This is a genomic window from Endozoicomonas sp. OPT23 (assembly GCF_009653635.1).
Taxonomy (GTDB): Bacteria; Pseudomonadota; Gammaproteobacteria; order Pseudomonadales; family Endozoicomonadaceae; genus Endozoicomonas_A.
The window spans coordinates 974-58,644 of sequence record NZ_PPFD01000007.1 but is presented as its reverse complement, the minus strand read 5'-3'; the positions used below and the strand labels follow the sequence as shown (position 1 = coordinate 58,644).

Here is a 57,671-nt window from a genome sequence, read left to right as displayed (position 1 = left end):
AAAGTGCTGGTTGAAGTAGGTCTGGTTGGCTCCGTTGTTGAAAAGATGGGCGCTAAAGGTATTGAAGCGGTTATCTTTGATGGCACACAGCCTAACCCAACCTGTGGTAACGTAGAAGCCGGTCTGAAACTGCTGAACGAAGGTCAGTGTGACTTTGTTATTTCCCTGGGCGGTGGTTCTCCACACGATTGCGCCAAAGGTATCGCTATTGTTGCGGCTAACGGTGGCAACATCCGTGACTACGAAGGTGTTGATGTTTCCGAGAAGCCTCAATTCCCATTGGTTGCAGTAAACACGACTGCCGGTACTGCCAGTGAAATTACTCGCTTCTGCATCATCACTGATGAAGAGCGTCACGTAAAAATGGCGATCGTTGACAAGAACACTACACCGCTGATGTCTGTAAACGACCCTGCGCTGATGGTTGGTATGCCTAAGTCTCTGACTGCAGCTACCGGTATGGATGCTCTGACTCACGCGGTTGAAGCTTACGTTTCTACTATTGCGACTCCGGTTACTGACTGCTGCGCGATCAAGGCCATTGAACTGATCCGTGACAACCTGGAAGCAGCCGTTGCTGACGGTAACGACCTGGAAGCTCGTGAAAACATGGCTTACGCTCAGCTGCTGGCGGGTATGGCATTCAATAATGCTTCTCTGGGCTATGTACACGCTATGGCGCATCAGCTGGGTGGTTTCTACGACCTGCCACACGGTGTTTGCAACGCTATCCTGTTGCCTCATGTTCAGACTTACAACGCACAAGTTTGCCCGGAGCGTCTGGCTCACGTAGCAACTGCCATGGGTGTTGATGTTGCTGGTCTGACTGCTCAGGAAGGCGCTGAAAAAGCGATCGAAGCGATCAAGGTTCTGTCTGCCAAAATCGATATCCCTGCGGGTCTGGAAGTTCTGGGTGTGAAGGCTGATGACTTCCCAATCCTGACTGAAAACGCCCTGAAAGATGCTTGTGGTTTTACCAACCCTAAGCAGGCGACTCCTGAAGAGATTACCGCGATTTTCGCAGCAGCGATGTAATCACTGTTTTACAGATACAATGAAAACGGGGATCAGTTTTTTCTGATCCCCGTTTTTTGTTTTAAAGAACTACTTAAGACTTACTCGGTTTTGTTTATAAAACTCCAGACATCGCCATTAATAACAGAATCATCCTTCAGCTCAATATCAACAGCCCAATAGTAAGCCTGCTCCGTATCAGATAACGACACCATAATCGGTTGGAGTTCTTCCAGTGTGGTCACTCTGGACTGTTTATCTCTTGCAGCGACTTTACTGCTGTCGGTATCCAGATACACATGAAAACGTCTGGCGTTATTATTGTTGGCTGCAACACCACTGATGTGCCATTCAAGCTGATCGACGGCAGCAAAACTCACAGACTGGCCATTAAAAGGAACAGGGCCAATAGCGGGGTATCTGTGCTGGAATAGCTTCCTGATTTGTTCAGCGGTCATGGCCTTATGAGAAACGATAATCTGATCGACACCTTCGTTTTCATTAGTACCGTAATCTATAGGTTCCAAACCTGCCTGAGCAAAATTGCCTCTTCTATAGGTTCTGCTGGTGCCTGACGTACTGACCGTACTGAAATTCTCTGGAATTGGGGCTGACAGATAGGATTCACCGTCTACATAACCTGTGAACATCTTGTTCTGCCAGTCAATAGTCATAGCGATATGGTGCCAGTTGCCATCGTTCAGTGTCAGTTTCTGATCCGGTTCGAGCACCGTTGAATTCAGAGTCAGGTTTTCTGACCTGGTGAGCATATTCTTATCGTTCAGGCCAAGTAGAATGTCATTACCTGTAATGTAGATATACCAGCCATCGGCATTCCAGCCAAGGCGGCGGTCACGACCTCTGGAGGCCAGCTCTTTGGTTTTGTCGGAACCGTCGTGTTTAAACCAGAGAGATACGGTGAAACCAAGGTTGTTGACTTCCCATAGGTGGGGGGAGACTTCATTCTGGTTGAATAAATCCTTCTGAATCAAGCTGTGTCTTGCACCTTGTCCCAACACTCCGGCAACACTGTGACTGCCAAAATCAGGAAAGACTTTATTTCTGTGGCCTTTATAGGCCCAGTCGTCCATCAGCAGGTTGCGACCGGATATATTATCTCTGGCAATTTTACCTTCCATTTCATCAACAGAGTAAAAACTGCCCAGTTCTGAGGTTTCAACATTGAGGTGCAAAACTCCCCGACTGGTCATACCACTGGTGTCTTTTGCTACGTAATAAGCTTCAACCAGACCGATATAGCCCTTTGGTGGTGCATAAAGCAGTTTGTTTTCTGCTGTTACTGTGAAGCGCCCTTTTCCTTTTTCAATAACCACTTTTTCAAGAGTGATAGGGTCATTATTGGGGTCGTAGTCGTTTGCAAGTACATCGATAACAACAGGCGCATCTCTGTAGGTACTGATATGATCTGCTGCGGTTGAAGGCGGGGTAGGCCAGTCACTGGCAACAATCTGCAGGTCTCTGAGTTGTTGTTTACCGGCCATCGTTTTGATTTCAACGCGTTTCAGCGATTCCCGCTTATGTACGACGGTGGCAGATGCTGGATTGCCACCAGCATTCATGGCATTTATGCCAGAGTATATTTCGGGTGAACATTCGTGCTTGCAGCCTCTGTTATGCCCGACTTCATGTTGAAGGCACCAGATACTCCCCCAGCTTGGCGTACAAACAGCTCTTGAGCCATTGGCTACGCCATAGGAACGGTTAGGGGCTGCCCAATGAAACTGAGTGTAGAAGTAATTACTCTTACGGCGTTCTCCCCAAAAGCTCTGGGTTGCGCCCCAGTTTCCGGTTGGAATAGCTTTGCTTGTGCCATCATCATTAATTCTGCGATCAGGCTCAGAGAGTTCAATCACAAGATCTGACATGCTTACACGGTGAAAGAACTGTCGGCTGTGCCCATAATCCAGCAAGTTCATTTGATGCTCTGCAAAAGCGACAGCTTCTTCAATCGAGCCGCCGGCGGGGCCATTCAATCCTTGATAAGAAACCTGAACACCTGCCGGATAATTAAATAGGTGAAACTGGTCACCATTAACCGGTCGATGCAGTCTTGTTTCAGTACCGTTGGATTCAAAAGAAACGGCTGTCAGGTTTTGGGTTAACCCCATCTGAAAGTCAGCAACGGACGGTTTGCCATCCACTGCCTTATACTCCTTCAGCAGAACTTCACTATTGATGATGGCTGCATCAGCCCCTTTAGCGGCGTATTCGGCACCATAATAAATACTGTAAAACAGTCGTCCTGATGGTGTCAGTGTGGCCAGCACATTGGAATCCACAACACCTTCGACCTTACCTCGGTAAGTTCTAACTTCAGGTGCTCTGCCGTAGCTGCGAATGGTTTTATCCGCACTCTTGTCGTAAAGAAAAACACCAAAACCTTTTTGACGAATGCTGTAACGCTCCAGGTTCACTGTGACAGATTTTGAGCCATCGGAGACTTCTGCAGAAAAAGTGTCAGGCGCTTGCAGCTGATCATCTCTGGGGTTTGTGCCGTTGGCGATTTCATCTACATCAGTGACGCCATCTCCATCACTGTCTGTTTCAGGAATATTCGGAACATCCAGGTCCAGACCCTGCTCAATTTCCTCCCGGTTGCTCTTCCCATCACCATCACGATCCTGACCAGCGTCGTTTGGGTCGTTGGGATCAAGGCCGTGATTAATTTCGGTCTTATTGTTTAATCCATCCTTGTCATTGTCCTGCAATGCATCATTGGCATTGTTTGGATCCAGTCCGTGGATGATTTCATTTTTATTAATGATACCGTCGAAATCGTTATCGCCATTGATGTCAGAGGCATCGTTGGGGTTCATCTTATAGGCGACTTCTTTCCGGTTACTGTAACCATCACCATCGTTATCCAGATCTGCATCACTGCCATCAAATGGTTTCAGGCCATTATTGATTTCATCCTTGTTGCTCAGGCCGTCACTATCAGCATCTTCTATCGCATCATCAGGGTCTTCCGGGTTCAGCTGATATTTGATTTCATTGCCGTTATTGATGCCGTCGTTATCCTGGTCTTTCAAGGCATCAGAAGGATCATTAGGGCTTAGGAAATGGTAATCGACTTCAACCTTGTTAGTGATGCCGTCGCCGTCGAGGTCGAGTTCCGCATCACTGGCATCTTTCAAGTTCAGGTCGTTCAGGTATTCATCCGAATTTGACATACCGTCGCCATCCAGATCTTTTTTCCAGTCCGGATCGAGCACTTCCAGTCCTAAATCAATCTCAGCCTTATTACTGATACCGTCATAGTCAGTATCAGCATCAGGCCCATCAAGGTCAGACAAAGGGTTCAGGCCGTATTTGATCTCTTCCGCATTGGTGAAGCCGTCCTGGTCCGTATCATTCTGACCATCATTAAAATTATTAGGGTCAGTGTTCAGGCGTTTTTCATCAAAATCCGAGATACCATCGCCGTCAGTATCGATAAATGTGCAGGAGCCTGAAATGACTCTGATGTCATCGATCGTTGTAAGACGTGTCGTAACGGTTAGATCTGATCCTTCAGGTTTTATATCCAATCCGGACAATTTCAAGCTTGTAAAGCTGTAGTTGTTTGCTGTGTTTAACTGCTTGAGTACTTCTTTTCCATCAAGAGAGACTGAAATATGTCGGGTGCCACCTCGGCTGGCCCGTGTATATCGAATCAATAGGTCTACGGTTTTACATTGGCTACTTTGAGTGTTCCACGTCAGGCTGGAATTACCAAAGTAACCACGTGGGATGTGGTGCACACGAGGATCGCCAGTCGCATTTTTTAGTGACACATTAATATAGCCATCAGACTTTGGCGTTAGTGGTGATATATAGCCAGAATCATTAGTCAGAGCCGCTACCTGGCTGGCGTTACTGTCAAACGGTGTGTTATGACCCGATGTTAGTTCTTCAAAGGTCTCTGTTGACCAGAAACTTGCTGTAACGAGTTGTCCGGCGGTATCCGGTAATGATGGCTTTGGTGATGGATTTACTGGCGCAATGGGTGGGGTTTCATTCGCTGTGTTGGGTAAAGATGTATGATCACTACTACCTCCGTTTTTGCAGGCAGTCAGCAACAAAGACAACACGATTAAAACAGGCATTTTCATGTCTGGTGTGATTCCGAAGGTAGAGAATACAAGTAGAGATCCCGATTTGATCCAGTGAATGAAATCAAACGACAGTGTAATAATAACGAATTAAGTCAATGATATTAACTGTGTTTTTGTTACTTAATTTGCCATAACCCTATGAATAGCAAGGTCTTAGTCGTTTTATTGAGCAAATGTTTACCGGCTGTTGATAATTTAACAGCCGGACAGAGGGCGTTAGAAGGGAGTAAGAACTGTCTATCTTTTACAGAGGCTTTCGTGAAGGGAGTAGAGTGTTGGCAAACATCAAACCGGCCAGAATCGACATAAAGATCAAAAAGGTCTGAGTGCCAATCTCGGGGAAGTTCAGAATAGTTTCACCGGATACCATTTTATTCAGTCCAATATAAGCTTTACTGCCAGGGACCAGCAATACTACGCCGTGCAGTAGCACTATGGTTGAAGGTGCGTTGGTTATTCTTGAATAGATGTTGCTGTAGAGTCCTACCAATAGAGCCCCGACAAAGAGGCCTAGAGAATCACCGAGATATGCGGCACCAATCAGGCTACCTATATAAGCGGTGATACAAGACATAACGCTCCAGAACGCATCCTTGATCCGGCTTTTGAAAATTATAATCAATGATAAAGAGAGCAGGGGAACGGCCAGCCATTCTGTCCACTCGGGAATGCCCGGGGTAAACACATAGGCTTTGGTTCCCCAGAGCAGGTTGCCGATCGCACCACCCAGTACCGCACCAAAATAAAGCTTGAACAGGCACATAATGCCGTCCATAACTCTTGCTGTTCCGGAAGTAAGGTGTCTTGATGCCAGATCTTTCAGCCCCATGGTGATTGAAAGGCCGGGTATAAAAACAATGATGCCTGACAGTACGACAACCGGAGTGTTTATTTCCGGGTAAAAATAAGCACAGCCACTGGCAAATACTGCCGAAAGAGTGGCCACTGTTGGTTCAACAATATGTGGATTAAGTTTAAATCGCTGTATTCCATAGAGCAGGCCAAATACCAGCAGGCTGGTTACGGTTGCTGCAATAATGTCGGCAACACTGGTGCCCATCAGCATGGCGAAAGCGCCACCGGTTAAACCAAAGGCAAGCAGAGTCATGCCATCAGAGTAGGGTTCTGGCTTATTTTTAATCGCTTCGAGTTGTTCGAGCGCTTCTTTTAATGCCAGTTTTCCTGAAACCAGCTCCTCCACCAGTTCGTCTGCCTGCGCCAGAGAACCCAGGTCGAGATCTCCTGGCTCAACACGGATGTGGTAGTTATGTTTAACCGATGAACCTTCCTGCCAAAGCACCATACTCATCATGGTAGGGGAAAGCATAAAATAGCCATCCATACCAAGGAAATGGCTGACATTGGTTAAATGTGCTTCAAGGCGAAAAGCTGTTGTACCGAACTGATGCAAGGCTTTGCCCAGCTCGATCACAAAATCACTGCGTTGCTGAAAGTCCGCTTGTTCCACGAATCCCGTTCCAAAAAAGTGTAGTTGTTAGATTTGGTATAAGTGCGTGGATAGTAATTCATAAACGGGTTGTATGAGTAGTCACAAGTTACCGCATTCAGCCTGATGCTTTTACCCATAAGTGCATATGCTTCTGTTTCATGTATACACGATAAAAATAGGTATTTCTCACCTGTAGAAATATTTGCAAGTTAAGAATAACACCCATAGAATAGCTCCCACATCGCAACACGCTGTTTTCGAAACAGTTTACACCTTCAGCGATGTTCTAAAAGGCGAGTTAGCAAAGCGGTTATGCAGTGGACTGCAACTCCATTTAGACCGGTTCGACTCCGGTACTCGCCTCCATTTCTTTTCTGAGACAGACGACGTATAACTACAGCTGTAGTTTAAGCTGGAAAGCTGTTTTTCGTATATCTTCATAAAAAGCCTAAGATCTGCTCAAGTTATATTCGGCTTTCTGCTGAACCCATAGTCTATCCACCGTTCAATCCACACCTTTTTCTCTTTGAATGAAAAAAGAATTCATCGTTGATGGGGCGGTCAGTATATACACTTCAAAGTCAGCTATCTGCCTCAGAAGACTGGAGGCACACTTATCTGGTTCTGCTCGTCGAAGCTAAGGTTCACAGCTTTCATATCTTTGTCTAGCATTTTCCTGACCATAGTTGAATGTGGCGTCAGATCAGATTTCTATAGGTCTCCCCAAGCTTTTTTAGGTCATTTTTTCCCGGAAAGTATGGAGAGCTGACCAGTATTTACAGCAGGAATAGAAGTCTTTCAGGGTGTTCACTGAGAGCTACCTTGTACTCTTTAGAGACATCACATTATCATTTTTCTAGGCGCTCAGTTGATGTGCTTTTGTTGTGAGAGTACATATTTATCTTGAATTCTATATATTCAAAATACTTGGGATAAATAAAAAAATGCCATGTTCACTTTGCAAAAAAACACACTCACATAAGTTAATTGCATGGATACTATATACAATGGTAGCTATGAAATGATTATGTTGTGACTTAAGAGTGGCCTTTATATTTATTTTGATAATTATCAACTACGCGCTTAATTTATTTATATTGTCTATAGACAACAAAGGAAGTATATAGAGATAAAAAAATATATTAGAGTTTTGTCTGTAAGCTATAAATGTATCAAATCAAAAAATATGAGATTTGATTATGGCTTCTTCTAATATGATGCCATTGACTCTGGATGAGTTTAATGCCGAGGCTGAGACCTATCTAAGCCTTGAAGATCGATATGAAAACCAGTTCATAAGCCTGAAAAATTCATATGAATCTTATGAAAAGCTTAGAAATCATAATCTTACACAATCATATCTGGTGGTGTTGAGTTTAAAAAACAGTTGTCTTGCATACCTTGAATATAATGAATCAGCTAGAAACTTTATAGATCTGATTTTGCCTGGGTTGAACAGTTACCTTGAAAGAAATCTGGAAGCTGTTCCAGATAAATTACATTTCGTATTCATAAATCAGGTAGATAAAGTAGAGCTTGAATATATAAAAACCTGGGTCGAGGTTTATAAGGATTTTGACATTTATTTATGGCGTGATACTCAGAGTTATCTCGCTCAGAGTCTTACTGAAAATGTTCAGTCACAAACGTCTTTTGTTAATGCTACTCAACCTGTTCAATTTAACTCAAGAGCATCAGTAAAAGTTATAGAGCTCCAGAATAAAGCGTCCAGATATATTGATAAGAATCTGCGTGAGGGTCGAACCTTTGATGTTGCAGTAAAGAATTTTTTGTCAGAGGTAATCGGTGTTAGTGAAACCCGGTTAACCCGGGAGATTGACCAGAGTCTACTTGCTGTCAGCATCGCAGAACAAGAAATCAGGCAGACCAGACAGCGGAATGGCGGCAGTGGTCAGATTTTAAGAAGAGATATCTCCGGACTCTGGCAAACTGAAAACAGTAGTAAGCAACACTACATTCAAGAGCTGATTAACGGGAACACCGATGCAGCAGAGAATATTGTAGGGATTGAAGTGCTGTTACAGGATGGTGGAGCGTTAGTCGATTCCAGACTCCTGCCTCAATTGAATCCAGTGCTGTTAGCTGAACTATCGAGCACTTCTTTATCACAACCCTTGTTGGAAGCAGCAGTACTGCAGGCAGTTCTGGACAGTCATGAGGGTAAATATCCAGGCAGGGCAAAAAGGCTCATGGAGCCCATGCGAGGCGGGTATACCGACTACCTGGCTCTGGCTGAACGACAGGAATCTGGCATTTCTTCACTGATCAGGTCGGCTGTTCAGAGTTACATCAGCCAACCCTTTGCTGAAACTGATTCAGTAAATGTAATTCCCGGAAGCCTTATTGCAAGACAGTTACAGGGTCGAGTATCCAATCGATTTATTGCGGCACCGCCTGCGTCGAAATTTATTCAGGAAGCACGAACGCAAATACAACAAAGGTATCGTTTAATTTCTGTGAGTGGCTCTGCTCTGGCAGCCAGCCAGAGTGATATAAACAATACCCAGTTTGACTTTCTTAATGCCCTGAAAAACGAAAATCTGCCACTGTATTTCTCAGTACTCTCGCATTACCGGGTCTCTGCTCTGTCAGGAGATCCGTTGTTAAACTCGGTACTTTCCGGGTCTGAAACATTGCGTGATGCCATTATTAAAGAGTTGGAAACGATAGAAGGGCATCGTTTTGTACCGGAGCGCCATCCAGTGGGAGCTCAGCCCGCTCCTGCATCATTCATGACGGAACAAAACAACAGGGTTTCAGTTGACCGTGCCACTGGCAGCCTGGTCAGACATTATATTCGCTATGAACGTGATCGATCTCAGACAGTTATAGAGCTGGGACGAACCCATCCCGAACATTTTGTTGCCAATTATCTGCATCAGGCCGGAGCAACACAATCAACCTTTATCAGGCGGGAAGGTGATGAAACATTACCATCATCAGTTGTTGGTCTTGTACATTTTGTTGCTGAGATATCATCGAGTAACGAAGGTATTGTTTGTGCTGGATTAACTCACGGAAACCTGGCTCAGTGGCTGGTGAACTCAAGAACTGTGTTGGAGGAACATCAGCTCAGGTTTGTGGTTTTACCACAACCTGATATCACCGATAGTCAGATTCAGAGTTATTTCAGCCAGCTACTGTCAGTACTGAGTCATGATGGGATCCAGCTTAAGACCCCGAGTGTTTCAAAAGGGCTGACAGATATTGACCTCTTTGGGCGCTCCTGGCTTTACAATACGGAAACCAGACAGTGGTCTATTGGCCTGACGCCACATTGGATATATTCCCAGCAGAGTGGAAATCAGTGGCAGGCTTTTCAGTCGCAACTGCCGTATAACCAGTTCAGGGAAGCACTTTTTTCATCAACAGTTGATCAACTGACCGATTTCGCATTGGCTTACTATCACCAGTCACTGGCGCGACAGGGGATGAACACTGAAGATGAGCAGCTCTACAGTACTTCCTGGCAGCAGGGGTCATTCACGATTGAATTGACTCTTGATGCTCTGATCAATGATGCATCTGATCAGGCTGCAGATTATTACTCCCCGCAAGACCTGAAAAAAATACGACGTACCGTTACAGGTGCTTTTAGCCGTGTTGATCGCTCAGGACTATTGGCAACTGACAGTAATCGTAATTTCCAGGTACTGGTATCGAAACGTTCAGGATTGTCTCAGGACCTCTACTTTACCGGAGACAAAACCCGAATAGTCCTTGATCGAAGTTTCTTTGAAACAGATAGCTCCTTTCATTTCCAGAGTCTGGGTGACATTGTTTCCAGTCACAGGGGGCTTGCGCATTTACTGCAGTCCCTGTCTCTGGTGATCTATGAAACCCATAACCCTGCAGATTTCTGGACAGAGTTTCAGGGGCAGAGAGGCGAAACACTGGGCTGTTCGGCCGAGTCATCCGCTCCAAGAGTGACGCTTTCACCTGTTCGTAACAGTGCTGACATTGTCTCACCACTGGCTGGAACCACACGGCTGGCGTTTGTCGCAGAAACATTAACCTATAAGTTACTGGGTATTCATCTGCTGCCACTGGCCTCTTCCAGAGCACTTGAAAAATTACTGCCCGGTAGCATTCTGCCAGCTAATAGAAACCCAGTGTCAGGCAGTGAGTTGAACTCGCTGTTTCAGTCTCTCTATTATTCCTATCGGGAGCGTTTTGGGCTCACAGAAACCCTGTTAAAGCAGAGTCAGGAATTTTCCTGGCTAAGAAGCCTTTCAGGTCAATCTGATCAAGTTGACTCGACCACTGAAGTTCTGGTTCTCAGCTCACAAAGCAGTGCATCGCCGTATCTCCAGCTGACCACCAACAGTGCCTATTCGTTGGTGCAGGACTTTCTAACCGGTGAAACCCTTGATTTCATTCGGCACGATGATCAGAACACTTTGTTAACAGACAGAGATGCAGAGGTTGCAGCTGAGCTGATACCTGCTGATATCACTATCTTATCACCGGATTTGATACGAGGCAGGGACGTATCAATCGCAACAGGACTGGCTTTACCCTTGCTGGAGCAGTGGCAGGGTATTGCCAGATCAAACAATGCAGTCATTCTCCTGAAACCTGATCAGAGACTTCAGCGCGCGGTTCAATATAAGACGATTTATCAGCACCTTTCCGGAGTCAGACAGACAGATTTATGGAAGGTTGCGTTTCAGGCGAAGAGTACCGCAAGTGTTGAACTTCAATATCAGGGAACGCACTCGGGTAATAGCAAACTGATTACCGCTCGCTGGCAGTCTGCCTATGAAAGAGAGCGAATCAGTCAGGTTTCACCAGAAGGGCTGCCAGCTTTATTGGTACTTGAGCAAACGGTTAAGTCGGACCTTCGAAAGAGTATTCAGAGTCAGCAGAGCGATCTTGAATTTATTGAGCAGGCTGGAGAAAGTGGCACAAGTGACTCTGAAATCATTGTTCTAACACCGGATGGCAGTGTTTATCTGACCAGAGATCCTTCACAGATCGAGAGATTGACAGCCTTCTATGAAAATTCTGGTGATTATCTGTCCGTGAGCAAACAAGCCTATGGAACGCTTCAGGGCAGCCATTCAAGATACCCGGTATTGAGTCAACTAACAGGTGTGAATGCACGCATAGTTGCTCGTTATAAGCTGAACGAAACATACATAAAGAACCTCGCTACTGAAACCATTACTAATAATCAACGGCATGCAGTCCCCCTGGTTATACCTCTGCTTTCATTGGGTGATTCGCTCAGTATACCTCCCTATGGAGCGGGTTATCAGGTAGCTCAGCAAGGGGATCGACTGGGTTTGACCCTCTTTCCTTATGGTGACAACTCTCAAGCCCTCAACTGCATTCAGGCAGAGATAGACGTACGAATGTATCGTGAGTCTGGTTCCAGCTCTGCGATCAGTACAAGAAATTTGTCGTCAGATATTGAATCGTTTGTTTCTCTGTTTACCTCCGGAGTGTTATCAGACCAGTTAAAGGTTTTGGCTGAGAAAAGCGCAATAATCTGTAGAGATGCTAACCATCCTTTAAAGGTCGTGCTGCATCCAGCGTTTGAATTCTTTGCCAGTACTGTGGCTGTTACTGGAACAAGTGGCGTTACGATTACGCTGGGCACGGCTGATTTTGGCAATCATCCAGAAATAGCACTCAGCCATGGTTTGGCTGAACTGATTGCTCCTGCTCTGTTCTACCGGGCACAACAATCTGACGATCAGGGGGCAAGCGAGTTCTCGGCTATTAGCAGGACATGGGGTATACAGGGTGGAGATATTGAACGACTGGGTAATTACTTTGGCCTTAATCAACAATACCGCTCCGTAGCTTTTGCCAAAAGTCATGAAGCTCTTTTTGCTCACATGGTTGAAGGTTTGCATGATCTCTCTGTCCTCTCAGGCAGCGCAGATGACTATCAGAGCAGTCTGCAATGGTTCGACACTCGAGATATTCTTGCAGAGCGTATTGATCAGACCATCGAGTATATTCGCAATTATCCTGAGGTAAGCAGTAGTCAGTTTATTACTGCAATCAGTTTTTATTACAACGGGCTCATCACGGGCTCCAGACAACAGGTTTTTCGACAATCTCTGGCAGCAGCCTCTGGTCTCTGGCTTATCAGTGAAAGCTCGGCCAATACAGTACTGTCTCTTCTGGCAAATGACCTGAGCGAAGATACGAGGCATCAGCCTAATAGATACATCAAAGGTATTTCCAAGGTTACAGATCAACCTGAAACACCTGGAATTACAGGTTTGCTGTTTAACCTTCCCGCGATCGACCCACAGAACCGTGTGGGTGTCTATCTTTCCCCAGCCTATCTATCTGCTCTTGATGCCATGGGTATCCACTATCTGGTTGGTCTTGAAAGGTTGGTTGATGCGGTCAATGTTCTTACCAGAAAGTCATCGTTACTCAGTACTTATCAGCAAAGCCTGAGTCATGGCTCGTCGGTAGTCGTCTCAAATACTCTTGCTGATTTTAATAGCAGCTTTGGGCTTGGTCTGGATCAGGCTGCAGCCATGACGGTCAGAATCCCGACTGACTGGCAGCAGATGATCATTCTCAGGGAAGATACTTTTGAGCTTTTGAATGCGATCAGTACCGAGCAGCCAGCTGCTGTTGATTCTACAGGCCTCGTGCAAACAGCGACAAACCCAGAGTTACCGGGGGGGGGAGAGAGGTCAACTGCCACTGTTGCCAGCACGGTTTCTACTGTGTCAGGTCCGGGAGGGCAGGAAAACAGTAGGGCTTTCAGTCTTTTTAACTTCTCGCCTCGTCTCTCTCAATCACTTGATTCTGACTGGTGGTCACAGCAATCAGAATTTTTTGCCTACCTGATGCATTCGAGTACGAATACTTCAGTGTTGTCTATCGAGAACAGCATCAGGGCAGATGTAGGTTTACCTTCAGTCACTCAAACGACAGGAAGCACTCAGCCGGTATTATCTGACCGTCAGCCAAACCGAATGGCACTGGCCTATACCCTGCCAGAATATACTGTTCCGGATATTGGACCAGGTGCTGGTGATAATGGCTCCGGGGCACTGCCAATAGGCGAAATAAGCGACGATGTTCTGTTGGCGAGAACAGAGACGAATATCTGGCAGACCGAACCAGCATTGTCCCTCTATAGTGTTCAACGCGTGTCAGGCCAATCCCGGGTGCTGGAGATACGGGTTGGAGCAACGCCACTTGAATACTATAACCTGACAGATTCATTGCCTGCGCAGAGCAGCCGTTCAAGAAGGCAGGCTGATACGACAGTGGGGCGGATCTCATATTCCCGCATCAGAATGGTTCTGCTGGACGTAATGACTCAGTCTGGCAATCAGTTATCAGTGAGTGAGCTGGTTAGACAATATAATGCCCGCCTTAGAGAAATTACTGGTACTGATGCCTCTCTTTATCGCCTGCAGAGTACATCTGCTCATGAGATTGTATTGTCTCCACTGGCTCGTGGAATTGCACACACAGAAACAAATCTACATGTTCAGTATCGCAGTATTGGAGACCCACTGTCGGGCATTAGTCGGCTTTTGACATCAGATCCCTGGAAAGCACGGGCGCTCAGCCTGGCTCAGGGTGAAGGTCATCGGCTGGCACGAGTCATTACGGAAATGCCCAGTGATCTGATGCGATCCCTGCTGACCCAGTTCCTCTATGAAACCTATTTACAGGCTAATAGCAGTCCGGGAGCAGAGGTGGCGGTAAGGGGGAGTGAGTTCGGCATTTCAACTACCGATGCCATGGTATCGGTCCTCAGAAATACGGATATAAGAGCGCTCAACGATTATGTCCAGAGCGCTGATCGGGAAGACCTTCAGCAAGAAATATATCGATCACTGCAGACAATGTCTGACCATGTTGAAGGAGACAACGCCAGCAGTGTTCCATTTGAGCAACGGCTCGATGTTGCTGTTGTTGATGCCAATACTCGTTTCGTCTTTGATGACGCGAGGGCTGTACGATCTGAGAGGGTAGGGAGTCGAACACGAATTCATCACCCCTTTTCGCTGCCGGAAACTAATGCAAACGGTGTATCTGCTGTTCATGAAGGAAGCCCCGAGGTGCTCAGTCACTTCGGCTCCAGAACGGCTAGATTACCCGTTAGCACTGATTCATCTACTGGTGAGCCCTTTATTGTAATGACCGTGCGTTCTCCGGACAGTGCTCTGGCTGCTATTGGTGCCCAGAGTCCTGATGCAGCAGGTTTAACAGGAAGGTTGACACTGTTGCAGGATTATCAGGCTATTAACAGTGATTCATCAGCGGCAGACGCATTTGTTCGAATTGGTGAGGATGTCCTGGCGACCTATCCGGCGGTAGAGTACCGGTTTCTTCAGCAATGGCTGTCTACTGTAGCTGATAATCTGAGCACTGAAGGTGGAAATAATCTTGCACAGGCACTGTTGAGACGGCAGGCATCAGTGACTGAAACATCCGGTTTTACAGCGCTTACAGCAGAAAAACTCCTTGAAAATACTTTTCTTAAAACCATTGTTGAGCCTGTGGATGCAGGTAACAGGCCAGCAAGTGCATCGCGTTTGCTGGTTGCTGAGCTGGCAGCTTTAACGGATAAAACCAGTTTCTATATCAACATCGAAGGTCAATCTCGTAAAGTACGAGTTGATATTGATGTCAATCGACCAGCGACGTTCAGTGAAAAAAGCAACGGTAACCCTCCATCGTTTCGTCTGGGGGTGGATATACCCGATGCCTTAAAGGGGGATATAACACGACAGAGCTACACCAGAACACTACGGAAACTTGCAGACTATAAAATACCTTCGGCTGAAAATCGTCTGGTTCAGTTCTTTGAAGGAAATAATAGTTTTGTCCGTAATTACCTGACTTACAGAGAGTTGATTGGCAATGGGGCTGCCCCGGGTTTAATCATTCGAATACTGGAAGAACAACCATTCGGTGCCAGTCAGTTGAGGGTTGAGTCTCAGGGACGACGTAGCAGTGTGATACTGGAAATTGGTCGTTCTGATATCGGAGAAATACCGGATGCCAGGCTGGCACAGGTACTTGACCAGCTCTACCCGGCAGCGCTGGTAAAAGCCTATGAATCCAGTGGCAGGAAAGCAAATCTTGATGCCTTGCTCAATGTCTGGAAAGTGGGGCCCGATGATTATGAGGGTAATCGTTTTGCTCTGACCAGTAATCTTCAGTTACTGGCACTGCCTGAGATTGTTGACCCTGTATATCGGGCCATCAGCGAATTCGGTATATCAGATCTTAGGTTTCAAAGCGGTCTTGAAACGGAACATTATATTTCAGCCCTTCAGATTATCGCTGAAGGTGGTGACACTAACCTGCAACAGGCTGTCAGAGCGGGTGTTGACTACTTTCAAAATCATCCAGAGGCTGATGGCAGCAGATTTGCCAGTGCCTTAATTGATTATCATGAGACTTTAACGGGGTCGACTGAGCAGAGTATTCTCAGGGCTGCTATTGGTGAAGAAGATCTTACATTTCTCAGTACATCGTCACGTCTGACGGCTGAGTCCCGGCAACAATTTCAGCAATTGGCACAGCAAAGATTAACGGACGCGCAATCCGTCCGAGGCAACGATGGCATCGCCGAGGTGATCTACGATCATTCGGATAATGCCTACTTCCTGCTTGATCCTTCTGAAAGCAATGTGGCTCTTCGCAATATACGTCTGGAAGTTGTTGTTAATGATGAACGTGGCCGTTCCAGCCTGATACTGAATCCAGAGGAAGCTCATAGAACCGCTTTCCAGATTCAACATCGACAAAGCGACAGCAGCCATCGTTATATTGTACTCGAAGACCCGTCGGACGGAGGTCGGTATCAGGTAGCAAGAATAAGGATCAATGAACCCGTTTCCCCTTATCTCACATCACTCATTGGCAGTAATAACCCAACCGACAGTGTGGGTCCGCGAACACGGTACGGACAACAGTTTCTCATGCAGGATGGGAAGCTTTACATTGTTGAACGGGTCACCAACAACAATAGAAACATCACGATTGATGGCGGCAAACTGGATCGCAGAGCTGGTACACGTTATTTGGCCAGAGAAGTACCGGGACAGTCTCTGGTCGAAGGTATTCAGGCTGCACCTATAGATCTGGGTCCTGAAGTCAGCCTGCAGGCAGGTGACACCACTGAGCTGATACAGGTGCTTGAAGATGCTGATGGAAGGCTCTTTCAGGTCAATGAGGATGCTCAGGGAAGACTGATTTCATCAGAGCTGGACAGAAGTGCTCACGACCGTGTTTACACCATTGAGGATACACGTTCACTCAGTGAACATCTTTTTATTGAATCGGCACAACGCCTTTATTTTGTCACCGCTTCCCCGGCAGAAGGGGAAACAGCATATCGAGTCAGACAAACCAAAGGGGTTTTCTCTGCAATAGGACCAGACGCCAACCTGCGAACTACAGAAGAAACGTTGAACTTTAACGACAGTCATAGACTGGTCCGTGTTGTCAGCAGCTCCGATGGCTCAAGTTACAAGCAGGTTATCAGGGAACTTGGCAGTAGTTACCCGGGCCATTCAGTGCTCAGAGAGTTGGATACCAGTGGCAGGTTATCCCCTCAACTGGGAGTTGAGCAGTGGCAGAAGCATGATTTTGTACGGCTCGGTGACCAGCTCTATGCCTATGCAGGTGCTGTTCCTGGTGAGGAAGGTTCGTTCAATGTTGTTGCCGTAGACTCAGTCAGTCAGGGGATTGATTCAACCTACCTGTCACAGTCTTCCGCCAGTACCAGAAGAAAACTGCTGACTACAGACAGCGGATATATTATTGAAAACCCGGATGATGGCAGTCGTACGACACTGACAGAGTCACCTTATCAGGTATTGGCCAACACCCGTGATAGCAGAATTACTCAGGTGCTGGGTTATGACTCTGAGCATCTGTCAGTCGTTGACCTTCAGCACAGTTCACAAAGTCCGGCACAGCTGTATAACAGAATAAGATCAACTCCGGGTGATATTAATCAGGATATTTATGCTTATGACAGCAGTAACCGGCAGGCTACTCAGGACACATCTTATGGTGTCAAATTTGAGGCGCCTGATGCTGTTCCTGCAACCAGAGCTATCAGTATAAACGACAGTGATACAGTGACCACTATTGAGCAGCGGACACAGGTTGCTATTAGTTCGGTTGAGACAGTAAGGCCGGAAACAGAAGTCAGCGAAGGTTTTCCTCGAGGTAATATATTAACGCTTAACCCTGAGTACTATGGTGATACGGGGGAAAGGCGTATTGCCATTTATATATCGCCTGAATACAACAGAGCGGTAAGTGGAAACATTAGAAATGGCCTTGAATATATCAGTCAAACTATTACCTCACTGGTCAAAAACCATGAAGAGGGTGAGCATTTTGTAACTGCTTTAAATAACCCCGACATTTCCGACCGTTTCACGACGGTGGGTGATTTGATTACAGAGGGAGTACTTACCAGCACCAGCCTGAACGGCTCGGATGCAGCAGAACTGCAGTTGCCAGATAATATTCGACAACTGATTGTGCTTGCTCCGGAAGAAACATCTTCAAGGCCAGTTGCTTATGGCAGATCAACGGACGCAAAGCTTAGTGTTCTGACCATTGACCCATCTAACTATCCCTCTGTTGGTGACCAGACCCAGTTACTTACAGAGTTTGCTGAGTCAGCGCATCAACTGAGCAGTACCCCTCAGGGTGAAACAAGAAGCGAATTTTCACCAGAGACAGTCGAGGGAGAGATCAGGGAAGAGCGGAACATGCCTCAGATTGACCGGACTATGGATGCACATCCGATATTTGAAGAAAACCGGCCTGGACGAATCGGTTTTGAGGCAGAGTATGGCCATCTTGAGTGTAATGGGCCACTGAGAGCACAATTGGCAGAAACCAGTAAGGCTTTTGTACGAGACTATGCATTCTTGTCATTGCAAGTTGATGGTTATAAAGGCTTCCATGTTCTTGAAATAGTTTCAGCCCCCCTGGTGACGGAAACCTATAACGGTGATGATGACTACAAAATAACCCATCAGGCTTTATTGGATGCCTTAGATGAGCTTGCTTATTCCCATAGAAGCACCGTAGCGGATGTGATTGCAGACTATAACCGCCGTATCACCAGAATTATGGGAGAAGAAAGAGCAAGCCGATATAAAATGTTTACAACCGATACACATGGCGCAGACGGTGTAATATTATCAGCGGAACAAGCCGCTCAGCTAACCATCAGGTATAGAACCGAACTTCAGCGGCTGCCCGTGCCAGCTCCACAAACAACCATATCGTTTCCCTATGAAGCTATCGGTAACCCTCTCTCAGAGATAGAAACCTTTTATACCTTTCCCGGCTTTATAGACAGGGACATACTGCATCAGGCTCAGCTCATTGGCTCAGAACTGGCACGTGATATAGCTGGCGAGTCTTCCGCCTCTGCGCACATGAAGTCGCTGATGACGCAGTTTATGCAACAATTGATATACGACGCTACAGCAGTACAGGGAAGTTTGAGCAGTAAATTCGACATTTCAAAACATGATGTTGTTGCAAATCTGCGACTTGGTACGGCTGACGCGATCGCTACCATCCTCAGTGATGAGGATATTGCTTTAGTGAAGGGTTATATCGATCGTATCGGAATAACTGCTTTTAATGAAACTGTTTTATCTCACCTGGATGAGGTATCCGGAAGACTCTACTCAACGGCTGACAGTTCGGTCTGGCAGGCTCCACCAGCGGAGGTAAAAGCAAGGTTGAAAGGACTGTTTGTCGACCTTGTGAACCATCGGAATGAACATGGCAGGAGTGCTATACCTCGCTCATCAGATCAAGTGTTTACCCTGCCTGGAGCAGGCAGAAAAGTGTTTCCTGTCGACGCCATTAATGCACCTTCCCGTGTGCCGGTATCGGAACACAATGGACAGTATTTTGTAGCACTTGAATTACGACAGGGCCGTCACGATTTTAATAAACTCCGGGTAAGTTCACCGGATGATCTGGGTCTGACGGCAGCGATACGTTATTTGCAACACCCGGAAACCCTTGGTAGCGATGAAGAAGTTAACCGGTATTTTCTGGAAAAAGCCTCTTCTGCCTATCTGGAGGCTTCAAGTGAAAGACGGGCTTATCTTGACTCCGAGACCCGAGGCATTGTGACTCAGCTGCCGGAGTTTGAACGCAGTAATCTTGAATACGACTTGCATATCTATTTAGGTGAGTCTTATGAACTGTCCAATCATATTGATATAAGGGAGTCATTGCGTCCTGTCATCACAGGTTTAATGGAGCAGCGAGTCAAGAGTCTTCAGGTTGATATCAGAGCTCAACGACCTATTGACCAGACAACATTGACTGCTTTATCAAGCCTTGGTCAGTGGACTCCTGATGCAACGTTCGAAATTACATTGCCTGATGGTAGTCGGATTGAAACCAGCTTTAATGAATTTTTGGGTGTAGGAGAGTCAGGCCTGGATCGTGTCAATGATCCAGGGAATCTATCAATAGGGATTGCTGATGACAGTAACCTTCGCTTACCTGAGCAGGGCGTAGGCTTTTTGCGTCAGGACAGTAATGGTGAGAACCCTGTTATTCCTTCCGACGGACAGGGTAATGGCTATATCAAGGAAGCGGGCCGTTACGATGTTCAGGTTCTTCAGTTAACAGGTAAAGAGGGGGAGGAGGCATCATTTCCTGAAACCCGAATGATCGTCGATCTTGAGAAGTATCGTCAACTTTGGGAATCAAACCAGTTGCAAGATGGGCATGTCCAGAAAGATGTTGAGGCTATCTCAAGGCTTTTTATTGATGGCACTACAGGTGGTAACCGTCGTGAAACGGTATTACTGGGCAGAAGAAAGAATGTCGACTTTTCAATGGGACGCACTGTTGAGATTGAACTGATTCCTGATCAGGACTTTAAGGATTCTCACCTGAGTCTCACTCCCGATGAAACATCAGGTTCATACAGGGTGGCAATAGGTACCCGGGATATTCATACCATTCCGGTCAGCAGTGTTGATGCAGCGGTCAGTCAGTTGTACGGACTGGCTTTGATCAACGGAGTTGAAACGGGTAATGAAGGAACAAGTGTAAAGGGATTGTTGCTGAGAGGCTTGAAAATAGACCGTGCTTTGCTGGTGCAGGAAAGAGGTACTGTTGAGCTGACTGATGAGTACAAAGTCGCTCTGCCATCAGCTGATGATCTCTATCATCAGTTTGTTGGCAGAGGCAGTCATGGACTTTATGAAAGAAGCGGTTCAGCTGCAGACTTCAAAGATGCCATCAAATGGTTCGCAGGGCAGGATACTGCCACTGCAAAGAAAGCCTACCAGCGGGCGTTTGAATTTGTTGCCAGTAGTAGTGATGTTCCAGAGTTAGAGACATTTTCCAGACAGCTTGTCGATCAACAGCGTAACGGCGGTCGAGATCAGGCCAGAGCTATCAGGTCAGCTGTCGGTTCTGAAAACCTGGTGGTGCTGAGAAACCGAACCGCAACAGATGCTTCTCTCAGGCAAAGCCTGACTCGCTATGTCTCTCTGGCTCGGGCTGAAGCCACTAAAGCGGGGCGCGCTGATGGTGTTGCCGAGGTTCCTCGCGATGACAGTAACAGACCTTATCGCGCCTATGCTCCCATTGAAGCGCCTGACAATGTCCAGCTTGGTGATCAGGGCAATTCAGCGCAGAGAGTTCTGGTAGACGACCAGAGAATAGGACATGCCATTGTTGACGGTACCGGTTATGTTGACAGCGCCTATCAAGTAGCCAGTCCCTCAGATGGTGCCAACCCACAGAATGGCCTCGGTGCAGGTTTGCGCTGTAGTAGGGCGGCTGGCGGCAGTTGTGGCGGTAGCTTTCTGCTGATGGAAGACGAGCTTCGCCCTTATCGTCAAATCCCACTTTCAGATATCAGTGACACAGACAGTTCAAGCCTGTTTCGTAGTCTGAAACTGGTTGAATACGATGCTCGTCTTTATCGAGTTGAAAGCAGCGACAGTTCCGGTGTTACGGCAAGGGATACTGGTGTTACCAGAGTCTTTCAGGCGATCAGTGATACACCTCCAACCGCAGATGCTGTTCAGTTGCCAGCAAGTCTTAGTGAAAAAATCAGAACGATAGCGGTCGAGCGTGCGACGAATGATGTTTATCAACTGCATATCGCTGATAACAGTCAATACCCTGCAGTAAGATTAACCAGCACCGATGAGTTATTGCCGGTTCTGCCTGCGCTGGTGGTTTCGGATATTAAAGAGCGCACCGTTAATGGTGTGAGGACATATGGGCTCCCTCTGTCTGATTCCGCAGATGGCCGTTCACAGGTCATGCTACTGACTTCTGGTCGCAGTACCGCTGATGCTGTTGCTGCAGCAGAAGCTGGTAGACGCTTAATCGCAAACCCTGATACTCCTCTTAAAACACTGACGTCTACCGATGGCACTGTTGGTATTGTATTCAGGTCAGAGTATCAGGGGGGTGGACAGTTATCGGCTACTGGCCAGCGTTTTGTCGATACCCTCGAACATTATTTTCTCGAGCAACCATCAGGGCAACAGCTGCTTGAATACCTTCAGGGAAGTGCAGGTGAAACCAGGCCTGCCATGCTTTCTGCAATTGATGGTCGACTTGGCAGCACTACTCCACCCGCTGAATTGAAAGTACTGCTGGTTCTGGAACCCCATGAACTGACCGCCCGGCGAAGTCATCGTATTCAAGCGTATTCAAGCGCTTCGTCTCTGCCAGCAGCGGACGGAACTCCAGGAACAGGATCCGTAGTAAAGGTGTATGTTGACCCCCGGCTTGGTGAAGCGGCATCAGCGACGCAGAGCAATTACCGGAGCCAGGCCACGCAGGTCTTTGCCGACCTCTTCGAAGCGGTTGCAGCAGTTAGAGGGGTTGGTAATGATGCAGGCCTGGAACAGGTGACCAGAACCATTCTGAACGCAGCTGGTGTTGATTTGTCGTCGGTCACCGATTTCTCCAGAACCGGAATCGAAAACCTGGTCCGATCCGAGTACCAGTTTCCAGTCGTTCATACCGAAACGTCTCTACCGGATGCTGTGACCCAGTCAGCAATACCTGCTCAGGCAGGCTTTGAGCAGACTATAGAGGGTATACGGTTATCGGGGGTTCCAGAACTTCAGTCGGGCAGCCGTTTGGTTTTGGCAGAGTCTGTGGGCTCAGAAGGCAGTAATAGACACCTGACGCTTTATCTTGAACAGGGTGAAGGTGGAAGTCCTTCACTGAGGCTGGTAGTCAGTCAGGCCGCTGTGGCAGAACAGGCATACAGCCTGCGACAGGAGATGCAAAAACAACTGTATGTCGCGTTAAATGCTCTTGATCTCAACGAACAGACAACGCTGACCGAGCTTGTCGAAGGGGTTAATCGACGACTCGATAGTACCTTGGGAGCAGGTGAACACACCGACTACCGTTTGAGTGTTACCAGTGAACCCACCGGTTTTGTCGTTGAGCGTACCCAGGCGGCAAGCCCTGAATCAACGCTTTATCTCAGGGTTCATTATGAACGACTGGGTGACCCCTTCTCCGGTGTAGAGCACCTGGTCTACTCTTTTCGAACAGAAAACCGGACTATTTTTCGGAAAGCTCAATTCAGCGCGGAACAACTGACCAGCCGGATTCTTCAAACCTCAGGAAATGAAGCCGTTTCAGCGGGCAAGCTGAAAGCGTTACTGACTCATTTCCTGTACCAGCAGACGCAAAACCAGCTTGAGCAGTCAGGCATCCCCCATGAATTCCTGCTTCAGGCGGACACGGCTGATGTTGTCACCGCCATTCTTTCTGAAGATCAGGTCCGAGCACTAAAAAGGCATATTGAGGCGGTAGGTTATGACAACTTCCAAAGCTCTCTGGAAGAGTCGTATGGTGGTTTAACGGAGCAACGGTCAACGGTGGGTACTTTTGAACAGGAGGCTCTTTTCAGTCAGATTCAGCGGGTTTTTGTTGAGGCTGTCGATACCAGACTTGAAACTTATAATGGCAGAGCCAGGCAGTTGCCTGTGAATGGGGAAAGTCTGGTGGCGGTTGAAACAGGCAGTAGAAAACTGCTTGCGCTTGACCCTTTTACTTATGCCAGTCGTTTACCGGTACTTCAGCAAAACAGCGACCATTATATCTCGGTTGCAGTGAACAATAATGAAAACTCACTGGTCACTCTGGTCAGTGACAGTCTTACCTCATCAGGCTTGCATGGAAGAGTAAGCCTTTTGCAGAGTGCGCCGGGCTCCTCTCTTGGAGCACAGGAAGCCAGTGTTTTTCTCAGTGAATTGAGAAATCGCTCTGTCAATGCAGCCAGTCAGCAGCAGGACAGTTACTTACAGAGTGAGCTGGATCAGCGTCTGGCTGATTTCGATCAAAACACTCTTCAGCATCTGGAAGACAGACTGCTTGCTGATTCACCATCATTACAGCTTGAAGGCCTTTCCGAGGGTGAAACATTCCTGACCCGGCGACTGGCCGAGCGGCGTCTGCAGCAAATAACCATGAGTCTGGACAGTCATCAGGTTGCACCGCCTGAAAGCGTGTTGAGACTGAACCAGTTGAATGATCTGAAGCTGTTACCTGATTTATCAGTGACTCAGGGAGGAGAAGAGCTGACGGTCAGCTTCAGTGGTGAGCAGGGTCGTAATCAGGTAACAGTTGTGAGGGAATCCGGACAATCAGGGGTTCTTCAGGTCGGTCAGCGTAATGATTTCGTTTTTGCTGAATCGGGTGCAGGCTATCGACAAACTCAGGTTGAAGGAAGCCTGCACAGTTTCGAGATTTCGCTTGATGGCCGTTTGAATGCCTTACCGAAAACGACCGTTGCTCTGGATACGGAAAGTTATAGTCTGGCTCAGGAACGAGGTACTTTAAGGCCTCTGCAGATTCAGGCGGATCTGGATACTATGGCCCGTCAGCTCAGTCATGCTGAACTGGGACAACGCAGCGAAGTCTTCCGGCAAAGTGCCCTGACGGCCGGAGCGGATCTCAATGAAGGCAGGTTGCTGGTTGTACGTTTACGGCCTGACCTGACACTGGCCCAGAGTCGAATAGACGTACCTCCAGATACAGGCAGCTCAGTGCTGATCACCGTTGGCACAGCATCAGACACAAGCAGTGTAACCTTCCAGAAAACGCTCAGCCAGTTATACGGCGTTGCTCTCTCAATCAGCTATGAAGGTGCTGACAGTCAGGCTGCAGGCAATCTGGCTAAAATGGCCTGGCCATTCAGTGCTATAGATGCCGACAGTCTGGGCAATCGCATAATCCTGAACGAGCAGTATCAACCAGTCGCTGCACCAGCGACGCGTGATGATCTCTATCAAAGGCTGGTAGCGGGAACGGCTCATAATCTTGAAACTGCCGAAGGCACTCTGGCCGATTATCGCAGTGCATTTTTATATCTGGCGCAAAAGGGTCAGCTGGAAGAGGGTGTGAGTAGAGTCTACGCAGGAGTCAGTGAGGCAGGCTCAACCGAAGTATCCTTGTTCAGTCAGGCCATTCAGAATACCTATTCGGAACTGAACCGATCATTTATCGGTAACCGGACTTTGGCAGAACAGCTGTCCACTGCCATGACGCTTGAACGTCGAACTCTGCTGCGAGGCCGCCCCGGAGGAGAGTCATTCCCTGTCGAATTATCAACGCTGGTCGCGAATTCATCCGCTGCCGAACTGAATACCTATGCACAACAGCAGGGGCTGAACAGAGCCGTATTTGCTAATCAGGTACTGACTGACACGGCACCAGAAACCATTGGTTTTGACGAGGTATTACACCAGTTCATGCTGACCATTGAAGGGCAGGATGCTTATTCAAGTATTGGACGAATGCTTGAGCTGTCAGCCACACCGGCTGAGAACGGACAGTCGCAGTTAAGACTCGTTCTGGACAGTGAAGGACTAAGACTGGTTAGCGAGCAACGAGCAAGTGAAAGCTATAGCAGCGAGAGCGATTATTATCGAGCCAGGGAACTACTGGCTACCTCTCTGTCTGACAGAACCGGAAGTGACAGTTCACTCAGCAGCCGGCTTTCACGTTATAACCAGAGGGTCAGTGCGGATTTGGGTGTAGAGCGTGGTGCACGATGGCAACTCAGCTCACTGAACTCGGAAGCCATGGAAGTTGCAATAACACAAACCAGCTCTGAACCTGTTACTCGTATCAATACCAGAGTTGAATACGGTACCTTGGGTGAGCCCTTGTCGGGACTGCACCTGCAGCTCAATCCATGGCTGCTGGAAGGTGCCCAGTTTGAAGCAGAAAGTCTGGCCCAAAGAGTGACTGGAGGCACCGACAGCAGTGCCTACCTGAAGTCACTGTTTACCCAGTTTATCTATCAGGAACTTGAACGAGCGCTGGTCGACAGAGGGGAAAGACCCGCTGTACTTGCATCAGGAACCTCTGATGCTGTGACAGCAATACTCCCGCAGACCGATATCATACGGCTGGCAGCGTATAATCAGGCGACACTGATATCCGAAATGAAAGGTGCATTAGGTCGCATCGCAGAGCGTTATCAGCTAGCGTCAATTAGCCCTGATGCCTTGCCTGGGCTGGAAAGCCGGCTTCACAGCACATTCAGTGAAGCGGTTCAGTTAAGAGTTTCTGAGGGGAGAGCCTTTCAACTGCCAACGGATCGATCCATCCACTATGCCGATGGCAGTAGTCAGGTTCAGGCTCTGCCGGGGAACAGCCAGCGTATAGATCCTGTAGTGGCAGATTCAGTGCAAAGGCAGAAGGTTCGCAGTGCACCCGATGGCAGGCATTTCATTGATGTACGTATTGAACGTGTTGATAGCCCTCTCTCAGAGTTAGCGTCTGCTGCAGAAAGTACACCCAAAGGTTTGTTGTCACTGTTGCAGACAGGGCTTCAAACAGAAGCACCCTCAGCGATTAACAGGGCTCAACTGGGCATACTGGATCGGCTTTACTCTGATTTTGATACACGCGTACAAAGTCAAATTATCAGAGAAGTAAACGCCCATATAGACTCACTGGACTTAACGGCAAGACTCCGTTTTACCAATGACCTCCTGCAGCACAATCGCAGTCGTCCAGTGTCATCAACACCGGCCGGGGATGCATTGCGTCAGGCAAGAGCAGTCAGTGCCGGCAGATTGTTGCAGCATGAATTACAAGCACTGACCAGCGATATAGTGGCGAATCGGACGCCAGAGCAGGCAAGCTATCAACGTATTAACAGCTTGATGGGGCTGGCTGGAGAGCAAAGTTACAGCCTTCAGGTTCCCGCTTCTGATAGCGGTACGAGGACTATTCGTGTCGACTTTGATCGTCACATTACCGCCGATGCTTCTTACGCACTGGGTAACCAGAGCCGTGCAGTAATTGGTAATGGTGAAGGCGGCGCTCTGGTGGCAACCTCTGCCTGGTTACTGATCAAAGAAGTTATTCAGCCTTCTTCAGGACTGGAACAGGAACCTCTTATCAGCCTCAGGCCTAAGCGTATCAGAGCACAGATTGATGCCAGCACGGTATCGTTTGCTGATACCGCCAGGTTCAGGGTTGAGCGCGGTCAGGTCGGTCTGGGAGCTATGCTGGATCGGCTGAAGAGCTATAGCAACCTGGTGGAAAAACTGAATGATTCTGGTCAGACAGAGCTGGCGGGGCGGCTCAAGCAACTGGTTGCTGATGGTCTGACAACTGTCCAGGAAATAAGTACAAGAGAGCTTGGTTATACCATCGTTGATTCTGATGGCGAACCCGGTCGGAGAATAGTTACAGATATAAGTCGTCAGGCGGTACAGGAAGAGATAAAAGCATTCAGTCGTTTTCAATTACCCGAGGGCAATCGTGACTACCTGAGTGAAGGCACCAACACGCAACGGCCGGTAATTGAACAGAGCGTTGATGAGCTCGATCAGCTGGGTCACCACCTTGACAGTATTGAGCTGGATACGGACTTCCATCTGGTAAGGGAAACCGCCAGCAACGAGCAGAACCTGGACCTCAGAAATGCATTTGATAATGCCAGCCAACAACGTTTTGCAACCGTTGCACCTGTAAACCTGCTTGATATTCCAGACGTTCGAGAAAGAGTTCAGAACGCCTTTATTGAACTGGTGACCAATCCGCAGAGAGGATTAACGCCTGAAAAAGCGATTGATCATATCGTCGGCGTATTGGGAGAGGCTGGCTACGGTTCAGATACTGCAGAAATCAGGGATATTCTGCTACAAAGCCCGGATTTTCAAAAAGCGATCAGTGAAATCGGTGATACTGAAGCTGGGCGCAACAGGTTGGCTGAATTGGGTGAGAGAGCACCGGTAAACAATTTTGGAACCAGCCGGATTCGTTCACAGCTGACCAGATTTGGTAATCTCAAAGCCTGGAAAAAACTGCAGGCTTTTCAGGAACACCCCATTGTAGAAGGAGTCTTTACTCATATAGGCACGGGGCAGGCTTTGTTCGGGATAGGACAAAGTACGGCGTCATTGATTAATCTGCTTAAGTACGACTCTGTTCTTTCATCAGAGAACAAGGCTCTTGGCTATACGGGGGTTGCACTTGGCTATGTAGGAGGGACTGCAGGACTTGCGGCTACTGCCAACAGACTCCTGGCTCCCACTATAGATCATGGCGCTGGCGCAATTGGCTCACTGTTTAGACTAGGCCCTAAGACCTCACGATATGTGGCTCGAGCCCAGGGTATTGTTCTGACGCTGTTTTCCATAGGCGCTGGCATTTTTGCTCTGGTCAGTGACTCGATGGCCGCTAATACGGCAAGAAAGGCGGGTAATACCAACCTTGCGGTATTTTACGGTGTCAATGCCGCTCTGGACAGTATTGGTCTTGTTGCCGATGGCGCCAGTCTGGTCTTTGAATTTGCTTTTCCACCCCTGGCATTTGTCTTTCAGGCGATAGGTATAGCTACGGCTATTGTTCAGATAATCATTGCTCAGTTTGCCCCCCCTCCAAATGCACGACAGGATCTGGATGCCTATCTGAAGAGCCCTGCCTTTATCAGTTTTGTTGACCGACTGGCGAGTAGTTATTCACAGCAGGGTTACCAGGAGCTGCGGTATTTCTTCGATGCGTCCAGTCTGCTGGATCAGGCCACCTACAAAGAGGACCTTAGACTTCTTCAAAGAGATGTATACCGGACACTTGACAGCGATGGCACGAAAGGAGCGGCCATCCTCGATGACACTGTTGAAGAACGAACTCATGAAGGAACTGCACTGGCAGATTATGTCAAGGTGACCAAAGGCGACCAGACGGTCTATGGCTTTGGTGGTAATGACTTTATCCAACTACGAGATGATGTAGGCAGAGCGTTTGGTGGCAGGGGTAATGATACGATCATTGGTGGTTCTTACCAGGAAGGTAATCAGGGTGATGATCGCCTGATCGATGGTCTGAACAGTATTGTTCAGCGAGGTGGTCCAGGCAACGATATCCATCAGCCAGGCACTGGCTATGCGGATATAGATGGAGGGGCTGATGTGGATACACTGGTGTTACCGACACCAGCATCATACTTCAACTTTCAAAGTGGAATAGCGGCACCGTATCGACCAGGCCAGTCCTATCGCCTGAATTTGCTGGGTCACTATCTGTTTAAAGCAGATCTTGGCAGGCAACAGCTGACGAATACTCTGCATGAATACCTTGTAGATAATGGTTATACCGTTACTCAGCATCGGGCAGGTTTGAGCAATTTTGTTCTGAATGATATCTATTCTGCAACAGCCAGCAGTTCTTTCAGGGGAGGTAGGCTGGCAAATCCTTTTTCGAGATATCGTTACCGCATTACTAATCCCGGGTATGGGCTTGTTACTCATCTGTACCCAAAGTCATTTTTCATCGCCAGCTGGAATGAAATGGCTAACAACAGAGGATTGTCTTTATACGACCGGACTCGTTTTCATGACCCTGACATTGTTCCTTTCACTTCAGTCACAACCGGCAGATTTGGCCTGCCAACAGGCTCCTACAGCTTTAATTCAAACCAGAATAATCGTCAGCAGATAACCAGCTTTACTGGTGAACGACGATATTATGTGATGGGGCGGGTTCATCTTGCGATAGGCAGGTTTGGCGATCTGCTTGTCGTCGACGGCGATGAAGTTGAGGCGTTCAGATTTGGGAATATTTATGCGGGTAATAGAGGGAATGTGCGCAGAGTATGGGAGGTATCGAGAACTGATACAAGAAATGGTCAATTGTGTGCACTGGCAAGGTTTTTTGGTGTCAGGAACCCCCCCGCTTGTATATCCACAACCACGGTTACAGCCTTTGCATACAGGCGATACGCCTATGTAAGAAACGATGAGAATTATTACGGCACGCTTTATGCCTCTCATGACGGCATTTATTTCATGCGGGATGACCAGCAGCAGCTGTTTTACTTCAGTACTGAAAACTTGTTGTCATGGGCAGCTACTTCAGGCAGCACTGTGGCAAGATTTTATGCCACCTTTATCGACCTGCTGAATACCTCTGGCAGCATCAGAAATATAGAAAACATTGTTGGTAGTGAGTACGGAACCTGGCTCATTGGCAGTGACGGTAATAATGTTATTTCCGGCCGTGGCAACCGAAATAAAATCGAAGCAAAAGCCGGTGACGATACTGTTATTGCAGGTAATGAAGACAACATTATTTATCTCAATGAAGGTAATGATCGAGCCGTTCTGGGTAATGGTTATTACTGGGTCGATGGTGGCTCGGATACGGATACCGTCAGTTACAGTCAAAGAACTACAGCGCTGAATGTCAATCTTGGTAACCGGGATGTACGACAGGGTGATGTGCTGGTTGATATCGAAATCCTGCAGGGTGCTGGAACAGCAAACAGTGACATCATAGGTGATGACCGGAGTGTTACTTTTGTTCTTACTGATGGCACAAACACAGTCGATGTCAAAGGTGGTGATGATACTGTAATAGCTGAAAGAGGACAGACAACGATTTGGCTGCGGTCCGGTAAAAACCGTGTTGTTCTGGGGAGTGGACAACATTTGGTTCATTGCGGCACAGGTTCTGATGAGTTGATCATCAAGGGCTCATCCAATACCGGTCACCATTTTGTCTGTGAAACTCAATCATCGTCGCTGCTTCGCAACCGGGTGATGAGCAGCGTTCATAGCTACCAGATCAGTCGGGATTTTTATCGCTACAGATTCCAGTCTGGCAGTTCAACTGTCTGCCAGACACCGGATCGTGAGAAAGTACTCAATCTTGCTATCGATATCAGCGCTCAGACCATTACAGTCACTTCTGCTGAAGGGTGGGGAGACGGTCAGCGGAGCGTAACGTATACAGCCAGCGGCTGCCCTGCAGGCTATACAGGTTCCCGGGATCGTGAATATCCGGGACTCAGTGTCATTGCCTATCTGAGTTGTAAAAAACCAGAACAAGCCATTGATTGCCACTCACAAAGCGTGGTCGCAGGTTTACATTTCAATAGCGAGTTACTCAACCAGTTCACATGTACGGTGAAAAACAGCTATTTTGCCAGGTTTAACTTCCAGACAGGTGGTGAAATTGTTAGCAGAGAGCGCTGGGTAACGCCTGGTCAGGTCATCCACTGGCCGGACTTCAAACTTGGTAATGCCGTAATGGCAGATCACCTTCCGGAACTATTGGGTAATATAGACGTGGATGTTCGGAGTGCCGGAGGTGGAGAAATTCTGACGCCGATACTCAGCACCCGTCAGCCCGCACCAAATCCTCACTCAACGCTTCCGCCTTTACCTGAACAGACACCTGCGCCTTTATCCGAAACCTGTCGCTCACCGTTAACAAGCTTTGCTATCAGACATGAAGATACGACACTGGACCTGACTGATATCAGAGGTATTGGCGTTGTTCTGGGCAAAGCAGGGAACGATCAGTTGACCGGTAATGCTGATGAAGACACGGTATTAATCAGTTCCGGTGGTAACGATCAAATGGTCGATCTGGGGGGCTCAAACCAGTTTGTTCCCGGCTTTGGCGATGGCAATATTACTGCGGGCCCGGGCTATGACCTGCTTTTATATAACAATATCCAGACGTACTTTTCGTATACTGGGTATCCCTTTATCTACTGGAATCTTGAGCATATTGATGTCGACTACAGTCAGGGCACTGTGGTTCATCACTGGCAAAGCCGGGATCACCAGCACAGACGGCAGTTTACCGATAGATTTACGGGCATTGAACATATTGTTGGAACACCTGGTAATGACCTCTACACCGGTGATGACCGTGACGAATATTACTCACCAGCGGGTGGTGCAGATGTTGTTGATATGGCCGGGGGAGACGATACGGTGGTCATCAACAGCCAGTGGGGTAACGGCGCCCGGTATGATGGAGGCAGTGGCAGTAACACCCTTGTTTTTGATCTGGCACTGACCGGGTCATTGCATGTAGACCTGCTATTGTTTGGCATTGCCAATACCGGAGGGACTGTACTGGGGCTTCGTCATTTTAGTAATTTTATTGGCCCAAAGAATCATCCGTTTATTATTCGTGGTAACGATGACTCCAACCTGATCATTTCCCGTGGTACGGATGACAGGCTTTATGCCAATGATGGTGATGATGCTCTCATTCTGGCCAGTGAAGGTACAGCGGTGGCTCACGGTGGTGCGGGCACTGACTCTGTAGACTATCGTCGTCTTTCTAGAGCAACGGCTGATTTTTACGGTTTACTGATTGAGTTGAATTCCGGAGGAGCATGCATTGATGAGAATGGTGTCGAGGAACTGACTGGCAATGAAATGTCAGGTTCTGGCGGCGGCGATGCTCCTTGTGTTGAAGGGCTGACATTCTTCAGGTTGGCCGAAACAGGTCAAACGACAGCAAGACCTACTGTTGTTAAAGACAGACTTTACGATATCGAAGTGTTGATCGCTTCGTCACAGGATGATGAGATTTATCTGGCTGATATTGTCCGTCAGGTCGATGGTTTTTTGGGTAACGACATTATACACGCCTCTACCGGAGGCCAGATACTGAAAGGCAATGAAGGGGATGACGCCCTTTATTCTGCAGTAGGTCCGGATGGACAGGGCAGTATAACCATTGGTGGTCCGGGTATGAATCACCACTATGGCAGTCCTGTTCAGGACATCATGGTTGCCGATCGAGGCGTGGATATCATGGAAGGTCAGGCTGGTGCTGATATTTATGATGTCTATATTGATGCTGCTGGCAGTTCTATTCGTGATACTGACAGCAATAATGCTTTGCGACTTTACGGTGAAGGACTGGAAAGGCAGCAGCTTGGCTGGCAGTTAAGCGATGACTTCAATACCCTCGCGATCAATTATAACGACAGTGCACTGGTTTCTATCAGTCTTGAGCATGTCAGTCGACACTTCAGGCCCGATGGCAGCCTTGATACTGAACATTTTCTGGGCACACTGACCGAGCACCTCTCCTACTTCAGCATCACTGATACCACCACTGAACGTTCTGGCTCAGGTTTTACAGCTTCTGGCAGTGGTTCAGGATCCGCATCCGGTAGTGCTCTGGATGATGAAAGCCCTGCCAGTGATGTGCTGACCAGTGATCAACTGCGCTCTTATCTGCAGCTGGAACTGGAGACAGATCCAAGGCTGGACGGACGCTACTTTGTTGATAATGCCAATCCTATAGCTCGAGCCTCCATAGGTAATGATTACCTGGTCAGCGTCGATGGTCTTGCGCCGGAGCGAGGTGATAACTCAGGCTGGTATGAACTTTATGGTGAAGAAGGGCATGACAGCTTTGCCGTTCAGGGCAGTAAGGCAAAGGTTCATACTGGCCCGGGTCATGATTATATCCTTCTGCGACACAGTTCAATTGCTGACATATGGTTCACTGAGCAGTCAGATTCTTCTAACCGGTTGTATCTGGAAGATATCCGTTCAACAGAACTACAGGTACAACATTGGCAAGCGACCCATCTCGAACGGGTCAGCCTCGAGTTGAACAGGCGAGGTAATCACCCGGCTCCAACGTTCCCCGACAGTTACACGGTCGTTCTGGGTAACAGAGAGGAGTGGCTGGAATTACCTGAGCTGGTAACAGACGGTGGTCTGTTTATTGCCGGCGAGTTCAACGCTGATGACACTGCTTCAGGCAGGCTGCCACTGATCTCTCTCAATAGTGAATTTTCAGGTCAACAGCTGTTCCTTGAAATGGACAGCAATCAGTCTTTGATGATAACCATCATCGATAGTCTGGCAGGGCGTACTGAAACCAGAACGGTTAATAATGTGTTTATCGAAAATGATTCTGGTGATGCGTCTGGGTCAGGTAACGCTACTCTCCCGGAGACACTGCACTTTGGTGTGAGCTTTAATCCATCGGGTCTTATTGAGGTGTATAAGAACGGACGTTTACTGTCGACTCAGATCTCAATACCGCTCAGGAAGCAGGTGTTCGATGATGTACAGCTGGGCAGGGGCAGACTTTCTCGCTCCGGTGATGTGGGAGCATTGAATTACAGTGTTTCCGGAAGTGGTAGCGGTGTATCGAATGGAGTGCTGACAGTATCATCGCTGGTGATCAGTGATTTCATCCCTCCTGCTGATGTTATTTTGCTGCTGTCATCCGGTAACCAGCAAATGGTTATGATGGGATCTGATTGTCAGCCTGATCGATTCTATATGAATGGCTGGCCAGACAGTCTGGGCATGGAAGACCTGATTCTGGACGGTAAGAAGACCATTGTCTCACGATTGCAATCTGGCAAGCTGGGCAATACCGAAGCAGAGCGTGAAAGTGTTTTCCCCATCGACCGACTCAGCAATAATTATCGATTCTCGGCGGGCGGAGGAATCGCATTACTGTCTTCTGCACCAGGCAGGGAAGACACACTCGAAGTCGATGCGAACTGGGAGAGTCAGTTACTTTATCGTAAAGACAGACAGGATCTGGCTATCTATCGCATCGGTCAGGATGAAGACAGTCTGACAATCCCTCTTGAAGCCATTAATGATTCGCTACTGGTTAAAGACTACTTCTCGCCAGCCACGGATACTTCTATTGAACGTATTATTTCAGCTAACCAGCTGACCAGTAAGTATGCCGTCTGGAAAAAAACGCTCTTTTTCCCTGACGCAGTAGACTGGCTGCAGAGAGGGCAGCTTGACCACACCAGGCTTTTGCCGTCTGGTCAGGATCTTCTTTTGTATTTCAGCATGAGACTGGATGACCCACTGGCGCGGTTGAGCTCACTGCTTCCGTTAACCTGGACCAACTATAAAGAGTTTCAACAGGAGACTCCGTTGAGTCTAAGGCTTGATTCAACACAGCAAGACGATTTTACTGCCGCTGAACTGGAATTTATTGCCTGGTCAACCCGGCAGCAATTGATTGCATCGGGTCTCAGCAGTGAGTCGGCATCAGGTTCAGGGTCTGTCAGTGGTATAGGGGAATTACGACTGCCTGAACAATCCGTTTCAGAGCCTGATATTGGCAGCCCGTTGTGGTTTGAGCAGTTGCGTGTGAAGTTTGCTTTCGAGCGTACGTCTGGTATTGAAAAGCTTCCAATCGGTGAACCATTAAGAACAGATAGTTTCATTCAACTGGGCAGTGACAGTGCTGACCATTATGTCTCTAATGGTCAGGGGATGGCGCTGTTTACCCGTGAAGGCAATGACCAGTTTATTGCTAATGACCTGGAGTGGCATGCAGTTGATGCAGGAGATGGGATTGATTCCCTGATCATGCGCCATCTGAAAGCAGATATAAAAGTTGATGCGGTTAACGAGCAGGTTCTTTACGGAGAACAGGTTATTGGCAGAATCCGTAACTTTGAAAAGATTGAATGGCAAAGTGATGCACAAGGCTTTTTAAAAACACCATCGTCAATAGCTCATATCAGTGTTACTGCCGGGTTGCTCAGCTGGGAGCCTGCAGAGAGTCAGAGCCATGCTGTTGTTCAGGGTGACGGTCAGTTGGTACTGGACACACGAGACTCTGAGAATAATGCAACCGTCATTTGTGCAGGTTCGGACAATAATTTCAGTCGCCTGGAACTTTCTCTTGAGCCTGACTGGCGATCTGCCGGAGCGGTTATGGTTGAACAATACCGACCATTGACAGGATACAGTTCAAGATCCAGTGGAGCAGGAGATGGGCAGGCAGAGGCTGAACCTCACTCTGTAGTGCTTAGTGATACCACTGAAGTCGTTATGCGTTCCGGGCAACCTCGGTGGCTATTCAATGAGCGTTCTGATTATGGTGTGATAACCAATGCGGTCAGCGGCTCGGATATGACCCTGTCAGTTGTTGTCAGGCCGGACAGTGCCCAGTCAGCTGCATCAACAGGTGGGGTACCCAGAGCCAGAATGTTCGAATTCAGTGACTCGGACAGTGATGGCATTTGGATAGACACCAATTATCAGGATGTGTTTATTCAAAGCCGTGGAGGCTTGCAGAACTCTGACATAACCGTTTACGACTTCTTTTCGCAGGTTTCGACCGGCCAGTCAGGGTCTGCTATTCGTATGACCATGGTTATCAATGGTCAACAGATGATTCAGTTTTACCAGAACAGTGAGCTGTTCTTTGAAGGTACCATTTATGCGCCTGATCAAAAGATCAGAGCCAATAACTATATTGGTGCTGCTCCCGGAAGCAATGATGCCACTGACGTGTTTCAAGGAGAGCTTGGCCAGCTAACGCTGACAGGCACTGTTGCTGGCGCTGTGACGGTGCAATTATTGCAGCAGTCATGGAATGGCTATTTACTCAAAACAGCTTATGTAAAAGATAGCCTCAATATTATCAACTCAGTAGGGTGTGCTCCTGATCAGGTGACCGTTAACGGACAGTTGTTGTCTGTTGCCGAGTTTATTGCCATTAGCCAAACCATGTCGATTCCGGAAGATGGTTTCGTAGGCAGTGGTGACAACCCGGATGATGTAGATGGTGAGAGTATTTTCAGCGGTGCTTCTACTGTTGAGCCTGAGATTACACCAACAGCCTCTTCAGAACCGGTCGCCACAGAGTTACCCGCTGAGAGTATAAGGTTGTCCGTTACACAGACTGAAGTGATGCCTCAGCCAACAGCTACCGAGACTGTCATGACGCAGTCAGATCTTCCCGTACCAACAGAGACATTAAGCAGTTTGCCAGTTGAGCTTTCAGGTTCAATCAGCACAAGCAGCAGTGTGTTTGAGCCTGATTTCCCGGATGCCACTTACACCGATCCTCTGCCAGAAGCTTCATCAACCAGCATTATGGTAACCCCTGAGCCAACACCAGAGAGTGTTGCTGCAGAGATAAGCCGCTCGGAAGATAGTGATCGTTCCAATGATTTTTTTGATTTTGATAACCTGCCTGAATGGTATGAAATCGAACAATGCATTCCCGATTTCAATGGTTCATCGGCTATTTTGCCATCGGCCACTGTCGCAGCAGATCAAGGTGTATCAAGGACCATGAGTGCATTCACTCCCTCGACAACACCTGTCAGCCGGGTTCAAACCGAGTCTGGAAACAGCATGGACACAGGCCACGGCAGTGGTAGTGGCGGTGATCAGGATGTGTGTCTACTGACAAATGATAATTTTGAAATGACTCAGCGTCTTGGCAATGACGCTCTGGTTGATCTGGAAGCACAGGAAATTACGGTTGACGGAGAGCTCAGATGGCGAATGACGTCTGTCTTTCGTTTCAACTGGAACAGCCCCGATACGGTTGAAATAAGAGGCTCAAACGGCCCTGACTATCTGCGTATTGATAGAGATTCAGGTATCGCTATCGTTGATCCTGCGGGTTCAACGGATATGGTCATTAACCTGTCTGGTGAGCAGTTTACCCATGTTTATCAGAGAGACAGCGGCACTGACTTCCTGCTGAATTTTGAGTCAAACAGCTATCTTGAATTTGGTATCGGTATACAGTTTTACGATGTTCTTTACAGCAAGGCGAATGGTATTTACCAGTTTACCCTGACTAACTCATTCATCAATACCTATGGGAACCTGTTCGAGCAGGTCGTTATGCCGGATCAGGATTTTGCCGATCATCACACGGCACTGAATAGCACATTCCTGACTGGCATCAGGCCTGTGGAATACCTGAAGGCAAACGGGTCAGCCATTCCTACCCATGCAAATCTGGAACTGCTGGTTCAGGCGACTAACCAGTTCCTGAATATAAGTGGTGGTGTTATTCCATCAGACACATTGATACCTGCGAATTTCAACACTTACGTAACCAGTATTTCTTCCATTATCTCAGGGCAGTGAGGTGGTTCTCATGAGCAGTATAAAAACAGCGACGTTTATTTCGGGTGTGCTGGTTTTTCTATCTCCCATTGCAGCTGGAGAAACCGACATTCTTTTTCAGCACACTCTGGATCAGCTTGAATTCAGAACATTGGAGGGCTCTGTCGTATCAGGAATCAATGGTGAACTGGTGGATATCAATCAGCCAGCATCTGTCACTTGTCAGGAGAACAGTAGCACTGTTTATACGTTAGGCGGCCACCTGGTGGATGTCGCGCTCAATCAAACCCGATTAACTCAGCCATGGACCCACAGCTCTGTATCTCTGTGGTCAGAAGGCTATAAGGTTGTTCAGGGTAAGAGTGGTGTCTATCGATACCTTCTCAGTCCTGACTCTATAAAGGTGGAAACAAAAAGTGAACAAGGCCAGTGGGGCGGGGTATCGACTTATAAAAGAGAAGAGAGTCAGTTTGGCAGTTTTAGCCATTTTTCTGTATCAGATGATGGATTGAACATTGCCGTCACGTCTGAATCCGGAAGTTACGTCATGCTGTTCAGCTTTAATAAAACAGACTCAACATTGATGCTGCAAAAAATATATGATACCGACGACGCTGCAGGGTTAATGGGGGCCAGTCGTTCAGCTTTTCATCCGAATAATCAATTACTGGTGGTATCAGGTACCAGGGGTAATGCCCTTGTAACGTTTAAAAACAGTATCAGTACACACCAGTGGCGGCTCGCTCACTCCTACACCAGTCAGTCTAATGAGTTGATACAACAACCCAAAGGCATGGTTTTTGCCCCACCCCAAAACTACCTCTATGTAACGTTAACCCGTGGCTTGCTGATTCTGGAGGTCTCTCAGAGTGGAATGGTACCTCGATATGGCGTTGTTTCAGAAGCAGTGACAGATTCAGAACTTTTTTTTCCGACACTAACAATTAAGCCGTTTGAAAACCCAAAAGATATCTGGCTATTAAACGGACAGTTGAGTGTGAAAGTGGATAATGGCTTGAGTCATTTTTCTATATCCGCCCAGGGACTTTTGCAGCATACCGCTTCCTGGAGTAGTAATAACGAAAATGATGTACTTTCTGATGTATCGGATCTATGTCTGAATAATCAGACAGAGTCCCTGTTTATGGTAAGCAAACAGTCTAATGCGCTGGCTATAGTGTCTTCTGTTCAACAGGCATTGACTGAAGTGCCTATCGCTACGGTTGACACAACTCACTCAGCTGAAGGTAGACCTATGATCTGGACACCTGTTCTATTGATGATTGGGCTTTCTCTTTTTCTGTGAAGGTTCAGAGTAAGCTCTTGTTCTAGGTTTAGGGATAAAGATTTCTCTAATTTGTTCTTCTATGGCGATGGCCTCTTGGAGGCGATCGACTTCAGGCTTAATGGCACTGTTACTAAGTCTTTGCTGTAGAGAATGTCGTGCTCTGCTATTTCTATTTAATGGAGGTGATTGCGATGGTTCTTGAGCAATCGGTGAGGCTTGATTCGCCTCAGCAAACACCTGTTCTACCTCACCGGTTGAATCCATTTCAACTTCTTCATCGGTGCTTTCGTCAGTATCGTTTTCGACTATTTCATCGGTAACTTCCTTACGTGGAGTGCGATATTTTACTCTAGAATTCGCTTGTTCTGGCGTCTGAGGACTTTCAGCTAACTGATCTTCGGCTATGACAGCTTCGGGGGGCGTTTCTGTTGCGCTATTCTGATTTTCTTGCGAGTTGTTGTCACCTATCGTTGTTTCCCTAATTTCTGTACAGCAATCATCAGAACCTGTCGGCGGTATTACTACTACGGCTTGCAACTCAGTTGACCCCTGATGAGCTCCATCGCTATCAGTAGAAAGTTGTTGCAGATTTTTTGAATCTGTCTTATCTGAATATATATTTTTAAGTGCGATAATACCAAGACCTCCCAGAATAGCTGCTGGAATAACAAGTACTGTAAGTGCATAAAGGTATTGATTGTCGTTTGAGGAAGGTGTGTCCACAAAAATTTCGACTGTGATAGGAACAGTGCTAGACAGGTTCTGTTGATTGGTTGCTGTTACCGTAAAATTCCAGTTTGATGTTGTATTTATTTTTTCAAAAGCGTCTTGTGAGACTTCAATATTATTGCCAGCTATTTGGAAAGGGTGATTTTCGTCCATAGAAAGCAATATGATTAATGGCTGGCTTGATTCCGGATTACTGATATCAAGCTTACCGACGACTTGTTGACCCTGACCAGATTCGAGCCCCTCTGGAGAAAAAATGTACATGGGGGCGGAAAATTGAGGAAAGGAAAAATGAGAGACAACAACAAGGTCTTCGCTGCTGGATGCAACGGCTGTGATGCTTTCACCACCTTCAGACATATCAGCATGGCTGACCAGACCAATAAAGTTTTCGGGGAATCCCAGCATCTTCTTATCAAGGTATTGTTGTAATTTCCAGGGAAACCCTGTCCGTTTGATAAGAATAGTAATGCTGTCGCTTACGGCACTGGTAAGAAAAACATACAGTGATTCATCAGTAGGGTCTTTATTGATGACAGCATCATTGAGACCGTTATAAATCTCTACGCCGTCTATAGTACTATCAGCCAGCACCTGTTCAAGATTCAAAGCACACTGTTCAGTTACGGAAAATATAAATACAGCGCTTCCCCGTTGCCCTGGAACAATAAGATACTGATTATCTGAATCAATCGTAATTTGTGCAGGGCCTCTTAGTCTTTCATAGCCATCCGTGTTTGATGTAAATGAAGAATCCAAAAGCAGGGCGCTGGAAGCTTGATCATAATGACCTGATACAACGGCATTATTGAGATAATCCGATGCAAAAAAACAGCGGGGTTCCTGTTTTGTAAGGATAACCCTTGAGTCAACACCTGGACCTGACACGTGGTCGTAACTGTTCTCAGAAAAGTCTTCAATACGTTGTTTGAAATGCCAGAACCCGGTACTTTTTTGAAAATAATAAATTTGGTGGTCAAGTGCATTCATAACCATCATCCCCTGATTAAAGTGACCAATAGCGACACTGTTGGGGGCATTGAATTGAAAGTTGTTGGTTGAAGCAGGGTAGACCTGACTGGTGCTGCAATAATCATCGTTAGCAATATTACATATGATCAGCGAGTTGTTTGCTCTTGCAGTAATAGCCAGGTCATTGACTGATGCTGCTATGCCTGCAGCGCCCTGAAGACTGGCTATTCCCGGTGTCTGATCAGATATCAGTTGTTTTATAAAAGTTGAACTTGTGTTGGTTCCCAGTACGATAACACCGGACATTATAGGACTGGAAATAACAAGATCACCTTCGGCGGTTCTCTCGATATGAGCTGCTTCGCTAAGCCAGGCTCTTATGGTAGGGTTGAGTTGCTTGGTTGAAGTGAAGCGAAACTGATAAGAAAGTAAGTCAGGGTGGGTTGAAAAAGTATCAGCATAAATTAATGGTGCATTAAGAAGAATGCAGAATGCAGTTGTCGTCATTTGTTTCATGTTTTTTGTTTTATGACGATTGAATGATAAACGAGCTAAATCAAAATATGACATTTAGTTTGATTGTTTATGTTGGTTGTTGAATTAGTTTAGTCGCTGAATTGATTTGTGCAGCTTTAAATATATGGCTCTATTTATTTAACTTATTTAAAAATAATACGGCACCATCTTTAATGATGTAACTGTCGTTTATCTATCATTAAGTGATTCATCTTTATATTTTCGTAGTGGAGAAAGAAAAAAATCCAGAACAGATCGATTTCCAATATTGATTTCAGCAGAAACAGTCATCCCTGCCTGAATTGATTTCTTCTGGCCATGAACACTGAGTTGGTTTTCTTTCAGGCTGACTCGAATAGGATAAGTCAATTGACCATTTTCACCTACGGCAGCATCTTTCGATACTGAAACTACTGCCCCTTCCAGTTGCCCAAAATACGTATAGGGAAAGCTTTCTACTTTAATATCAACTTTCTGTCCAACCTGTATGAAACCAATATCCTTGTTAAGCACACTTGCTTCAACTTCAAGTACGCTGTCTTCAGGCACAATTTTCAGTAACGCCTGTGCCGGTTCCACAACACCGCCGATGGTTGTTATGATCAGCTGTTGAACAGTGCCTGAAACAGGCGCACGCAAATAAAAGTTCTGATCACGTTCCTTCGCTTTACGTAAAATAAGTTCCGCCACTTCCGCCTTTTGAACTTCCTCCTTCAGCTCTTTTCTATGTTCTTTAAAAAAATTTTCCCTGAAGCTGTTTAAGTCACTGTTTGCTGCAGCAAGACTGGCCATGGTTTCTTTCAGTTTTTCCTGCTCAATGATTAATTGTTGTTCCGTCTCTATTCGTTGTTCTTTAGCTTTCAACCATTCAATTTTTGATGCATGGCCTTTTTGATATAACTGATGAACCGACTGCTCCATATCAGTATGAATAGATTCCACTTTATTGAGTTTTGTTATTGTACCTTTGACGGCTTCAATATTTGCCCGTCTCTGCAGTCTGGTCTGCTTTAACTGTTCCATTGCCTGTTGATAGTGTTGATACTCGTGCTGGAGAATATGATTCTGTCGTCTGATTGTACTGACTTTAGTGTCTTTAAATGTACTCTCAAGCAAGCTATAGCCCGGTTTATGCTGACCTTCCAGTGCCGTTAACAGCAACTCCAGCCGGTTGCTGTTCTGTCTTGCTGTTGCCAGTTCTTCCTCTACCTGCCGAACGTCTACTTCTGTAGCTGTTGGATCAATAGTCAGCAGCAGATCGCCGGCTTTGACTCTTTGCCCATCACGTACATGAATCGCTTTTACCTTACCAATTTCCAGTGCCTGTATGGTTTTAACTTTCCCTTCCGGTATAACAACCCCTTCAGCAATGGCTTCTGTTTCAACAAGGCTGAGCCATGCCCAGAGCAGAACGATGGGGACAATCGCAACAAGAATAAGTGCCATCGTTCGTGCAACTGGTGAAGGAGGGCTCTCCATTATCTCGATGCTGGCTGGAAGAAACTCAAGTTCGTTTTTTCGTCGTTTAAGCAGAGGCTCTGCTTTCTCTTTATTAAGAACAGCGCGACAGATATCTCGTACTTTGCTGATACGATCAAGCATGGCTGGTATCTCCTCTGGCCTGAAGTTTCCAGAGCGATGCGTATCGACCGTCTGTTGTAATCAACTCATTGTGACTTCCCTGTTCAATAATCATGCCTTTATCCATAACGGCAATGGTGTCGCAATCTCTTATTGCAGAAAGCCGATGAGCGATAATAATAACGGTGCGTCCAGCGCAGATTTTCTTCATATTCTGCTGGATGATTCGTTCTGACTCGTAGTCCAGTGCAGAGGTTGCTTCATCAAAGATCAGTATCGCAGGGTTGGTTAAAATGGCTCTGGCGATGGCAATCCGCTGACACTGCCCACCTGACAGACCAATACCCCGCTCTCCAAGCTCAGTGTTATAACCATGAGGTAATTCGAGAATAAACTCATGGGCACCGGCCAGCGTTGCGGCTTCAATAACGCGGTTCATGGAGGCAGAAGGGTTAGCCAGTGCTATGTTATCGTGAACGGTACGGTTAAACAGAATATTTTCCTGCATAACCACACCGATCTGTCGCCTCAGCCAGGCAGGGTCGAGCAGTGTCAGGTCATTACCGTCAATATATACTCGTCCCTGCTCAGGTATATAAAGCCTCTGGATAAGTTTCATCAGTGTTGACTTACCCGAACCTGACAAACCGGCGACGCCTAAAGACTGGCCCGCAGGGATCATCAGGTTGAGGTTTCGAAGTGCTTCTGGCCGACCGGGCTCGTAACGAAAAATAACTTGTCGAAACTCTATCTCCCCGCGAAGCTTAGGCAGAGAAGGGCGGTTCATTCCCTGTAGAGGTTCAGTCTGGGTATTTAAGAGGTCACCGAGCCGTTCCATAGAAACACGGAACTGAAGAAATTCCTGCCAGAGTTGAGCAAGTCTTAAAATAGGTGCCGCGACCTGACCGGAAAACATATTAAAGGCTATCAGCTCACCGACCGTCATATTGCCATCAATCACCTGAAGGGCTCCTTGCCACATCAACAGCATGGTAACGACTTTACTGACCAGCTGTACTGACTGGCCGCCATAGATTCCCAGAATGCTACTGCGGTATGTCGCTTTAACATAAGCGGATAACTGCTCTTCCCAGCGTTGCCTGATCTTGGGTTCCACCGCCATTGCTTTCACTGTTTCCATGCCGGTAAGAGACTCGGTAAGGAACGACTGTGTGGCGGCACCTCGCTGAAAACGTTCTTCTGTACGGCGACGAATTTCCGGAGTGACCAGAACGGAAATCAGGATATAGAAAGGAATGGAGGCGAGAACAATTAAGGTTAGTTTTGGAGAATAAAGATACATAACTCCGAAGAAGACAAAGCTGAAGAGGATATCCAGAAGAACGGTTAAGGTATTACCTGTTAGAAATGCTCTGATATTTTCAAGTTCACGAACGCGTTGAACAATCTGGCCAACAGGTCGGCTCTGAAAAAAAGCCAGAGGTAATTTAAGGAGGTGGTCAAACAGGTTGCAGCCAAGCTCGATATCCATTTTGCTGGTAGTGTGTGCAAACAGATAGGAGCGCAGACCTTCCAGAGTGATTTCAAAAATGATCAGTATCAGCAGCCCGACGGCGAGCACATCCAGTGTTTTCAGAGCGTGGTGAACAAGTACTTTGTCCATGACGACCTGAAAGATAATAGGAGTGAAAAGGGCGAATATCTGTAGTGCCAGAGATGCAAGAAGAATCTCTCGAATCACCTTACGGTACTTGACCAGTACGGGTAGAAACCAGCTGAGATCAAACTTCCTTTTACTGCCTGCCAGAATTGAGCGGTGGGTTAATAAAATAACTTCGCCAGACCATTGCTGCCACAGCTCCTCCTCTGTTACTTTTTCAGGTGTTTTATCGGTTTTTTGAATCAATACTTTTTGGTCTTGAATCGCTGCAATAATAAAAAATTCACCATCGTTGCTAATGGCGATACAGGGAAAGTCGAAGTACTCAATTCGATCTGGAGTTATATTTATTTTTCTGGCTTTAACTTTCAGTTTTTTTGCTGCTCTGAGAATAGCTGTCGAATCAAAGCGACCTTCCTTGGTTGAAAACTCATGCCATAAGGCCTCAGGGTCAGCTGTTTGTTGAAGGTATTGAAGCATCAAAATAAAACAATAGAGACCACTGTCTGGAGAATTAGAACCCATATTTGTATTTTTGACCGCCGTGTTTAACATGCCTTGTGTGAAAAAGCATAGCTATGGGAGAGAACTAATCAATTCACATTTATATGTTTATTTCAGGGATGGTTGTGTGGAGTTGATAGTCACTGATATAAAAGCAACCATACGTAGAGTTTTGGAAGCACGGAACCAGAGGCGTTCATGATTCAGCAGTGATGCGTTAGTGATGCATTAAAGAGTGATGGCTATCGGAATGAAAAACATCACAATCGTGCTAATGTCGTTTGTTTCTTTTTTCGCCATTTGATTTTATGGGATAGATAATGACTCATACGGTTTCAAAAATACCTCTTCTATCACCTACACCAGGTACTGAAAGGCATTTAAAAATTCATCGATTTGGTCAGCAGGGAGTTGGTCTCAAGGTTTATATTCAGGCAGCTCTTCATGCTGATGAATGGCCTGGCTTGCTGACATTACAGCACCTGATCGGCGTTCTGAAAAAAGTCGAACAAAACGATGGAATAAAGGGTGAGATTGTCCTTGTACCTTATGCAAACCCTATTGGTATGGATCAGCGGGTAAACGGTGTTGTTCTTGGAAGGCACTCATTCAGTGGTCAAGGTAATTATAACCGGAACTGGCCTGACCTGAGTGTAATGGCTGAAGAAGCTGTCATGAATATCAAACCGGAAGCCTCTATAAAGCAGAAACAGGCGTCCATCAAAAAGGCGCTGAAAACCGGTGCAAATTTGCTGCCAAAAATGACACCGCTTGACGAACTCAAGGCTGTTTTACTCTCGGAATCGATTGATTCAGATATTGTTCTGGATGTTCATTGTGATTCGGAAGCATTACCTCATATTTACTGTAATAAAAAGCAGCTGTCAGAAAGTCTTGAGTTGGCTTATGACATGGCATGCCCGGTTTTACTGATTGAAGATATGCCAGAGGGAGACCCTTTTGATTCGGCTCAAATCAAACCATGGCTGGCGGTCGAAAAATCTGGAATCCCATCAGGGTGCCACTCTGTGACGCTTGAGCTTCGTGGTCAGTCGGATGTCAGTGACTCTTTGGCTATATCCGATGCTTTGGGAATTGTTCGATTCCTGAGTCGTCGAGGTGTTATTGACGGAGTTACTTCTGAAGCACCTGAGGTGAAAATTCATCAAAGTAATCTGGCTGCTGTTGATAGTGTTCGTAGTCCTGCTTCTGGAATCGTTGTTTGGGAAAAAGAGTTGGGTGACTCTGTTACCAAAGATGAGACGATTGCACATATAGTGGATCTTGATGCTGATGATCCTTCTTTAGGTCGACTGCCAGTTGTTGCCCGAAGCTCAGGCTTGTTATTTTCCCGGCAGCGTGATGCTCTGGTTTCTCATGGTGATCGTATCGCCAAAATCGCGGGAGACAGCATTCTTGAAAATATTTATGGTGATGGGCTGCTGGCGTTGTAAGTTTTATTTCTCTTAATGTTTACCAGGGTGCCCAATTAGTCGGTTTGTTCTGATTCGATACAGTACCAAGGTATTGTAACCTAAAGGATTATTCCTTCTGCGTTGTATAAGAGGACACAATGATTCAGGTTATTGGTCATACAAACCCCGATTCCGACAGTATCTGCTCTGCTCTGGTTGCTGCTGAGTGGTTGAAAAATGCCCGTGGTGAAGAAACGGTTGCTTTAGCCCAGGGTGAAGTGACAGGCGAAACTGCTTTTATTCTTGAGCAGGCTGGTGTTCAGGCACCAGCAATCTACGACACTGTAGCAGGCCAGAAAGTATGGCTGGTCGATTTTACTGATTTGTCTCAGGCTCCCGCCGGTATAGAAGATGCAGAAATAGTAGGTATTGTTGACCATCATCGATTGGGAGATATTACCACTGCGAACCCATTGGAAGCCTGGATTTGGCCTGTGGGTTGCTCTTGCACCATCCTTTATAATCTGCACAAATTGGAGAGCGTAGAGATTTCTCGCCCCCAGGCTGTTCTAATGCTGGGTGCAATTTGCAGTGATACCGTTGCTTTTCGCTCGCCTACCTGTACTCAAAAAGATATTGATGCTGCTGCTGACCTGGCTGACATAGCGGGTATTAATCTCGAAGCATTCTGCGATCAATTGATGCGGGTAAAAACCAACTTGAACGGCCTCAGTATCGAGAGTCTGATCGATCGAGATTTGAAAAAATACCCATTTGAAGGTGAATCAGTAGTTGTTGGGCAAATCGAAATAGCCAGCTTTGAACAGACCGATGATAAAATGGCTGACTTACAGCAAGAACTTAAGGTTCGCTGTGAAAAGGATGGCCTGAAACTGGCTGCTCTGATGGTTACCAATATATCGACATCAACGACTCAGTTGTTGTTTCAGGGCGAGTGGGAAGTACGCCTGGCTGAACACGCCTCAGAAGACAGTATGCTGGTAATGGCAGACACTCTGAGCCGTAAGAAGCAGGCATGGCCCTGGTTGCAGACTGTTTTAGCTGGCTGATAGTTGTTCGAATACAGCCTGCTCTGGTAGTAAGAACACTGTCAGAGCAAGCTGTAGAAGTTCTGCCTGACTCTCTTCTTGATCTTATCCGTATTTCACATTTTCCAGCATTCGATTAGCTGTTACTAATAAGGACTCAGGCAACACATTATGAGTAATGTAAGTACCCTGACATTTGAATTCGTATGTCATTTCCCGGGCTGAGGCGGGGAAATGACAATCTAATATTCGATTACGAGTTTCTGCACACTTGCTGGTTTAAATGCACCGATTTAACAGTGTCTCCAGGTACTTTGAAATCAGTTTTAAAATCGATCCTCAATGAACACTTCAGCTAATGGCAGCTGACCGCTCCGCGGGTGTGCAGGTTGTCTGGCTTTTCCAATGGTAATCATCATCGAGATGATATGACCATCAGGCAGTTGAATAAGCTGGCCAACTTTTTCCTGATCAAACCCTATCATTGGACAGGTGTCATAACCCATGGCTTTAGCGGCTAGCATTAAGCTCTGGGCAGCAATGCCACAGGATCTTAGAGTCTCATCATACTGGCGCTGTTTATTATCACGATAGAAACTGTCGAGCATGTCCAGCAGTGTGGTACGTGTTTGTTCATCGGTCTCGGAGAAATAGCGTTCAGGGTTGGTTTGCCAGGCATCGGTATCAGCACACAGTACTATTAATTCAGCGGCATCTGTTACCTGCGATTGCCCCCAGGCTGCTTCTTTTATCTGTTCACGTAATAGTGAGTCCGAAATACGCACAAATCGCCAGTGCTGTATGTTGTACGACGTTGGAGAAAGTATGGTTGCGGACAGGAGTTTGTTTATCTCCTCGTTCGTCATGTTCTCGCCAGGTTCAAAATGCTTAACGGCGCGTCGAGTTTCAATGGCTGTAAATACGTCCATTTGGTTTTCCTTTCTAGTAGTGAAATTATTAGAGTGGGTGGTTTTATGTAAATGAGCGCTATTTACTGCAGGATGCAGCGGTTAAATTAAGTCTTTGCTGTTTTGGCTGTGACGACTTTTCAGCCATTTTCATACGACTGAATACAGTCACACTGATCAGAATGATTAAAGAAGCTATCAGTGTTTGGGCGGTGTACATTTCCTGATAAACAATAAAGCCAAGTAAACCACCACACAGGGTTGTTACACTGCCGATCTGGCTGATAAATACCGGTGCGGCGGTTCGATGCAGAGAAAATAGAAGTAACTGATTGATGCCACCGAGGATAACAACCAGAAGTATCAATCCGAGACTACTGGCACTCAGCATTATTTCGCTTGAAGGTAATGTTTGATCACCTAGAACGGGCATGAAAACGATATAGCTCATGGCCGAGAACAGATTTGTCATTATGGCAACGTGCAAAGTTGGTTGCCTGGCGGGCCAAAATTGCACTCTGTAAATATTCGCTACTCCAAGAGAGACAGGAACGAGTGCAAGAATGAACAGCCAGAAACCTGTCTCTGATGTATGCAATGCAGTGTTAATGAAGAGGTCGGCTTGATACAGGTACAGAGCTGTGCCAGACACTGCAGCTAAGAGTACAAAAAGATGTTTGAACCTAAATGTCTCGAGTTTAAAGGCCAGTGAAAGCAACCATGTGATTAATAAGGGCAAAGCGTAAGTTAATGATGCGATGCCTACACCCAGCTTTTCAGCAGCAGAAAATACAATCATTTGTGGCAGGGTAAAGCCAAGCAACGATGCGATAGCAAAGAATCGCCAATGCTGACGGGTTGTTGTCTTTATGTTTGGCAGGCCAAATGCACCCAGCACAAAGACACTGCCTGCGGCCTGGAGTAGGGCAATATGCATTGGATGAAAACCGGATGTGGTCAAAGCCTTTGAGAGACTGACTATCACTGCCAGAGTAAGACCAAGTCCCCATAGTTTTAGAATATTGTTCATATCATGGTGTGTCCGTTTGGTGATCACTGTTCTATAAAAACTGTATGTCATTTCCTTCAAGTTGATAATTGGGCAAAATGGAAAATAACTGTTAACAAAAAGGAAATAATGCCGTGAGTCAGCTCAGTGGTCTGGCTGTTTTTGTGGAAGTGGTGGAATGTAATGGTTTTGCGGCCGCAGCTCGCAAACTGAAGGTCTCTACTTCAGCAGTAAGTAAGCGTGTTACCCAACTTGAAGAGTATCTGGGGGCGAGGCTGCTTCATCGAACGACTCGAAAAATCAGCTTAACAGAGGCAGGTGAACGGTATTTTTCCGTGGCTCTTGAAGTAGTGGCTGCAGCACAGGCTGCAGAAGATTCAGTGACCGAGTTGCAGACTGAACCTTCAGGCATTTTAAAACTGGCTACCTCCACATCATTTGGCCGCCTTCATATTGCTCCATTAATGTCTGAGTTCATGAAAAAGCACCCAGGTATTACCGTCCAAATGATGATGGAAGACCGTGTTATTGATATGGTCGGGGAAGGGTTCGATCTTGCCATTCGCGGTGGCGACCTGCCAGATTCGTCAATGGTTGCACGGCGACTGGCCCCCATTCATAACATACTGGCTGCGTCGCCTGACTATCTGACCGAATTTGGTACGCCTGAAAAACCGGATGACTTGTATCAACATAACTGCCTGCACTATGTCTATTATCATAGAGGCATTGAGTGGGCTTTGCAGAAGGGCGAAAGTGTCAGTCACATTCAGCCTGCCGGACGTTTTCTGGTCAATAACAGTGAAGCACTGGTGGAAACTATGCTCAGACACAGTGGAATAGGGCGTCTTCCCACATTTGTTGCCAGTCAGTACCTTAAGTCGGGTGAGTTGATACAGGTGTTACCTGAATACTGCATGCCTGAGCAGGTGATGTATGCGGTGTATCCTGAAAGACGTTATCTGCCAGCTAAGGTGAGGGTTTTTATCGAGTACCTGATAGAGAAGATTGGTAAAGATCAGCCATATTGGGATGAAGGGGTAATGACCTGAAGCTCTGTACGAGGCATTTTATTTCAGAATTTTACTGCCGTGGTTTTCGTACTGTTCACACAAAGATACTATAGAGTGCTAAATCATTGTTAGAGGCTGTTTGATAAGTATCCTCCAGTTACTGTGACCGCAGTAGGACAGATACTTTTCAAACAGCCTCTTAGTGCTCCCGGTAAGTAACCTATGGCAGAGAAGCTTCAATCCAGACTCAAAGCGAGTCTGCAATCTGTAGCACGATCCACCGCTGAAACCTTTGATAAGGGTTATGATCGACTGCTCGATCGACGAGTTTGTCTTGGTGTTACCGGTTTCAGTGGAAGCGGCAAATCAACCTTTATTACCAGCCTGATTCACCAGCTTCGACACTTTCCTGAAGCAACCCTTCCGGCGTTTTCGCCGGCTTTGCAGGGGCGATTACTGGGTGTTGAGGTGCATTCAATGAATGGAGCCGGGCAGAAGGATTTCCCATTTACGAAAGCGCAGAAAGCTTTATCGGGTGGGGTTCAGCAATGGCCTGAATCTACCAGAAACCTGTCGTCCTGTTTACTGGAGCTAAGGCTTAAACCCAGAAAAACACACTTCGGGTTTTCTGCACGTAAAGTTGAAAGGCTGTTTGTGGAAATTCGTGACTACCCCGGAGAGTGGTTGCTGGATTTACCACTGCTGGGCATGAATTTTCAGCAGTGGTGCCTGGACTGTCAAAGCTTGTACCGAGAGTCACCAAGACGGGAATTATTGGGTGATTTGTTCATTGAACTGGCTGAACTGGATCCCTTCGCCATTGCAGATATGGATCTGATTGAATCGCTCCATCAGCGCTTTATTACTTTCCTGCAGCAATGCTCTCACCCTGATACCGGACTCAGTCTGGTGCAACCGGGTCGTTTTCTTTTGTCAGGTGATAGTAAGCCGCCTGTGTTTTTACCCTTACTGACTCCAAAGCTTAAGCAGCTGAATCCTGAAGACTGGAAAAACGCTGATGACAACAGTTATATAAAAGTACTCGAAAAGGCCTATAACCAATATCTTAATGAGCAGGTAGAACCTTTTTATAAAGAGCATTTCAGCGGTATTGATCGGCAAGTGGTACTGGTTGATGTATTGAAAGCCCTGAATGTCGGCAAATATTCAATGGAAGATATGCAGCTGGCATTAACCCGTGTGCTGGACAGTTTTCAGTTCGGTCAGAATAGCCTGTTGTCCCGTCTGTTCAGTCCACGTATTGAAAAAGTACTGTTTGTTGCCAGTAAGATTGATCAGGTTCTGCCAGAACAACATGAGAATGTCAGGGCACTTACGGCCGCTATCGTCCAGAGCGCTTACCGTAAAGCGACGTTTGAGCAGGTTGATGTGCAGTGTGAAGCTACTGCGTCGGTAAGGGCGACGACGATTTATCAAAAAAACGACAGAGCCATGTTGCAGGGATTGTTTATCAACGATGATGAATCTGTACCCGGGCTTATGGCGCATCCGGATATTCCTTCCACATTACCGGATGATCAGGGCTGGCAGCGTTTTCAGAGCTGGCGCCTGAGAAAACTGCTTCCCCCTGCCAACCTCCAACTAACTGACGGAGGCGCTTTACCGCATATTCGTCTGGATGTCGTTATTCGGGAGTTGATCGGAGATAAGTGCTAATGAAAGAACATGACCAATATTTTGAACGACTGGATGAAACCGTTTCTCTCCAGCAACCTCAGACACTGGTTTCAGACAGTGGTGATCTATCCAGTGAAGCTCAAAGTACCTTTTCATTAAAGCCAGGAAGGCTAAGGTTTCTAAAGCCTTTAATCATTACGATTATTGTCTGGTTGTTATTTATTGGAGGTCTGGAGTTTTATCAAACTTTTCAGGAGCTATTAGGCTGGCATTGGGGTTTTGCTGCAGCGTTTGGAATGCTGGGTGTTGCAGGTCTTATTTTATTAATCAGTGTTGTGCGTCAGCTTGGTAGAAACAAGCGTGACCTGGTATTGGTATCAGATTTACAACACCGGTCAGACAGGCTGGTTGGTGAAAAAAGCTACGGGCAGTTTGCAACCTATTTGAAATTATTGAAAGAGCTTTACGACGGCAAACCACAGGCAGCCATGTTGCAGAGCAGCCTGGAGAAAATGCCGGATTACAATAATGATGCTGAAGCAGTGGAATATCTCTCAACATCATTTTTAGCCGAATTGGATAAGGCTGCGGTACGATGCATTGCCAAACATAGCGAACAAACCGCATTAATGGTGGCTGTCAGCCCTCTTATTCTTATTGATATGCTGCTGGCTCTCTGGCGCAGTGCCAAAATGCTTGATGAGGTCAGTCAGATCTATGGTGTACGACCCTCACTGCTGGGGCGATGGCAGTTGATGAAAGAGGTGCTGCATTTGATCGCTTTTTCAGGCGCCAGCGAACTTATATCGGACCACCTTGTCGACTTATCAACCAATGAACTATTAGGAAAGCTGAGTACGAAACTGGCACAGGGAGTGGGAGCAGGGCTCTATACCGCCCGCATTGGATACAAAGCTATGGATGTATGCCGACCAATTCATTTTGCTCCGGATCAGCGACCCAAAGTCAGTTCAGAGCTTGGTCAGATATTGAGCGCGTTCAAAAAAATCGGAATAGGGCAAAGAAAAAGAGATTGATGCCTGGATTGTTGCTCAGCAAGTAATCAGAATTGACTGGTGCCTTTTAATACCGAAATTCAAGCAACTTCATTATACAAGTACTTTCTTATTGGAAATTTTACTGGCAAACTGTGAATGGAATCACAAAAAAGTCGTATTTTAAGGTAGAAAAAGGCTAAGTGGTTTGGAGATGAGCTGAATAATCTTGACCTTCAGCGATGCAGTAAAAGTGTATCAGTCTCCGTGGTATTTTAGTGCAGCCCTGTGTTGTGCTCTTGATGTGCAAGGATTGCGCGAACCATGATCAGTAAAGAATTCAGTCAGTACTCCCTGCTGGAATGTCTGCAGCAGCTGACCAGTTACTTTAATTTTCAGGGTGATTTTCAGACCCTGACCAGTGGCTTGCCTGTTCAGGGCAGCGATCTGCTGCCGTCCTATTTTGTCAGAGCCTGCCATAGAGCCAACATCACCGCTGAAATAAAACAATCAAAGCTCACACTGCTCGAGAGTGACGACTTGCCAGTTGTTCTTCTACTCGAGAATGACTGCGCCTGCATCGTTTATCAAATTGCTGACGATCAAATCCAGTTAGGTGATCATACTGGCCAGAGAAAAGCCTTTTCTATCAAAGACATTGAAGCTGAATATACAGGCTACTGGATTAGCACTTCTATTGCTGAATCTGTACCAGTATCTTCCAGAAATGGTTGGCTACTTGCGTCATTGAAGCCTTTCTGGAAAACCTACCGTGATGTATTGGTTGCCAGTTTACTGGTTAACCTTTTTGCACTGGCCTCACCACTGTTCGTTATGAATGTATACGACCGTGTTGTGCCCAATCAGGCGTATGAAACACTTTGGGTTTTAGCAACGGGAGTACTGTTGGCATATCTGTTCGATTTTGTCATTAAACTGATCAGGGCCAGGCTGGTTGATCTTGCGGGTAAAAAGGTAGACCAACAGTTGTCTGCTACCTTGATGGAAAAGGTTTTGGGCTTAAAGCTGGCGGCTCGGCCGGGTAATACCGGCAGCTTTATGAACAACCTGGCTGAGTTTGATAACATCAGAAATTTTATTAATTCAGCGACCATTCTTACCCTGATCGACTTGCCCTTTGTGATGCTCTTTCTGGGGCTTATCATCTGGATAGCGCCTGCACTTGCGATCATCCCTCTGGTTTGCATGCTGGTGTCTGCCTTATTGGCACTGGTTATTAACCGCCCTTTGCAGAAAGATATTCAAACCAGTCAGTCATTAGGCAACGAGCGACAAACCTTTCTTTTGGAGACCTTGTCTGGTTTAGCGACAGTTAAAACCAGTTATTCCGAGAATGTTCATCAATATCGCTGGGAGCAGTTAAATCAAAAAGTGGCTGCTGTTGCGCTGAAAATTCGAAATCTGCAATTGTTGTCCAGCCAGTCTGCGATGTTCGTATTGCAGGCTGGGACCATTCTCATTGTTGCCTACGGTGTTTACCTGATTGGTGCAGGTGAGCTCTCTATGGGCGGGTTGATTGCCGTGATGATGATCTCGGGGCGTTGCACGTCTCCGGTAGTTCAAAGTATCTCACTGCTGAACCAGTATCAGCGAGTGCGTCAGGCGATTGACCTGACCAGCTCTATTTTGCAGCTGCCGCAGGAACGTACTGAAAGCAGACACTTCCTGAATCCGGAAAATCTGTCTGCCAATATCGCGTTTAATAATGTCTCTTTTGCTTACCCTGAAACGCAGCCACTGATCAGAGAGTTAACGGTAGAAATTAACAGGGGTGAGAAATTAGCTGTTTTGGGGAAAATGGGATCAGGTAAAACCACCTTTCTAAGTTTGGCGATGGGATTATGGGAACCCAGTGAAGGTGGTATTACTTTAGGTGGTATCGATCTTCGTCAGCTTGACCCCTTACTGGTGCGAAAAAAGATAGGGTATGTTCCTCAACGAATTGATGTGTTCTCCGGTAGCATTAGAAACAACATTCTTATGGGTAGAACGGATATCAGTGATGACCAACTGGTTGATGTCCTCAATAACTCCGGGCTCTCTGAAATACTTTCCTGTCACGAACAAGGATTGGATTTTGAAGTAGGTGAAGCAGGGCGGCACTTGTCTGGCGGCCAGGTCCAGTCTCTGGCTATTGCCAGGGCATTAATATCCAAACCTGAAGTTTTGTTGCTCGATGAGCCGACCAGCTCTATGGACAGTCAGACTGAACTGAAATTCAGAAGTCTGTTGGCAGGTCTCAAAAACACCACAGTGATTCTTGTTACTCATAAGTTAAATCTTCTGGATGCCGTCGATCGTGTGATTGTTATGGAACAGGGCAAACTGGTGGTTGATCAATCATCTGAGCAGGTTCGACGAAAAGCGACGATACAAACCAGGCATCAAACTGCGGAGGTAGTTTGATTATGACGGGCAGAGATGAAATCAGAAACAGCTACCTGACGGATGCCAAAGCGGCAGAAAGTCAAAAATTACCCAATGGTGGACGCTCTCTGATCTTTATGACACTTTTAGTGTTGGCTGTTTTTCTATTCTGGTCGTCTGTCAGTGAAATGGATGAGATCACCAGAGGGGATGGCAAAGTCGTTCCTTCCAGTCGTATTCAGGAAATACAGAACCTGGAAGGTGGCATTGTCTCGGAGATTCAGGTTGCCGAAGGTGTGGTTGTTGAAAAAGGACAAATCCTGTTTGTGATGGATGATACCCGCTTTTCTTCCAACCTCGCTGAACAGCGCGCTGAAAAGCTGGCGCTTGAAGCAAGAAAACAACGTCTTCTGGCAGAAATCAGTGGCGATGACTTTGAGAGAAAGCAGCATCTGTTCGAGAAAATACCAGAGCTTCTGGAGTCTGAGAAACAGCTTTTTCTGAGCCGACAGGAAGAGCTGGGCAGTCGGCAGAGTACTGCGATGGAGCAGTTGCAACAGAATAAAAATCAGTTGGAAGAGCTTCAGGCAAAAAGAAAATTGCTGGCTGATAGAAAGAGACTGTTAAAAGAAGAGTTACAGATGATACAACAGATGGCTGCAGGTGGTGCCGCTTCCAGAGCTGAGCTGCTTCGAACAGAGCGAGGTTATCTTGATACGCTGGGTGAGCAGGCCATTACTGAAAAATCCATTAAGCGGGTGAAAGCAGCGGTCAGGGAATCAGAAAGCAAACTGACTGAAGTGGAGCTGAACTTTATCAATCAGTCCCGTACCGAATTAAATGAAACACTGGCGAAAATAAACGGTTTATCAGCCACTGATGGGGCGCTTTCAGACCGGGTAGATCGCACCAAGGTCAGGTCACCTGTGCAAGGTATTGTTAAATCTATCAATGTAAATACCAGGGGTGGTGTCGTACAACCGGGGATGTCCATGATGGAAATTGTTCCTCTCAATGACACGCTTCAGGTTGAAGCAAGAATACGCCCCGAAGATATTGGTTTTCTTCATCCGGGCCAGAAGGCCATCGTCCGTTTCACTGCCTATGATTTCACTGTTTATGGTGGTCTTGAAGGGCAGGTACAGCATATCAGTGCAGACACCATAACCGATGAAGAAGGTAAAAGTTATTACCTGGTAAGAGTGGAAACAGACAAGAGTAATCTGGATAAAACAGGCGACACTAGACCCGTTATTCCGGGAATGGTAGCCACTGTTGACATAATTACCGGCAAGAAGACGTTGCTTGCCTATTTGCTTAAACCGGTATTAAGAGCCAAACAACTGGCCTTTACCGAAAGATAAATACAATTTGGCTGACGGAAGTAAGTTGTCGTTAACCGGACATTTTGGGAAAAGGAGCTTTCCACAATGGCTAATGAACAGACCCAGGTCGGAACAATTCAACAACTTACAGAAAAGGTTGTTGCTACAGATTACAATGGTTCAGAGCGGATTTTGAATGAAGGTGATGCGTTATACCTTGGCGACCTGGTTGAGACAACTTCCCCGGCAAGTGGCAGCATCAAGCTCTTTAATGGCGACATTGTTCCGCTCGTCAGTGACCGAATCTATAGTCTAAAAGACCTGCTGATTGATAGAGGCTTTACCACCATTGCAGAGATGCAACCCAGTGAATTATTGCAAGTCCTTGAATCTATTGATGAGGGTTCTACGGCGGCAGAAAAAGAACAGGCCATAAATGCAATTAATCAGCTGACCAGTGGCCCGGGTTCTGAGAAAGAAGACACGAATCAGTCAGAAGATGTTGTTACTGCTGATAATCAATCTGCAATCGATGCTATCAATCAGCTCAACGAGAACAACCCTCCGGCAGCCGGTGATGGGCAGCCTGCACTGGGTCCGCCTGCAGCAGGTACTGGAGCACAGAATCAGGGTGCTAACAGTGCTGTGTTGCTTGAGCAGGAAAGTACTGAAGGTAATGTAACTCCAGGTCATGATCGTGGGAGCATATTTTTGACAGGCTCTGCTGCCACAGAGCAAAACGGTACAGAGACATTAAATAATAACCCAGTACCAACCATTTCCGGAGTAAATTTAACAGATAGTCAGGCTATTGAAGGCTCAGAGAGTTTTATTTTTAATATCACGCTTAGTAATGGATTTAGAAGTTCTGCTACCTTCCCATTCAGTCTGGGCGGCGGTGCCAACGGCGATCCGGCCGAGACAACCGACTACAGTTTGTTGTCGTTCAGTAATAACGTTACCTAT

General features: G+C 46.8%; 18 protein-coding genes and 1 tRNA gene (1 of these 19 cut by a window edge). 12 read left to right on the top strand and 7 right to left on the bottom strand.

Annotated features, from left to right (window positions below):
* Positions 1 to 1,035: the 3' portion of an L-threonine dehydrogenase gene (yiaY, locus tag EOPP23_RS17315; protein ID WP_153767264.1), read on the top strand. 117 nt of this gene lie to the left of the window's left edge; the window shows 1,035 of its 1,152 coding nt (coding positions 118-1,152); the start codon falls outside the window, past its left edge; it ends in the stop codon at positions 1,033 to 1,035.
* Between the two features lie 80 nt (positions 1,036 to 1,115).
* Here the strand turns inward: yiaY and EOPP23_RS17310 are convergent, their stop codons facing one another.
* Positions 1,116 to 5,123 (bottom strand): LamG-like jellyroll fold domain-containing protein, encoded by a 4,008-nt coding sequence (locus EOPP23_RS17310; protein ID WP_194842659.1) that lies wholly within the window; start codon positions 5,121 to 5,123, stop codon positions 1,116 to 1,118.
* Positions 5,124 to 5,376: 253 nt separating this feature from the next.
* A complete protein-coding gene (locus tag EOPP23_RS21855) occupies positions 5,377 to 6,600 on the bottom strand; it encodes a threonine/serine exporter ThrE family protein (protein WP_370514805.1) in 1,224 nt (407 codons plus the stop codon).
* Between the two features lie 274 nt (positions 6,601 to 6,874).
* Between EOPP23_RS21855 and EOPP23_RS17300 the strand changes: the two genes are divergently transcribed.
* From EOPP23_RS17300 to EOPP23_RS17290, 3 genes are all read left to right on the top strand, one after another.
* Positions 6,875 to 6,948, top strand: a tRNA-Cys gene (locus tag EOPP23_RS17300).
* A gap of 833 nt (positions 6,949 to 7,781) precedes the next feature.
* The gene (locus tag EOPP23_RS17295) at positions 7,782 to 37,775 is read left to right on the top strand and encodes a TcdA/TcdB catalytic glycosyltransferase domain-containing protein (protein ID WP_153767262.1); all 29,994 of its coding nucleotides are present in this window, start codon (positions 7,782 to 7,784) and stop codon (positions 37,773 to 37,775) included.
* Between the two features lie 10 nt (positions 37,776 to 37,785).
* Entirely contained in the window at positions 37,786 to 39,060 is a 1,275-nt protein-coding gene (locus EOPP23_RS17290; RefSeq protein ID WP_153767261.1) for a hypothetical protein, read from the top strand.
* On the opposite strand, the gene EOPP23_RS17285 is transcribed toward EOPP23_RS17290, so the two are convergent.
* The 3 genes from EOPP23_RS17285 to EOPP23_RS17275 all read right to left on the bottom strand — a co-directional run bounded on the left by EOPP23_RS17285 (position 39,028) and on the right by EOPP23_RS17275 (position 44,986).
* Entirely contained in the window at positions 39,028 to 41,313 is a 2,286-nt protein-coding gene (locus EOPP23_RS17285; RefSeq protein WP_153767260.1) for a hypothetical protein, read from the bottom strand. The two genes, EOPP23_RS17290 and EOPP23_RS17285, sit on opposite strands and share 33 nt — an antisense overlap.
* A 135-nt stretch (positions 41,314 to 41,448) precedes the next feature.
* A complete protein-coding gene (locus tag EOPP23_RS17280) occupies positions 41,449 to 42,861 on the bottom strand; it encodes an HlyD family type I secretion periplasmic adaptor subunit (protein ID WP_153767259.1) in 1,413 nt (470 codons plus the stop codon).
* A complete protein-coding gene (locus tag EOPP23_RS17275; RefSeq protein WP_153767258.1) occupies positions 42,854 to 44,986 on the bottom strand; it encodes a type I secretion system permease/ATPase in 2,133 nt (710 codons plus the stop codon). The genes EOPP23_RS17280 and EOPP23_RS17275 overlap by 8 nt, the downstream gene beginning before the upstream one ends.
* Positions 44,987 to 45,285: 299 nt before the next feature.
* Here EOPP23_RS17275 and EOPP23_RS17270 point away from each other — a divergent pair, with 299 nt between their 5' ends.
* Together EOPP23_RS17270 and EOPP23_RS17265 are read left to right on the top strand one after the other, a co-directional pair.
* Entirely contained in the window at positions 45,286 to 46,419 is a 1,134-nt protein-coding gene (locus EOPP23_RS17270) for a succinylglutamate desuccinylase/aspartoacylase family protein (protein ID WP_153767257.1), read from the top strand.
* A gap of 119 nt (positions 46,420 to 46,538) precedes the next feature.
* Complete coding sequence (locus tag EOPP23_RS17265; protein ID WP_153767256.1) at positions 46,539 to 47,450, top strand: manganese-dependent inorganic pyrophosphatase; 912 nt, start codon at positions 46,539 to 46,541, stop codon at positions 47,448 to 47,450.
* A 305-nt stretch (positions 47,451 to 47,755) separates the two neighbouring features.
* Here EOPP23_RS17265 and EOPP23_RS17255 read toward each other — a convergent pair whose 3' ends face one another.
* Both EOPP23_RS17255 and EOPP23_RS17250 read right to left on the bottom strand, forming a co-directional pair.
* Positions 47,756 to 48,358: a nitroreductase family protein gene (locus EOPP23_RS17255; RefSeq protein WP_153767254.1), complete on the bottom strand. Its 603-nt coding sequence runs from the start codon at positions 48,356 to 48,358 to the stop codon at positions 47,756 to 47,758.
* Between the two features lie 58 nt (positions 48,359 to 48,416).
* The gene (locus EOPP23_RS17250; RefSeq protein ID WP_194842658.1) at positions 48,417 to 49,367 is read right to left on the bottom strand and encodes an EamA family transporter; all 951 of its coding nucleotides are present in this window, start codon (positions 49,365 to 49,367) and stop codon (positions 48,417 to 48,419) included.
* Between the two features lie 113 nt (positions 49,368 to 49,480).
* On the opposite strand from EOPP23_RS17250, the gene EOPP23_RS17245 reads away from it, so the two are divergent.
* The 6 genes from EOPP23_RS17245 to EOPP23_RS17220 all read left to right on the top strand — a co-directional run.
* Entirely contained in the window at positions 49,481 to 50,398 is a 918-nt protein-coding gene (locus tag EOPP23_RS17245; RefSeq protein WP_370514803.1) for a LysR family transcriptional regulator, read from the top strand.
* A gap of 183 nt (positions 50,399 to 50,581) precedes the next feature.
* Positions 50,582 to 52,036: a YcjX family protein gene (locus tag EOPP23_RS17240; protein ID WP_153767252.1), complete on the top strand. Its 1,455-nt coding sequence runs from the start codon at positions 50,582 to 50,584 to the stop codon at positions 52,034 to 52,036.
* A complete protein-coding gene (locus EOPP23_RS17235) occupies positions 52,036 to 53,034 on the top strand; it encodes a TIGR01620 family protein (protein WP_153767251.1) in 999 nt (332 codons plus the stop codon). Before EOPP23_RS17240 ends, EOPP23_RS17235 begins: the two co-directional genes overlap by 1 nt.
* A 282-nt stretch (positions 53,035 to 53,316) precedes the next feature.
* Positions 53,317 to 55,419 (top strand): type I secretion system permease/ATPase, encoded by a 2,103-nt coding sequence (locus EOPP23_RS17230; RefSeq protein WP_153767250.1) that lies wholly within the window; start codon positions 53,317 to 53,319, stop codon positions 55,417 to 55,419.
* Between the two features lie 2 nt (positions 55,420 to 55,421).
* Entirely contained in the window at positions 55,422 to 56,744 is a 1,323-nt protein-coding gene (locus EOPP23_RS17225) for an HlyD family type I secretion periplasmic adaptor subunit (protein ID WP_153767249.1), read from the top strand.
* Positions 56,745 to 56,810: 66 nt separating this feature from the next.
* On the top strand, positions 56,811 to 57,671 hold an 861-nt coding region (locus tag EOPP23_RS17220; RefSeq protein WP_194842657.1), incomplete at its 3' end, for a hypothetical protein.

Excerpts from the sequence above, each read along its gene's own strand:
- EOPP23_RS17310 (WP_194842659.1), bottom strand. The coding sequence starts at position 5,123 with ATGCCTGTTTTAATCGTGTTGTCTTTGTTGCTGACTGCCTGCAAAAAC.
- EOPP23_RS17295 (WP_153767262.1), top strand. The coding sequence starts at position 7,782 with ATGGCTTCTTCTAATATGATGCCATTGACTCTGGATGAGTTTAATGCC.
- EOPP23_RS17290 (WP_153767261.1), top strand. The coding sequence starts at position 37,786 with ATGAGCAGTATAAAAACAGCGACGTTTATTTCGGGTGTGCTGGTTTTT.
- EOPP23_RS17285 (WP_153767260.1), bottom strand. The coding sequence starts at position 41,313 with ATGTCATATTTTGATTTAGCTCGTTTATCATTCAATCGTCATAAAACA.
- EOPP23_RS17280 (WP_153767259.1), bottom strand. The coding sequence starts at position 42,861 with ATGCTTGATCGTATCAGCAAAGTACGAGATATCTGTCGCGCTGTTCTT.
- EOPP23_RS17275 (WP_153767258.1), bottom strand. The coding sequence starts at position 44,986 with ATGGGTTCTAATTCTCCAGACAGTGGTCTCTATTGTTTTATTTTGATG.
- EOPP23_RS17270 (WP_153767257.1), top strand. The coding sequence starts at position 45,286 with ATGACTCATACGGTTTCAAAAATACCTCTTCTATCACCTACACCAGGT.
- EOPP23_RS17265 (WP_153767256.1), top strand. The coding sequence starts at position 46,539 with ATGATTCAGGTTATTGGTCATACAAACCCCGATTCCGACAGTATCTGC.
- EOPP23_RS17255 (WP_153767254.1), bottom strand. The coding sequence starts at position 48,358 with ATGGACGTATTTACAGCCATTGAAACTCGACGCGCCGTTAAGCATTTT.
- EOPP23_RS17250 (WP_194842658.1), bottom strand. The coding sequence starts at position 49,367 with ATGAACAATATTCTAAAACTATGGGGACTTGGTCTTACTCTGGCAGTG.
- EOPP23_RS17240 (WP_153767252.1), top strand. The coding sequence starts at position 50,582 with ATGGCAGAGAAGCTTCAATCCAGACTCAAAGCGAGTCTGCAATCTGTA.
- EOPP23_RS17235 (WP_153767251.1), top strand. The coding sequence starts at position 52,036 with ATGAAAGAACATGACCAATATTTTGAACGACTGGATGAAACCGTTTCT.
- EOPP23_RS17230 (WP_153767250.1), top strand. The coding sequence starts at position 53,317 with ATGATCAGTAAAGAATTCAGTCAGTACTCCCTGCTGGAATGTCTGCAG.
- EOPP23_RS17225 (WP_153767249.1), top strand. The coding sequence starts at position 55,422 with ATGACGGGCAGAGATGAAATCAGAAACAGCTACCTGACGGATGCCAAA.